The organism is Salinibacter sp. 10B (assembly GCF_002954405.1).
Classification (GTDB): domain Bacteria; phylum Bacteroidota; class Rhodothermia; order Rhodothermales; family Salinibacteraceae; genus Salinibacter.
Map to the genome: position 1 here is coordinate 2,125,280 of NZ_MQWC01000004.1, position 57,671 is coordinate 2,182,950.

General features: G+C 60.5%; 36 protein-coding genes and 1 pseudogene (2 of these 37 running past the window's edge). 12 read left to right on the plus strand and 25 right to left on the minus strand.

Features of this window, described 5'->3' with window-relative positions:
• From BSZ35_RS08895 to BSZ35_RS08910, 4 genes are all read right to left on the minus strand, one after another.
• Positions 1-1,407: the 5' portion of a TrkH family potassium uptake protein gene (locus BSZ35_RS08895; RefSeq protein WP_105012099.1), read on the minus strand. It extends 96 nt beyond the left edge of the window; 1,407 of the gene's 1,503 nt are visible here — the first part of the coding sequence; its start codon is at positions 1,405-1,407; its stop codon lies off the left edge, out of view.
• A 173-nt stretch (positions 1,408-1,580) separates the two neighbouring features.
• Positions 1,581-2,930, minus strand: a complete 1,350-nt coding sequence (gene trkA / locus BSZ35_RS08900; protein WP_105012100.1) for a Trk system potassium transporter TrkA — start codon at positions 2,928-2,930, stop codon at positions 1,581-1,583.
• Positions 2,931-3,226: 296 nt separating this feature from the next.
• On the minus strand, positions 3,227-3,592 hold the full coding sequence (locus BSZ35_RS08905) for a DUF4286 family protein (RefSeq protein WP_105012101.1): 366 nt from the start codon (positions 3,590-3,592) through the stop codon (positions 3,227-3,229).
• Positions 3,593-3,975: 383 nt separating this feature from the next.
• Complete coding sequence (locus tag BSZ35_RS08910; RefSeq protein ID WP_181149253.1) at positions 3,976-4,407, minus strand: archease; 432 nt, start codon at positions 4,405-4,407, stop codon at positions 3,976-3,978.
• Positions 4,408-4,569: 162 nt separating this feature from the next.
• Here BSZ35_RS08910 and BSZ35_RS08915 point away from each other — a divergent pair, with 162 nt between their 5' ends.
• The gene (locus tag BSZ35_RS08915; RefSeq protein ID WP_105012103.1) at positions 4,570-5,976 is read left to right on the plus strand and encodes an alkaline phosphatase PhoX; all 1,407 of its coding nucleotides are present in this window, start codon (positions 4,570-4,572) and stop codon (positions 5,974-5,976) included.
• Positions 5,977-6,130: 154 nt separating this feature from the next.
• On the opposite strand, the gene BSZ35_RS08920 is transcribed toward BSZ35_RS08915, so the two are convergent.
• Positions 6,131-8,980, minus strand: a complete 2,850-nt coding sequence (locus BSZ35_RS08920) for a prolyl oligopeptidase family serine peptidase (protein ID WP_105012104.1) — start codon at positions 8,978-8,980, stop codon at positions 6,131-6,133.
• 369 nt (positions 8,981-9,349) lie between these two features.
• Here BSZ35_RS08920 and BSZ35_RS08930 point away from each other — a divergent pair, with 369 nt between their 5' ends.
• From BSZ35_RS08930 to BSZ35_RS08940, 3 genes are all read left to right on the plus strand, one after another.
• Positions 9,350-10,309, plus strand: coding sequence for a nitrilase family protein (locus tag BSZ35_RS08930; RefSeq protein WP_272483059.1), 960 nt, complete (start codon positions 9,350-9,352; stop codon positions 10,307-10,309).
• Between the two features lie 508 nt (positions 10,310-10,817).
• Positions 10,818-11,288, plus strand: a complete 471-nt coding sequence (locus BSZ35_RS08935; protein ID WP_105013796.1) for a hypothetical protein — start codon at positions 10,818-10,820, stop codon at positions 11,286-11,288.
• A gap of 49 nt (positions 11,289-11,337) precedes the next feature.
• Entirely contained in the window at positions 11,338-11,664 is a 327-nt protein-coding gene (locus BSZ35_RS08940; RefSeq protein ID WP_105012107.1) for a hypothetical protein, read from the plus strand.
• Positions 11,665-12,157: 493 nt separating this feature from the next.
• Here BSZ35_RS08940 and BSZ35_RS08945 read toward each other — a convergent pair whose 3' ends face one another.
• From BSZ35_RS08945 to BSZ35_RS08960, 4 genes are all read right to left on the minus strand, one after another.
• Positions 12,158-13,126: an HNH endonuclease gene (locus tag BSZ35_RS08945; protein WP_105012108.1), complete on the minus strand. Its 969-nt coding sequence runs from the start codon at positions 13,124-13,126 to the stop codon at positions 12,158-12,160.
• A 146-nt stretch (positions 13,127-13,272) separates the two neighbouring features.
• The gene (locus BSZ35_RS08950) at positions 13,273-14,181 is read right to left on the minus strand and encodes a phosphorothioated DNA-binding restriction endonuclease (protein WP_181149254.1); all 909 of its coding nucleotides are present in this window, start codon (positions 14,179-14,181) and stop codon (positions 13,273-13,275) included.
• Positions 14,182-14,328: 147 nt separating this feature from the next.
• Positions 14,329-14,781 (minus strand): RDD family protein, encoded by a 453-nt coding sequence (locus tag BSZ35_RS08955; RefSeq protein ID WP_181149255.1) that lies wholly within the window; start codon positions 14,779-14,781, stop codon positions 14,329-14,331.
• Positions 14,782-14,902: 121 nt separating this feature from the next.
• Positions 14,903-15,265: a hypothetical protein gene (locus tag BSZ35_RS08960; protein WP_105012111.1), complete on the minus strand. Its 363-nt coding sequence runs from the start codon at positions 15,263-15,265 to the stop codon at positions 14,903-14,905.
• A 144-nt stretch (positions 15,266-15,409) separates the two neighbouring features.
• Here BSZ35_RS08960 and BSZ35_RS08965 point away from each other — a divergent pair, with 144 nt between their 5' ends.
• Positions 15,410-16,339: an SDR family NAD(P)-dependent oxidoreductase gene (locus tag BSZ35_RS08965; RefSeq protein ID WP_105012112.1), complete on the plus strand. Its 930-nt coding sequence runs from the start codon at positions 15,410-15,412 to the stop codon at positions 16,337-16,339.
• A 30-nt stretch (positions 16,340-16,369) separates the two neighbouring features.
• Positions 16,370-16,726, plus strand: a complete 357-nt coding sequence (locus BSZ35_RS08970) for a hypothetical protein (protein WP_105012113.1) — start codon at positions 16,370-16,372, stop codon at positions 16,724-16,726.
• Between the two features lie 18 nt (positions 16,727-16,744).
• On the opposite strand, the gene BSZ35_RS08975 is transcribed toward BSZ35_RS08970, so the two are convergent.
• Entirely contained in the window at positions 16,745-17,536 is a 792-nt protein-coding gene (locus BSZ35_RS08975; protein ID WP_105012114.1) for a hypothetical protein, read from the minus strand.
• Positions 17,537-18,218: 682 nt separating this feature from the next.
• Between BSZ35_RS08975 and BSZ35_RS08980 the strand changes: the two genes are divergently transcribed.
• The 3 genes from BSZ35_RS08980 to msrA all read left to right on the plus strand — a co-directional run bounded on the left by BSZ35_RS08980 (position 18,219) and on the right by msrA (position 22,416).
• Positions 18,219-21,356 (plus strand): PAS domain S-box protein, encoded by a 3,138-nt coding sequence (locus BSZ35_RS08980; protein WP_105012115.1) that lies wholly within the window; start codon positions 18,219-18,221, stop codon positions 21,354-21,356.
• 131 nt (positions 21,357-21,487) lie between these two features.
• A complete protein-coding gene (locus BSZ35_RS08985; RefSeq protein WP_105012116.1) occupies positions 21,488-21,766 on the plus strand; it encodes a hypothetical protein in 279 nt (92 codons plus the stop codon).
• Entirely contained in the window at positions 21,766-22,416 is a 651-nt protein-coding gene (gene msrA, locus BSZ35_RS08990; RefSeq protein ID WP_105012117.1) for a peptide-methionine (S)-S-oxide reductase MsrA, read from the plus strand. Before BSZ35_RS08985 ends, msrA begins: the two co-directional genes overlap by 1 nt.
• 2 nt (positions 22,417-22,418) lie before the next feature.
• Here the strand turns inward: msrA and BSZ35_RS08995 are convergent, their stop codons facing one another.
• From BSZ35_RS08995 to BSZ35_RS09010, 4 genes are all read right to left on the minus strand, one after another.
• Positions 22,419-22,673 carry a hypothetical protein gene (locus BSZ35_RS08995; RefSeq protein WP_105012118.1) on the minus strand — a complete coding sequence of 85 codons (255 nt, stop codon included), beginning with the start codon at positions 22,671-22,673 and terminating at the stop codon, positions 22,419-22,421.
• 274 nt (positions 22,674-22,947) lie between these two features.
• Positions 22,948-25,641, minus strand: coding sequence for a PEP/pyruvate-binding domain-containing protein (locus BSZ35_RS09000; RefSeq protein ID WP_105012119.1), 2,694 nt, complete (start codon positions 25,639-25,641; stop codon positions 22,948-22,950).
• 234 nt (positions 25,642-25,875) lie between these two features.
• Positions 25,876-26,727, minus strand: coding sequence for a hypothetical protein (locus BSZ35_RS09005; protein WP_258096165.1), 852 nt, complete (start codon positions 26,725-26,727; stop codon positions 25,876-25,878).
• Between the two features lie 365 nt (positions 26,728-27,092).
• Positions 27,093-29,402 carry a response regulator gene (locus BSZ35_RS09010; RefSeq protein WP_105012120.1) on the minus strand — a complete coding sequence of 770 codons (2,310 nt, stop codon included), beginning with the start codon at positions 29,400-29,402 and terminating at the stop codon, positions 27,093-27,095.
• Between the two features lie 177 nt (positions 29,403-29,579).
• Between BSZ35_RS09010 and pbpC the strand changes: the two genes are divergently transcribed.
• The 3 genes from pbpC (at position 29,580) to hrpB (ending at position 41,634) form a co-directional block, all read left to right on the plus strand.
• Positions 29,580-31,997 (plus strand): penicillin-binding protein 1C, encoded by a 2,418-nt coding sequence (gene pbpC, locus BSZ35_RS09015; RefSeq protein ID WP_181149256.1) that lies wholly within the window; start codon positions 29,580-29,582, stop codon positions 31,995-31,997.
• An 894-nt stretch (positions 31,998-32,891) separates the two neighbouring features.
• A complete protein-coding gene (locus tag BSZ35_RS09025) occupies positions 32,892-38,600 on the plus strand; it encodes an Ig-like domain-containing alpha-2-macroglobulin family protein (protein ID WP_105012123.1) in 5,709 nt (1,902 codons plus the stop codon).
• A 511-nt stretch (positions 38,601-39,111) separates the two neighbouring features.
• Complete coding sequence (gene hrpB / locus BSZ35_RS09030) at positions 39,112-41,634, plus strand: ATP-dependent helicase HrpB (protein WP_105012124.1); 2,523 nt, start codon at positions 39,112-39,114, stop codon at positions 41,632-41,634.
• A gap of 14 nt (positions 41,635-41,648) precedes the next feature.
• On the opposite strand, the gene BSZ35_RS09035 is transcribed toward hrpB, so the two are convergent.
• The 11 genes and pseudogenes from BSZ35_RS09035 to BSZ35_RS09090 form a co-directional block, all read right to left on the minus strand.
• Positions 41,649-43,088, minus strand: coding sequence for a nucleotide sugar dehydrogenase (locus tag BSZ35_RS09035; RefSeq protein ID WP_105012125.1), 1,440 nt, complete (start codon positions 43,086-43,088; stop codon positions 41,649-41,651).
• A gap of 71 nt (positions 43,089-43,159) precedes the next feature.
• Positions 43,160-45,007, minus strand: a complete 1,848-nt coding sequence (locus BSZ35_RS09040) for a hypothetical protein (RefSeq protein WP_181149257.1) — start codon at positions 45,005-45,007, stop codon at positions 43,160-43,162.
• 121 nt (positions 45,008-45,128) lie between these two features.
• Positions 45,129-46,160 (minus strand): GDP-mannose 4,6-dehydratase, encoded by a 1,032-nt coding sequence (locus tag BSZ35_RS09045; RefSeq protein ID WP_105012127.1) that lies wholly within the window; start codon positions 46,158-46,160, stop codon positions 45,129-45,131.
• A 481-nt stretch (positions 46,161-46,641) separates the two neighbouring features.
• Positions 46,642-47,331, minus strand: coding sequence for an NAD-dependent epimerase/dehydratase family protein (locus tag BSZ35_RS09050; protein ID WP_258096166.1), 690 nt, complete (start codon positions 47,329-47,331; stop codon positions 46,642-46,644).
• A 318-nt stretch (positions 47,332-47,649) separates the two neighbouring features.
• Complete coding sequence (locus BSZ35_RS09055) at positions 47,650-48,501, minus strand: glycosyltransferase (RefSeq protein ID WP_105012128.1); 852 nt, start codon at positions 48,499-48,501, stop codon at positions 47,650-47,652.
• Positions 48,502-48,554: 53 nt separating this feature from the next.
• The gene (locus BSZ35_RS20215; protein ID WP_105012129.1) at positions 48,555-49,670 is read right to left on the minus strand and encodes a glycosyltransferase; all 1,116 of its coding nucleotides are present in this window, start codon (positions 49,668-49,670) and stop codon (positions 48,555-48,557) included.
• 90 nt (positions 49,671-49,760) lie between these two features.
• Positions 49,761-51,008: a hypothetical protein gene (locus BSZ35_RS09065; protein ID WP_105012130.1), complete on the minus strand. Its 1,248-nt coding sequence runs from the start codon at positions 51,006-51,008 to the stop codon at positions 49,761-49,763.
• Positions 51,008-51,859: a glycosyltransferase family 2 protein gene (locus BSZ35_RS09070; protein WP_105012131.1), complete on the minus strand. Its 852-nt coding sequence runs from the start codon at positions 51,857-51,859 to the stop codon at positions 51,008-51,010. Before BSZ35_RS09070 ends, BSZ35_RS09065 begins: the two co-directional genes overlap by 1 nt.
• A gap of 665 nt (positions 51,860-52,524) precedes the next feature.
• Positions 52,525-52,650 (minus strand): annotated as a pseudogene (locus BSZ35_RS20220) (IS5/IS1182 family transposase); the annotation flags it as partial.
• Between the two features lie 977 nt (positions 52,651-53,627).
• Positions 53,628-54,737, minus strand: coding sequence for a glycosyltransferase family 1 protein (locus tag BSZ35_RS09080; RefSeq protein ID WP_105012133.1), 1,110 nt, complete (start codon positions 54,735-54,737; stop codon positions 53,628-53,630).
• 2,011 nt (positions 54,738-56,748) lie between these two features.
• Positions 56,749-57,671, minus strand: the 3' portion of a protein-coding gene (locus tag BSZ35_RS09090; protein ID WP_347709571.1) for a flippase. It continues 625 nt past the right edge of the window; only the last 923 of its 1,548 coding nucleotides appear in the window; its start codon lies beyond the right edge, outside the window — the gene reads right to left on this strand; its stop codon occupies positions 56,749-56,751.

Sequence of the window (57,671 nt, forward strand, 5' to 3'; positions counted from 1 at the left end):
GGCCGGAATGTGCGCGTAGTTGTCAGTGGGCCCTACGGTCCCGAAGGCCGGTCCAATGTTACCGATACAGGAAAGGGCCGCCGTGAAGGCGCTCCAGAGATCGAGCCCAAGTGCGCTCACGATGATTGTGCCGACGAAGAGAAGCCCGAGGTAGAGGACAATGAACGCCAGAATGTTGTTGACGGCCTCCCGAGAAACGACCTCATCGTTGAGACGAATGGGGAGCACCGCCTGCGGATGAACGAGCTGGCGGATTTCCTTGTAGGTCGTTTTGCCCAACACCACGTGGCGCACCACCTTCACGCCGCCGCCGGTGGACCCGGCCATGCCCCCACAAAAGAAGAGCAGAAAGAGAATCCCGGTGGCCAGGGGGGCCCACAACTCATAGTCGGCCGTGCCGAAACCGGTGGTGGTTACAATGGCCACGACCTGGAAAACAGCATACCGGAAGGCCGTGACGATGGAATCATAGGTGTTCGCCACCTCCTCCATCGGAAGCAGGGAGACGGTGGGCTCCCACGTCGCAAACACAAGCAAGAGTGTGGCGCCGCCCACGATGCTCGCGTATACCCGAAACTCCGTGTCGCGTGCGGCCGTCAGGGGCTCGCCGCGCAGCATTCGATAGTGAAGGGCAAAGTTCATCCCGGCGAGAAACATGAACACCGTGATCACGCCGTCGACGTAGGCCGAGTTGTAGTCGCCCACCGACCCGCCCTCGGGCGAGAAGCCGCCGGTCGCCATCGTAGCGAAGGCGTGGTTGACGGCGTCGAAGAGACTCATAGCGGGGAGGAGCGCCACGACCTCGACCGCCGTGATGCCGACGTACAGAAGCCACAGGCGCCGCGCCGTGGCCCGCACGCGGGGCGTTAGCTTGTCCGCCGACGGGCCGGGCACCTCAGCGCGGAAGAGCTGCATTCCCCCCACGCCCAGGATGGGCAGCACGGCAAGCGTAAGAACAATAATCCCCATCCCTCCCATCCAATGGGCGAGACTCCGCCAAAAGTGGAAGGCCCGGGGGATGGCCTCGATGCCGGGTGAATGGGCGCCGCCGAGAATGGTGGCCCCGGTTGTGGTGAACCCACTCATCGTCTCGAAGAACGCATCGGTGTACGACGGCAGGACCCCACCAAAGACGAACGGGAGCGCCCCAATCAGAGAAAGGGTGATCCAGGACAACCCCACAATTGCAAATCCTTCTCGGGCCCCTACGTCCTCCCGTCCCGGCGCCCCCAAAAAGGCCCATGCACTCCCGCCCAGAGCAAAAGCCAGCGCGGCCGCCCACACGAAGCCCCAGGCCGACGGCTCAGTGTAGACCCAGCCCACCAGGGCCGGCATCAACAGCGCAACGCCGAGGAAGAGAAGCAATCCTCCAAGCGTCCGAACAACGACAGGCAGGTTCAGAACCACGGGTTTGCGTGTGGGAGTCTGGGCGTGTATGCGTTACGGAATTCCCCCTCTCCAATCAATTTTCCCCGTGGCCGACGGGACGGTGGGTCGTCGGCCGGAATGGGGACACAAGGGAGACGCTATTGGAATGGCAGATGGATGCAATAGCCCCACTCGTGCGGACAAAACACAGCTCACGCCTCGAACAATTTCTCCACCGCCCCGACCTGGTTCGGTAGCACGAATACAATCACGCGATCCCCCGGCGAAATTTTCGTCGTCCCCGTGGCGATCTCCGTCCGATCGTCATGTTCAACCGCGCCGATCAGCACACCGGACGGCAGATTCAGCTCCCGAAGCGGCTCCATCGTCACCGGTGCCCGAGGTTCGGCGCGGATTTCCAGAATTTCGGCATCGAGGCCGTGAACGGTCGCCACACTGAGGACGTGCTTGCCGCGCAGGTAGCGCCGCACCTCGCGGGAGACCGCCAGCTTCTTACTCACCGCTGCGTCGAGTCCAATGGCCTCACTGATTGGAATGTAAGCGGCCTTTGACAGGAGGGAGACCGTCTTGTACACCCCTAAGTGCTTGGCCATGAGACACGTCACGAGATTCGATTCCTGGTCGTCCGTGACGGCCACAAAGGCATCCATGCCCCCCAGATTTTCGCGGACGAGCAGGTCGATGTCGGTCGAGTCGGCATGGAGCACCAGCACGTCGTCAAACTGTTCGGCAAGCTCCTGCGCCCGCTCGGCGTCCGGCTCGATCAGTTTGATGCGCTTGTCATTGTGCTCGCTCAGTTTGCGCGCCACGGTCGCACCTACCCGCGTACCGCCCAAAATCATGACGTGGGACATTGTGACCTTGCCCTTGCCCAGCAGCCGCGTGACCGGCGTTACGTACTTCGGCCGGGTGAGAACGAAGAGCTGGTCGCCGGCCTGCAAAACCTCGTCGCCGTCCGGGATGCGGGTCTGTCCCTTCCGAACGAGCCCTTTTACCCGAAACTCCAGTTCGGGATGGTCGGCCACTACTTCGTGGAGCGGCTGTCCGACCACCGGGGCGTCGGCGTCGAGGCGCACGCCGAGCAGTTGTACGTGGCCGTCGCAGAAGCTGAGGACGTCGGTTGCCCCGGCCCGACGGATCAGTTGCGTGATCTCCGTGGCGGCGCTTTCCTCCGGGTGAATGACGAGGTCAATACCAAAGTCCTTTGCCTCCAGCACCGAGTGGGTGCGCTCCAGCTCGTCGGTGCGGGTCCGCGCTATTGTCGTGTCGACCCCGAGCCGATCGGCCATCATGCAGGCAATGAGGTTGACCTCGTCTACGGCCGTGACGGCAATGAGGAGATCCGCCCCCCGAATGCCCGCCTCCTCCAGCACCTGGGCCGAGGTGCCGTTGCCCTGAATCGCCATGACGTCGAGGGTGTCGCGCACCTCTCGCAGCACGTCCTCGTCCGTGTCAATCACGGTCACGTCGTGCTGCTCCAGGGCGAGGATGCGGGCCACGTCGTACCCCACCTCTCCAGCCCCTACCACCACAGTCTGCATGAAATCGAAACGGGGTGATCCAAAAGGACAAACGGAAGCAAAGTAGGGCGTGATCGTCGTGGAGGCAAATACGCCTGAGCGAGCCTGCCTGGAAGGAACTCCCTCACCTGACTGTCTCCCTCCGGTCCCCTACGGGCCCGCCCCTCCAGTTCTCTCGACGATCGCCCCATGCGGATTCCCGTCAAAGCAAACGGGGCGAGGCACAACTCCCCACACGCCCCCCTGATCCCAACACAATCGGAAGGAGTACAGCACGACGCCTCCATCCTCGGCCAAATCCTCCCCTCGTATTCGCATTACAACGGCCCCGTGTCCTCTTTGCGTCGCCCCTGAAAGAGCCGTTTTTGCTCGAAGATACGGTGGTGAGTATCAACGTGGTCGCCGAATTTCTCGACCCCTTCCCGGCGCATTTCATCGGCGTGCTCGTCGAAATAGGCCTGCAAAGCGTCCCGGTCGCGCACCTGATAGTGAAGGGTCCATTCGCGCGGATCCGTGGCGTCCTCGTCCTCGGGAACGGTGTCGCCGTCGTCGTGACGGTTAAACCAAACGGCGGCCTCAAAGCCATCGAGGGCCAGCATTTCGCGCACGTGTTCTCGGAGCCACGTGCTGTAGCGCGGGGCAATCTCGCCGTCGACGGTCAAGTTGACTTCGTAGATGAGCATGAGGCAAACGGGATTCGTGAAGAGGCGGCGGACATTGCATCGTATTCAGAGCACGTATCCACACCGGAACCGTGAGGGTCCGCTTCGCCGCGAAGAATCGCGCAAAGATCGTGTGGAAGGCCAGGGCGACCACTCGGATAAGCACCACTTCGAATGATGGCGGCTCGCCTGCCGTCGTTCTTTCTTTTGTGCCAGGAATGTATGGGCTAAGCGTGACGCACTCGTGCGTCTTGAGGATTCGGCGGCGCGTCCGGAACGAGGGCAGCCCCCGACTCAAGACGTACGATGTGATTGCCGTGTGTCCCCCGTTTGCAGACGCCCGTTCCCACAACGGGTGCGCTCTCATCTCCCCCCTTCAGCCTCCTGATCTTCAGCACAGAACCCTACATGTCAAAAATCACCTGCACGCGCCATCCGTCCTCCGTCTCTTCGACCCTGAGCCCGTGAAAGGTGATGGCTTTGATTTCGGTATAAACGGTATGGCGCTGCGCATCGATGGGCTCGCCCCGTACCGTCGCCGTAAGGGTAAGTCCCTCCTCCGCCTCCGCGATCGACTGGACTGTGCAGTCGTAATAGAGACGATCCTCGACGGTATGCCGATAGTTAAGCTCCGAGAGCCAGCGCACCATGAGCGCCTCCCGGTCCCGCCCGGCCACCGTAAGCGTCGTCTCCTCACTCGACCGCACCGCAGAGAGGTCCGTGAGCACGTGAAACATCCCCACGGCGGCACGCTCGAACAACTGCGGCAGCGTCTCGGCGGTGACCCGAATGCCGATGTCGCCGGTATGATCGATTTCGTGGAGCCAGTCGGGCATCGAAGACATGAGACGTTGCAAAACGAAGAGGGGCGATTATGATTCTGTTGCCGATTGGAAAAACGCCGCGCTATACCCGACGTTTACATTCGGACTCGGTGCCCCTAACGGATGTCGTGTTCGAGATTCTCCCACCCCTCCACTCAACAGTCCCCTCAATTTATGCAGGACCGCCGCCACTTTTTGAAGCAAGCCAGCGCCTTCGCCGTCGGCTTCGCCGGTCTCCACGCGTTTGTTGGCTGTGATGATCCCCGCTCCCAGTCCTCCTCGGTTGGTTTCGGCCCCCTTCAGCCGGATCCTGAGGGCATTTTCGATCTGCCGGAGAACTTCTCCTACCAGATCGTGTCGCGCCACGGCGATTCGATGGACGACGGCTTCCGCGTGCCGCACCGGCCGGACGGGATGGCCACGTTTCCCGGCCCCGACGGCACCACGCTGCTGGTGCGCAACCACGAGATTGACGCCGATGCTCCTCGGGACGAGGGACCGTTCCGGTCAGAGGGCGACGCGTCGATGAGCCAACTCCCCGACGAGGAGCGGTACGACGCCGGAAGGAAGGAGCGCGGCGGCCTTGGCGGCACAACCACGGTCGTCTATGACACCGAAAATCAAGCCGTTCGCCGTCAATTTCTGAGCCTCACCGGCACCATTCGCAACTGCGCCGGCGGGCCCACGCCCTGGAACAGTTGGCTCACGTGCGAGGAGACGGTCCAGCGCGCCAACGACACGTTTGCCAAAGACCACGGCTACGTCTTTGAGGTGCCCGCCACAGCGCAGTCCCAGCTCGCCACCCCGCAGCCGATCAAGGCCATGGGCCGCTTCAATCACGAGGCGGTGGCCGTGGACCCAAATAGCGGCGCCGTCTACCTCTCAGAGGACCGTCACGACGGCCTTCTCTACCGGTACCTCCCCAACGAGCCGGGGACACTACAGAAGGGGGGCACGCTCCAGGCCTGCCGCGTCCGGGAACAGGAAAGCCTCGATACGCGCAACTGGGGCGACGGCCCGGACATCTCTCCGGGCACTACCTTCGAGGTCGAGTGGATGGACCTCGAAAATGTCGACACGCCGACGGACGACCTCCGGAAACGGGGCTTCGCCAACGGAGCGGCCCGCTTTGCCCGCGAAGAGGGCATGTGGTACGGCGAGGGCGCAGTCTACACCGCCTGCACCAACGGCGGGAAGATCCAGAAGGGGCAGGTCTGGCGCTACGTGCCCAGCCCCCATGAGGGTACGGACCGGGAGACCGAACAGCCCGGCACCCTGGAGCTGTTCGTGGAGCCGAACGACACAACCGTCCTGGAGAATGCCGACAACCTGACCGTCGCGCCCTGGGGAGACGTGATTGCCTGCGAAGACGGATCGGGCACCGATACGCTCGTGGGCATCACCCCAGAAGGGCAGTTCTACAAGCTCGGCCGCAACGCCATGAGCGAGTCGGAGCTCGCCGGAGCCGTCTTTTCGCCCGACGGGAGCACCCTCTTCATGAACATCCAGCACGAGGGATTGACGCTGGCAATTACGGGCCCGTGGCCGCAGCAACGTAACGGGACCGGTGCCTCCGCCTAACCGCGGACCAGCACCCGGACCGGGAATCCCTGCCGGATCCAGTGCGGGGAAGAAAGACACGAAAAGGAATTCGAAACGCAAGACGCTCGCCCTGGACGATTCGGGGCGAGCGTCTTGTATTTCAGTCGTGCTTTGCGGACGGCGTCCGTCCTTCTCACCGGGACGCCTTTTTCTCCTCCTTCTTCTGTTCGATCTGCTTGAGGTAGGGAATGCCGTCTTCAATCCAAGACGGACCGGTCTCCTCCTTCAGATAGTGGTCAAACCACTCCAGCACCCGGTTGCGGTAATCGACCGAGTTTTTGTCCTGCTTGCTGATACCGTGATTCTCGTCATCGTAGACGAGGAAGGCCAACTGCTTGCCAGCCCGGCGGGCGGCGTTGTAAAACTCGACGCCCTGATTGAATTCGACGGCGCCATCATCGGTGCCGAATGCCATCAGGAAGGGCGTATTCAACGATTCGATGTGGTGGAGAGGCGAGTTGGCCACGTAGGCGTCCATGTCTTCCCAGGGGGGCACCTCCATGCGGCCCTGACTGATCTCGAAGATGCGGGCGTCGGTGCCGCCGCTCCGCCAGTAGATCGAGTTGTACATCGACACCATGTTCGTGAGCGGAGCCCCGGCCACTGCCGCCGCAAACAGGTCCGTCTGCGTGGCGGTGAAGGTCGTCTGGTAGCCGCCCCAGGAGTGGCCCGTCAGTCCTACGCGGTCGCCGTCGACGGGCGTCGTATCGACCACCTTCTGCACGGCAGGGACGATGGCATCGACCGCCGAGCGGCCCGGATCGCGAGGGCGATAGCGGATGTCGGGCTGGAAGACGAAGTAGCCTTCCTGCGTGAACACCGTCGTATTGTACGGATGCTCGCGGGTAGGCACCACGTAGTTGCGGGCCGAGGGCGAGCGGATTTCGTAGATGTAGGTAATCATCGGGTAGCTCTTCTCCGGGTCGTAATTCGCCGGATAGAAGAGTGCGCCCTGGAGCGTCTTGCCATCGGCCGTCTCGTAGGTGACAAGCTCGGAGCGGCCCCAGGCGTACTCCTCCTGAAAGGGATTGGTGTCGGTGACCGGCTCCGCATCGGCCAACGCGGGTCCGGCCCGGAAATAGTCCGGCGAGTCCTCGAAGTCCTCCACGCGGTAGGCGTAGACGTCGGCGGAGTCGGCCCGCGTAAGGCCCGTCACCATCTTCGGTTTCCACACCGCCCGCTCTGGCGTCGCCGTCAGCTGCGTTGATCGGGCGTAGCCGTGCTCCTCGGTCCACTCGTCGTAGAGCGACCAGTACAGCGGCTCGTTCCGCGGAATCACATCAGGCTCGCCGGGATCCTCCTCCGTCAGGTCCACGTAGCGATGCTCCACTGAATCGGCGCGCCCCTTGGTGAGGCGCTCGGACTCAGCCCCGTCCGGCGCGAGGCGCCAGGCGTCGTACTCACTATAGACGACAACCGACCGGTCGCCCTCCGTCCAGCCCGCCACCCCAAACGGCGGCTTCTGCTCCACCGTGTGGTCGTCGGCTGTATCGACGACGGGGACGGGCACGTCGGCGGTGACCGTGGCAGTCTCGCCCTGCTGGACGTCGTAGGTGTGGTACTGGTCGTCCTTCAGCCAGAGGAGGTAGCGCCCGTTGGGACTGGGTCCCTCCCAGTACTGCACCTTCTGCGCCACACGCTTACGCTCGCCGGTCGTCACGTCGATCACGTAGAGATCGTGGTAGACCGGCCCAAACATACGCTCCTGGCGATAGGGCGTCTCGTCGAGCCCCACCGCCCGATCACCGCCGTGGAGGACCTCCACATCTTCGGTGCGCTCAGTGCCAAGGCGGGTCCACACAGACGCCTCGCCCGCGTCCAGGTGCCAAGCGGTGAGGAAATTATCCTGGCGGTCGTGCTCGGCCCGCACCTCCTGCCACGGAATAATCTCCACGTCGCTGGTGTGCCAGACCTGCACGTCCGCCGGGTCGTACTCTTCGAGGCTGGAGTCTGCGGCCGCAGAGTCGGCAGCGGGACCGTTCTCGTCGTCGTTCTCCTCGGCAGCCTCCCGCTTCTGCACCCCAAAGAAGAGGCGATCGCCGTCCGTGGCCCACTCGGGCGTGCGGTACTCCACAATGCGGAGGGAGTCGGGAAAGACGTCGACCTCGGCGGGATCGAAGCGGTGCGTCTCGACGGGCCCACCCGCGAGGTTCCGCCACGCGAGGACGACGTGCGTCTTGTGCTCCCAGTCGTCGGACGAGCGCGCCCGCATCGCCGCGAGCCCAGTGCCCGACGGCTGCCACGAAAGCCCGGTGTAGTCGCCCGGCTCGGAGGCGAGGGTGCGGAGACGTCCGGAAGCGGCATTGTAGAGGCGAATGCCATTGCCAGCCTGCTCGGCCCCGTCGATCGTCATCGCCAGCCGTGGCCCCTCGTCCTGCCACGCAAAGTCGGACACGTTGCCGAAGCTGGTGTAGGTGCCGCTCTGGAGGTCGCGAAGGAGGAGGTCCGCCCCCTCCATGCCGTCCGGCGCCTCCTGGGGCGGGTAGCGCATCATGGCCAGCCAGCGCCCATCGTCACTAAAGGCAAAGTCAGCGACCGACGGGACGAGCGTCGTGTCGCCGGTCTGCAGGTTCAAGAGGCCCAGCGTTCGACGAACAGGTTTCTCCTGCTTGCGCAGCTTCTCCCGCTTCTCCTCCGACATGCCGATGCTGTAGGCAAGCCAACGGCCGTCGGCCGAAAAGGACGGATCGCGCCCAAAGTCGACCGCAATGGTGGAGTCCTGCTCGGTATGGTGGATGCGAAGCACATTCTTGTCGTTGACGCGCCGAATGGGCGTCGCCATCCAGTCCCCCTCTGGAGAGAGGGTGGCCCCGCCGAGGCGTTCCCATTTCCCGTAATCGGTCTCATCGAGCGTGGCCCCTGCCGGGGCTGCCTGTCCCACTGCAACATTCGACCGAAGCAAGCCGACCGACAGCAGCAGCCCCACACAGAGGCCGGCGGCGATCGGCCATCGTTTGAAAGAGCGGACGGAAGAGGAAATCATAACGAGAGGACGTCAAAAGGAGGCAGTAATTCGTTGGGCAAATTTTAACGTTCTCGCGATGGAAATTCCAGCAAGAGGAACGCGTCTCATCGACCGTCCCTGTGCTTTTGCCCCACCTCACCCGTACCATGGAGTGCGGACTGCTCAGCGAATGCGCCTATGCCGGTGGGTAACGAGAAGCTGCTCGGCCAGCCCCTCAGGAATGGATCCGCTCTGTCCCCTCCAGGGACTATTGAGGCGACTCCTTCCTTCTCCTCCTCAACCAAACCGTCCCTGAACAACGTACCGTTTGCCTCGCCTCCAGCAAGCACAATTCGATGCGGAGGCCTCTTCCTCGCCGACTCCTCGTCACTACCGAATGGATGACGCATCATGCAAGACCTTCGCGCCGCCGCCGTTCAGTTCAACCATGCCCCAGGCGACAAGGACGCCAACCGAGCGACCGTGCGTGCCTTTACCGAACAGGCCGCCGCCCAGAACGTCGATCTCCTGTCGTTTCCAGAGATGTGCATCACCGGATACTGGCACCTCCGCACCGCCGACCGGACGACGCTCGACTCGCTGGCCGAGCCCATCCCCGACGGGCCGTCCACGCAGATGCTGCTGACGCTCGCGGACACGCACGACATGGTCGTAGCTGCCGGCTTTATCGAAAAAGACGAGGACGCGCTCTATAACGCGTTCGTCGTGGCGCAGCCGAACGGCGAGATCGCCGTGCACCGGAAGCTGCACTGCTTCCTCAACGAACACATGTCGAGCGGCGACACCTACACCGTCTTCGACGCACCAGGGCTCGGACGGCTGGGCGTGCTCACGTGCTGGGACAACAATCTCGTCGAGAACGCGCGCATCACGGCCCTGAAGGGGGCGGAGCTCCTCCTCGCCCCCCACCAGACCGGCGGCTGCGACTCGCGGAGTCCTGACGCCATGGGCCTCATCGATCCGAAGCTCTGGCACAACCGTCACGAAAACCCAGAGGCCATCGAAGCAGAATTTCGAGGCCCCAAGGGACGAGAATGGCTCATGCGCTGGCTCCCTGCCCGCGCTCACGACAACGGGATGTTTCTCGTCTTCAGCAACGGCGTGGGCCTCGACGACAACGAGGTGCGCACCGGCAACGCCATGCTCCTCGATCCCTACGGCCGCATCGTCGAGGAGACGTGGAAGGCCGAAGACAAAATGGTAGTCGCAGACCTAGACGCGGGACTTCTCGACATGTGCACCGGACAGCGCTGGCTGCGGGGTCGCCGGCCGGAGCTCTATGCCCCGATCGCCACTCGTACCGGAGAGGAGCTCGATCCACGAGCAGCCCGCTTTCAGGAGGAGTAATCCCCTGCACGGGGCGCTACAGGCCCGGATTCTGCTCATGCCTTCCTGCCGAGTATGCTCACCGGGCAGAAGCAACCGCCGCACAGCCGAGCGAGGCATCGTAGTCTACCTCAATCTGCTCAATGACTTCGTTCTCGCCCCCTCAGCCTTGATCGTGGGCATGGGGGAAGTGCCTGACGGTCTGCAGAGTGAGAGGCCTTCCGTCCATCTGTCCCATCGTCCGGCATCAGCACCAAACCGAACGCAAATACGAGGAGAGGCGCACAGGGAAAGCGTTCTTCTCTCATTCGTCCCCTTCCTCCCAACTCCGCAGGATGTCGTTGACCCGGAGCCGAGGTCCAATGTGGCAAGATGGGTCTTGAATTGCCTTCCAGAGGAGTCGACGAAGTCCCCTAGAGAGACACGATCGCCGTGCGTCCACGACACGTTAGATTAACGTTTTACACGTGTCTGGAACATGAAGATTGTTTCGCAACGTCCCTCGCTGCCAACACGCCTCGCCCTCATCATGGCTGATCGTGATCCTTTTCCGCTCCTCTCCCGGCGGCTCTTTCTGACCCTCCTCCTGCTCGTTGGCCTCGCCCTTCCCGCGTGCGGCCCGACTATTTCGGAATTTAGCGCCCGCGCTTACGAGCGCGCCACGTCCCTCAAGGTCGAGTCCCTTGCGCTGATGGAGAACGCAACAGAGCCCTACGCCACTCACGCATCGGCCGTCCAGTCGCTCCGTACAGAGCTCCGAAAGGCACGCGAGTTCGCGGAGGGACGGCCCAACAATCAGATTTCGGCTCAGCAATGGCAGATCCTCATTGACCCGGAGCGCGACCTGCTCGGAGGCTTCCTGCGCGACTGGAAGAAGCAATCGTCGTTCTCGGAGGCCTTCGTGACAGAAAAGAAGAAGCAGATCGCCCAGGCTTTCGACACGATCATCGAACTAGAAAGCGGAAAGCGTGCGCCCGACGAGGTGCCAACCGCCAACTAACTCTCGACAGATCCTTTCGGATTGTCTTTGACGTTTCCCCTCCAGCCCCATGCCCAATTTCGATGACCTTCTCGATGCCCTCAAGAATGAGATCGTCAATCTGGCCGAGTCTCACTTCGACGAGTACCGGGAGCAGGCCGTGACCGATGGGAAAGCCTTCCTGGACGCAACGAAAGAGGACCTACAGCGGTGGACCCGCCTGATGGACGAGGGCGAGCTCTCACAGCAAGAATTCGAATCTCTGGTGCGCGGCAAAAAAGACCTTGCCGAGATGGCCGCCCTGAAGCAGGCGGGACTCGCCGCCGCGAGGGCAGACCAGTTTCGGGACGCAATCATCGACCGCACCGTCGACACCGCAGCCCAGGTGCTTCTGTAAGGGAGACCGTCGTGGATCACTGCCCTCGATCTCGTCGGCTCCGCACGCAAATGGGACAAAATACAAAATGCCCACAGGCCTCGGCGGACCGGTGGGCTGCTGCAATAAAAAAAGCTCCCCTCTGTGACGGGCGAGCTGTTTTTCCTTCAATCACGTCTGCCTACAGTATAACAAAATCACCCCCGGGGTTTGAATAAACTCAGCGTGACAATTTTGCAACGAGAAGAGCTCTGTGCCACTGGGCCTCCTCCGGCTGCCCCTCCTTTGTAGAAGCTGTTTTCATTTCATACGCTTTGAGTCTCGCGGACCCGTTCCTCCCCGCCGGGGATGCAGACGCCGATGTGCTTTCTGTCTACGATCCCATCGGCATCGGATGTGGAGACGGGCGTACATTAAAGCAGGTGCGTAGGGCCTTCTTTCTCCTCCGCCTCCCGACCGTCCGCGGCGATGCGGAAACTGCTAGATGACGATGATTCGCACTTCCGTTCGGGTCTCACTTCCGGAATATGTTCTCGCGGTGCTGCTCCAAATACTCGGGATCCGGCCAGAGAGCGTCTTCCTCAGGAAGATGTGGGGAGCGACCATCGAGCGTGTCCAGCATGCCCGTCGTATTGTAGGAGGCCGTCAGTTCCGAAGAGGTGCGGATGGTGTACTCGGGAGAAATCGTGATGAGGCCGTTCTCGAAGGCCCAGTGGCAGAGCTTGTTGAGGGCAATTCCGTTCCGTGGATCGTCGTTGTGGCTTTCGCTCCAGGGAACGATGTGCGCAGCATCCACGGCGGTGTGGGCGTCGGCCGTTAAAATTCGGATGCCGCTAACGGCACAGCGATGGTCGTACGCTTCTACGACCACGCGACGAAACCCTTTGTCGCGCACGTGTGCTTCCGGCTCGTCAACCTCCGCTGTTTCCTCCGACTGGACAAGGTCCAGGAGCCTGCGACTGTACCGATACGCTTTCTCGTGAACGTGTCCTTTCTCGTACAGGACCTCGTGTACATCCTCGGCAAAGTACGTCTCGATCAAGGTCCGGCGCAGAGGCTCCCGGTCTTCTTCATTCTGCATCAGCTCAAACAGGGAATCGTCAAGTCGTGCGCCGTCGGTGTGCTCGTGCAGCAGGCGCGTCGACCGCAATCGCCGACCGGACTCCACGACATTTTCGTGCCCCGGTGACGGGATGAGATGCCAGAAGCCTTCGCTCGTCAGGTGGTAAAAGGGAAGAGCGATGTTCGGGGGATGATCGATCGGCATCACCGCCCGCCAGTATTCCGAGAACGGATCCCCGAGTGCTGGATCCAATGGAATCCGATTCTCCTCGATGCTTCCCTCCGCAAATCGATCGACCACCGCAAGAAGGAGAAGCGGCTTGTGTGGAGAGGCCTGCAGGGTGGTCGTCGGATAGCGCTCCTGGTTGTGGTCCTGTCGCAGACGGGAGAAGTGATCGATATATTCGGACAATACGGACATGGATGTGGGAACGGAGGAGCGAGATCAACGGGATATCCAGTGACGTGACGTTTGCCTTCGACGCTCACCAACAGATTCGACAAACAAACGGATGAGCGATGTAGCTGCACCGGAGGACTTTTGTGAGTCAGACACGGCCTCCTGCTCTACATTTGATACGCTCCCGCTGGGCCTCGAAAGACTTCCTCCACGTGCCACGTTACGACCTCACCGTCTGGATAGTACGTCGTGCGTTGGGGCGTATGAATGCGCTTACCATGGTGGTCACGTAGGCGAGAGAGGTGGGGATCTGATCCATGAACGGCTTCCGAGACGAGAAGGTAGAGGTCCTCCGTGACGTGCAGAGCGCCCTTGTCAAGCATCTTGTGGTGAAGAGCACAAAGCGCTAAGCCGTTCGATACATCGTCCGGTCCTTGTGCTTGCTTCCACTTGATGTGAGCCGCTTCGAGTCCGATAGGCGTACCAGTCGCTCCGATTCGAAGATCGAAGCCACAAATTGCACACTGATACTGGTAGGCCTGAAGCACCTGGAGGCGGAAGTCAGGGTCGCGGTACGTGGATGCACTTTCAAGATCGAGCCCCGCTGCAACAGCAATGTCCTCATGAAGCGACGACGGAAAATGTGAGGACAGAAGCAGACGAGCAATGCTTCGTCGAAGTCCCGGGTCTTCCCGAAGAGATTCGTAAATGTCTTCAGGAAACCCACCTCTAATGTTCTTCTCCCGGAGTTCGGTAATTCTCGGCGGATCCGAAGTATTTTCCGGTGCGTCCAGACGGTCGGACTCTGGAATAACCCATACACCATCAGTCCGCAGGTGCCAGAATGGGTACTCTGGATGATGGCGCTTTCGGGGCGGTCCAAACTCAACCAGTAGATTCCGCAGGTCCTCTTCGATGTTCGAATACGTCAACCAACGGTCTCCCTGGGCGAGGCGACCCAATGCATAGAGAATGAGGAGCGGCTTGTTTGAAGCACGTTGCTCGCCCTGTTTCCAGACGGTGAGCTCTTCGAACTGGCTTTGTAAGCGTTCACGCCGCGAAGACGATGCCTGCATCAGATATATGGAGTCTCGCTGCTTGTAGCCAAATCTGTTGGAATGGCTGCCAGACCTACCGGTGGACAGGTCGGGCGCCTGTCGAGCGTGCAGTCGATTTTCTCCTCTGCCGTACGCCCCCCACGTCCACACTCTCATGCCCAGACCTTACCCCGTCACCTGCGTGTCGGCCAGCTCGTCGCCCCAGCGTCGGCCGTCGTCGCGCGTGAGCACGCGATAGGCCTCGTACAGCCCCACGGCCAGCCCCAGGAAGCCCACAGCAGCGCTAAAGAATCCGCCGAAGAGGGGAAAGGCAGCCACGGCACTCGCGACCGGGCCGAGGCCCCACATCCAGTTGCGGCGCACCGACGTTTCGATGTCCATCGGCCGCCCGTCGAGCCGGTGCACGTGCAGATCCATCAGGTGCTTGCCGAGGGAGCGCTCGTGCATAAACTCCAGCTCCAGGCCGTCGCGCACCACGAAGTATCCGGCGCCTAGCAGTCCCCCAATCATGGGAATGCTGGAGAGTACCCCCGCAACAATACTGTCAATGAGAAGGGCGAGAAAGCGGGTCAGTTTTTCTGGAGCCGTACCAGCGGAGGACGGAGAGGAGGGAGACATATCGGAGCTGAAAATAGGTATATGACAAAAAGCTGTACTGCGAAGAAAACGGGACGAACGGGAAAGGGCAAGTTCAGAATGCCCCCGACCGTCCATTCCCCTGAATGGTTCTCAGCCATCGTCACGACGCCAGAATGTCTCGTTCCAAATCCCGAAGCGCCTGCAGGACTCGCCTCCGATCAGATTCCGTCTCCAGGTCGACCTCCTGCAAGGGCAGAGGGGCGGTCGTGGCCTCCATGCCAGTGCCAGCCTCCGTGGTCGTGATGACAGCCAGACGAAGCGGGGCGTCCCGACCTGCCGGCGTGGACCCGAGCCGGATCCGCATCTCCCGCTTCGCGTCCGCAACAGCCCTCATCAAGCGCGCGGCGGAAGGCGTGTCCACCGAGCGTGGCAGGACAGTGTCGACGAGATCAATGGGCGTGCCATCCGATCCGCAGATTTGTTCCGAGAAATGCTCACTTGCGACCGCAAGATAGGACCTCATGACGTGGGGGGTGTGTTCACCTGACTCGTGGGAGGAATCCAACGCGATGCTTCGTACATCGTCTCGACGGACGTATGCCACAGGGCGGCTGGGGTTCATCCCCCCTCCCACTCCCGCCCGACCCATTACCCTCCTGTCCTCGCCATGTCTCAATCCCCTGAAGCCCGCGCGAATCTTGAAGAGACCGACCTTTCCGACCAAACTGCCCTCGTCACCGGCTCCACCAATGGCATCGGGCGGGCGGTCGCCCTTGCCCTGGGGCGCCTTGGAGCCGACGTTCTCGTGCACGGGCGCGAGTCCAGTGCCGGCGAGAGCCTCGTGGAAGAGTTGACCGACCTGAGCGTCCGGGCGACGTTCGTCCAGGCGGACTTCGCCGATCCCGACTCCGTGCTCTCCCTGGCCGAAACCGCTCAAGACTGGTGCGACGGGCTCGATCTGCTCTTCAATAACGCCGGTGCCCTATTCCAGGCTGGGGACCGAACTCCCACCGGGATCGAGCGAACCTTTCAGGTCAACCACCTGGCTCCCTACCTGCTAACGGCCCAGTTGCTCGACCACCTGAGGGACGGAGCTCGTATCGTCACGACGGCCTCGGATGCGCATCGGGGCGCCGTCCTCAATCTCGAACGGGTGCGGGGATCGGAGCCGTTCTCGGGCATGGAGGCATATAGCCACTCCAAGCTCGCCAACATTCTGTTTGCGTCGGAGCTGGCACGGCGGCTGGATGCGACCGGACGCGCCGTCCAGTCGCACAGCGTCCATCCGGGCTTCGTCCCTGGCAGTCAATTCGGACGATTTCTTCCGGGGCCTCTCTCTGGCCTCTTCCGCATGCTGGGCGTGGTGCCGGGCACAGCCTCCGTGGCCGACGGGGCCGCCGAACTGCTCCACGCGGCCCTCTCGCCGGACGCCGCGGAGACCTCTGGGCGCTACTTTACCGGACGGGCCCCTGTCGAGCCGTCGAGCGCAGCCCGCGATGCCGATGCAGCAGCCCGCCTCTGGACGCGCAGTGCCGAGATGCTCGACATGGCAGAACCCCTCGCCGACGCCCGGCCCCGCTCCTCAGCACAGTCATAGCTTCCCCTCGCCCCCCTGATTGCTTCCTCCATGCCTCCTTCTTCACCACAGGAGTCCCCTCCCCGCTGGGCAGGCTACTGGCGAGTCCTCCGGTACAACGGTACGCGGCCGAAGCCCCCCACCTACTACGACGCCTCCCTCACTTCGTGGGACGTCCTGACGGAGACCTCCCCCTCCACTCTGTCGGTTGCGCGTCATCCCATTCTAGACATTCGGGACAACATTCTCGTGTTGAAGGATGAGGGTGAGCCGGACGAGAATACCGAACAGTGGGAGATCGACCTCGAAAATGAGCGGCTTCGCGTCACGGCCCTGACCGGTCCTCACGAGGGCGCAACGGGCCTTGCGGAACGCATCGACGAGAACCCGCGCGAATCGTTCGCGTGACCCTTCCCGCACGCCGAGCTACCGCCCCAGCTCTTGACGAAGACGCTTCACCTGCCGCTTCACGGCCACTACCTCGTCGCGGTCTGCGGCCTCCAAGGCCCTCTCGAAGTACTCCAGCGCCTTCTCGTTTCCCTCCCGACCATCACTGGAGAGCATCACCTCTCCCGCCCGACGATAGGCCTTTGCCTTCCACCGACGCCCCAATTCGTCGGGCTCCACAGCCGTGAGGTAGGCACGGGCGCGATTGATCTTCTCCTCAGGAATCTGCTCCGGATCCTCATTTTCCAGAATTTGCTCCACGCGGCGCAATACGTCGTATGGATCCTTGCACTCGACGTACCGCTGGCATTCCGCCTCCGACAGCAGCCGGTCTCGGCCCAACACCTCTACTTTCTTTTCAAGCTGCAGGGCATCGTGCTGCTTGGCCACGAGGGTGCGGAGATCGTTCCATACCTCTGACTTCGAGCGTGGGAACGCGTCCTGCCATGCCTGATCGGCGATCCGGTCATAGACCGTCCGGAACTCCTCCCATTCCATATCGGCTCGTAAAACGAACCGTGCGACCTCCCGAACCACCGACGGAGTCGGGGTCTGGTATGCCTCGTGGAACCCCTCCCCCTCCGGAGCACTCATCACTCCCTGGAGATCGAAAATGAGAATCTCCACGTACAGAAAGCCGGCCCGTTTCCACTGTCCCTCCTGTCGTATGTACTCGGCCGTGTCGTACCGCACGTTCCGATACCGCCCCCACTGCTCACGCTCGGCGTACTGCTTCGCTTCGTCGCTGAGGTTGGACAACGGACCGGCCATATTCAACGCAAGAAGTTGGGATAACGAGCAGTCGTGCTGCTCGTGCCGGACGTCTTCATCCTGCCGGGGCTGGACGCTGCACGTCCTGTGCCCAACCAACCACTGCCCTATCGACTATTCCCCCTCTGGATGGCGAAGAGCGGATAACGGGGTTATCGACACGAGCGGCGCGTTCAGGAGTGGGAAACGCCGGGAGTAAAAGGCCTGCCTGAGTTGCAAGAAGCAGGCACTTCCTCCAATATTTAGTCACGAGATTTTGACGGAAGCAGCCTCTCAGTGTGCAATCAAGATCCGCCGCTAACGGACGGAAAAAGGTCGCTTGATGAAAGAACTGCCCATCAGGTCACAGTGCCGCAGTACCAGACACTTGTTTGCATAGAATGTAACAAACTTACACCCCGGGATCGTTTAATCTAAGGATTACTAATATGTAACGATATCAGGCTTTCGCCCCTCTCACCCAACACAGATGCCCCTTCCCATGGAGTCAGGACGAGCCCCCTCATGTCCTCCCCCAATTTTGGCTGTAGCGGGAATGGTATTTGTCCGAACGAAACGCCCCCGGTTAGGTTGAGCCTCCCTTCTCCCCCTCCACGTAGGTCCTCCACCGGAGCCTTGCCCACGCCTTCCGGGTCGTCCCCAGCATCATCGTTTCGTCGTACAGACTGTACGTAGCCCCCTCATGTCGTTGAACGGCTCCGACGTACTACCGAGCGATTGTGGCTCGGACGACGTGTATTCACTGCTTTCCGCCAGTGGGGACTTCTCGATCGTGGTTCGTCCAGACGACGCGGTCGCCTGCTGGAGCGACGCCCTCTTAACGCTGACCGGATACTCTTCTTCAGAGGTGGACTCTGCCTCCCTCCCGTCCCTCTTTGCCCCGGACGACCGACCCGACCTCATCGATCTCCTGTCACGGGTCCGCTCGGGGCACGCCCCGAAAGAAGAGCGGCTCCATCTCCACACCAAACAAGGAGAGATGATCTCGGCCCGAATCACTGGGGTCCCGCTTCACTCTGCCCCTTCCGACGGCACGGTCGCCCTCATTGGCCACGACGCTCAGCCCCAGTCCTCCCCCGACCCCGAGACGAGCTTCCGGGCCCTGTTCCGCAACGTGCAGGATGCTGCCTTCCTGCTCAGGGTACAACCGGGGACGTCCGCCCCCCAGTTTCGGGTCGTCGAGACCAACGCGGCGTTTCGAACCCTTACCGGCTGTCCGCGCTCCTCGACTCCGCTGTCTCTTGAAGACGTCTTTGGCCCGAACAACGGATCCACCCTCTCCTCCCATGCCCAAGCGTGCGTCCGCGATCACACGCCCCTTACGTACGAGGACCCAGTGGCGACGCCCTCGGAGGACGTGGATCGGATTGTCCGGACAACCCTCTCGCCCGTACCGGACGAGCGCCCTGCAGCCTACCTCCTCGGCATCGCCCACGACATTACTGAGCGGCGCGTCATGGCCAATCGGCTCCGCGAGCGTCGGCGGTGGATTCGGGTCATCACCCAGAACGTGTCGGAGGGCATTTACCGTAGCACCCCCGACGAGGGACTGGTGTATGCCAACCAGGCCTTCGCCCAACTCTTCGGATACGACGATCCCGATGAGCTACTCCTGCTCGACTCGGCGGACCTGTACGCCCACCCCGACCAACGCGAGGAGCTGCTTCGCCTCGAGCACACGACGGGCGGGGTGGAGGGAGTGGAGATCCAGTTTCAACGCAAAGACGGCTCGACCTTCACCGGGCTTGTGAGCAGCACCGTGGTGCGGGACGATACTGGAGCCGTGCAGTACTACGACGGCGTCGTAACCGACATCACGGAGCGCAAAGAAGCCGAGCGCGCTCTGCGGGCCAGCGAGCGGCTGTTTCGGGAAATGTTCGAGGAGCACAGTGCCCCCATGCTGCTCATTGATCCGAAATCGGGCGAGATCGTGCGCGCCAACGCCGCTGCTGCTTCCTTCTACGGCTACTCGCGCGAGGCGCTGACGAACCAATCGATCCAGGACATCAATCAGCTGGACGCGGACGCCGTGGCCGAGAAACGCGAGCAGGCCATGAGCCAGGCCCACAATCGGTTCCTCTTCTCCCATCGTCTCCATGACGGCACGGTGCGCACCGTCGAGGTCCACTCCTCCCCCATTGAGGTAGAGGACCGCAAATTGCTCTTCTCCATCATCCACGACGTCACGGAGCGAAAACAACACGAACGGGAACTGCAGAACGAACGCGACCGGTTTGCGACTCTCTTCGAAAACCTTCCGTCGCCGGTTGTCCATGGGCACATGGAGAACGACAAAACGGTGGTCCGCGACGTCAACGAGGCGTTCGAGGAGGTCTTCGGCTACGATGCGAATGCGATCGAAGGGACGCCGCTGCCGTCCCTGATTGCACCTGAGGGCCACGAGGCGGAAATGACCCGCGTCACACGGGCCGCGCTGGAGCAGGGCACGCTCCAGACAGAGGTGCAGCGGGACACGAGGAACGGCGTGCGCGACTTCCAGCTGCACGTAGCCATGCGGGAGTCCAATGCCTCTCTCCGCGAGGGGTATGCCATGTACGTCGACATTACCGAACGGAAGCAGCGCGAGAAGGCCCTCGAAGAACGACGGGATAAGGTGGAGGCCCTCTATGCTGCCACCGGCAAGCTCCTGCGCGCCGACCTCCGCACAGAAGTGGCCGCCCGAATCGAGGCCCTGATCAATGACACGTTCGGCTATCCCTTTGCGGCGGTGCGGCTCGAAGAAAACGACCAACTCGTCCCGGTCCGCCTCTCCCCCCAGTCGGCCACGTACATGCCGGAGCGCCCCCCTCGCTCCCTGGACGGCGACAGCCTGGGAGCGCAGGTCTATCGTTCCGGCACCACCCGACGGGTGCCCGACCTGCAGTCCTTCGACAACGACCTGGACTACGGCACGCTTCGGGGGGCGGCCTGTGCCCCCATCGGCGACCACGGCGTCGTGGATCTCGCAAGTCCCGAGGAAGGAGGCATCGACGCATTCGATCTCCGCCTCGTCGAAATTCTTGCCGGAAACGCGGCTGTTGTTTTCGATCGCCTCGAACACGAGCGGGAGTTGATGGCGGCCAAGGAGGAGGCCGAAACGGCCAACCAGGTCAAAAGCGCCTTTCTAGCCAACATGAGCCATGAGATTCGAACGCCCCTGACCTCCATCATCGGCTTTGCGGAGGCCATCGGCGACGAGATGGATGTGCAACCTGATGAAGCAAATAACGGGGAGCCGATCGGGCACTTCGCGGACCTCATTGCCAAGAGCGGCAACCGGCTCCTCGAAACGCTCGACTCGGTGCTCGACCTCTCTCAGCTAGAGGCGGGCTCCATGGAGATGGACGCAGAGCGAATCGACGTAACGACGGAGGCCGAGGACGCCCTTTCCCTAATCATGCCTCGCGCCGAGGAGGCCGGCCTCTCCCTCCATGCCGATACGCCAGACGCTCCGTGTTGGGCCCGCGCCGATCGAAGTGCCCTGCGACGCGTGCTTCACAACCTGCTCAGCAATGCCGTCAAATTTACCGATCGCGGCGGATCGGTCACGGCCCGGGTTCGCTGCGCGGACGACACCGTCGCGATTGCTGTGGAGGACACCGGCGTGGGAATCGATCCGGAGCGCCTGCCTGAACTCTTCGAGCCGTTCAAGCAAGCCGCCACCGGCTCTGAGCATGGCCACAGCGGGAGTGGACTGGGCCTTGCCGTAACGAAGCGCCTAATCGAACACATGAACGGCTCGATCGAGGTAGACACTGAGAAAGGCGTCGGAACGTGCTTCAAGGTGCATCTTCCCTCTCCGTCTGCCTCCTCCTCGTGATCCGCACCAGGCCGCAAACAACCATCCGCTCGGAACGCCCCCTTCGTCCCTTTCATTCGCTGTGTTCAGCGCACGGTCCAGAACCGGCGCCTCATACTTCTCACTCTGTTTCCACAACCCCCCACACTCTGATGGACGACCTTGAAATGGACGAGCCGAGTCCGGAATTCATGGCCGCAACCTACGTGGCCCAAATCGCCCCTCTTCTCTTCGACGTGGCCGACCAGGCCCGCGAGATTGGCGACGAGCCCCAGCACGTGGCCGTGGCCGAGGAAACCGTGACCGCTCACATCAAGCGGCAAAACTTCGACGTCGAGCGTACCGTGGCCACCGTGCAGAAGGTGGAAGACGGCATCGAAATTGAATACCAGGGCCGTACTGCTACCCTCTCCTTCGACGACGACGAATAATGCGTCCCCCAATCGATCAGACTGCCCCGTCCGACACGGCCGAGGCGGCCTTCGGCCTCGGCTGTTTCTGGGGCCCGGATGCTCTTTTTGGGGCGATGACCGGCGTCGTGCGTACGTGCGTCGGGTATGCCGGGGGGACCACCCCCGCCCCGACCTACGAGGAGATTGGCGATCACATCGAGACGGTGCGCGTCGAATACGACCCCACAACGCTTTCCTACGTCGATCTCCTCGACGCCTTCTGGGCCGCCCACGACCCGACGCGCGCCCCTTTCAAGCGTCAGTACCAGACGGCCCTGTTCCCGTGCACCGAGGAGCAGGCCCAGCAGGCTCATTCCTCACGCACCGCGGTTGCCGAGCGGATAGACGCCCCCCTCACTACTGAGATTATTGCAGAGGCGTCTTTTTCTCGGGCCGAAGCCTATCACCAGAAACACAAGCTCCGCCGCCATCCCGATCTCTTCGAGGCCCTGCGCGCCTTCTATCCGAGTGACGAAGCATGCGTGAACGCCCCGGCTGCCGCCCTCCTCAACGGCTACGTTGGGGGACAGCGGGCCCCGCGGCATCTTGCGGACGACGGCCCTCGGCTGGGCCTGCCTCCAGAGACCACCGATCACCTTCGCACGCTGGTGGAACGTCGACACGCCTGATGCTACGCATCTCCTGACGCGGTGAGAGCAATCACCTCTTTAAAATCCAACGCCACGAGGATTTCCTGCCCGTTTTTGTGGTAGCGGTAAAGCTCGCTCTCCTTGGTTCCGTTCGTCGCATTTCGGTACTGAACAAAATCCTCCGCCATCTTCTCAGCCTCCGAGCGGGGCACCGCCTCCAACGTGCGCTCGTGGATCGAAGCACTGTCTGGCTCATGATTCCGAGCCGGAGTGCGAAACGTGATCTTTACATCCATGACTGCTGCCGTTCTGCGTGAGGTTAGGCCTTTAAAACATACAAAGCCGTCGCAACCAAACAATACTGGAGAATACGCACTTTCGGAGAAAGCTGGTTCTACCGTAAGGCGCTTGCGTCGCAAACAATATGAAATATGCGTTGTTCGTGGAGAAACTTTACGATCAGGAGAACGCCGATCCCATCCGCTGTAAACAGTCACACGAAGACCCCTCCCTCCCTAAGGCACATTCCGTCTTTGTCCCCGAGAGCACTCAGAGCAACCCGGGCCGGCCCTACCGTTGTCCCCCAGCGTTGTCGATGCGGCGGACCCGGCCGGTCTGTCCATCCAGTTCCACCTCGTCGCCTGTTTCCAGTTGGTCAACGATTCCCGGCAGGGAAACGATGGAGGGAATGCCGATCTCCCGCGAGACGATGGCTGCGTGGGACAGCAGACTGCCGCGCTCGACCAGAAGCCCCGACGCCCCAGCAAAAAGCGTGACCCAGCCCGGGCCGGCCCGCTCCGTCACTAGGATTTCGCCCGGTTCTAGCGTCGCGTCTCGCGGGTCCCGAACGACCCGTACCGGTCCCCGCACGGTCCCGGAACAGCAGCCCGTTCCCACCCATCCATCGTCGGCGGACGCGCGCGCTTCCTCTTCGTCGGCCCCGTTCGTTTCCGGAATGAGATCAAAAACATGCACAGCCCCACGGGTCCGGACGCGATCCGGCGGAGGAGGCGCCGCATGATACTGCTCAAACTCGTTGCGCCGGGCGTCCACCAGTGCCCGCAGGTGGGTCGACGAGGCCGTGCCCTCCACCACGCCCAGGAGTTCGCCGCGCTCCAGGTAAAATACGTCGCGAGCATCGTCCAGCCGATCATTGGCGACGAGGCGACGCCCCATCTCCAGGAAGATGCGCCGAACCTTCCCAAAGACTCGCGTCCGTTCGAAACGAAGATCCTCCCGCGCCGCAATCCGGTCGCGCGCATGTCGCAGTGCCCATCGGGCTCCCCAGTATCGTACGGGCTTGCCGGACAAGGCCTCGTCCAATGCATCCTCCGCCTTCTTCCGCATGCGCTGCTCATCCGGGCCCGACGCCGCATCGTCCTCCTGGGCTCGCCGCGCCATCGCCCCTATCGACTGCCAGAGTGATCGCGGATTGTCCCGAAGGGTCGGGCTCTCCAGCTTGAGTTCATTGAGGCACCGGTCGCCGAAGCGATCCAGATACGCTTCGTACTTCGCGCGGAGCTCAGGCCGATGGTCGAGTGCAGCCTCAATCTCGTGCAGCGACCCGTGGAGGAGCGTCGTCGTGAGCCGCGGCCGCCCCGTCACGTGCTCCGCCATGTCGTGCATGCGGCGAGCGGGCTCGGTACTTGCGTGCGTCCCATGGCCCGTGAGAAGATGCTTGTACTGGCCGGCGGCCGCACCGCCCCAGCGCTCCACCGCCCGCTTCGAAAGGCCGAAAAAGACCATAGCGAACACGTTGTTGGCGATGGGGACATCCCACCGATCCAGCAGCTTCTCCTCCAGCGTGCGGTAGGCGTCGGCCAGCTCGTCGAGACGCATGTGCTCCAGGCCAGGCGACGACGTCAGGGTGCGGTCGAGCAGATCATGAAAATCATCAATCCGGTCGCCCATGCGGACATGATACCACGCCAGGTGCAGCCCCGACCACATAATGCGGAGAGCGTTCCACACCCTTTCCCCCACGGAAGCTGCCTCCCGCTCCGGGAGCAGCTCTGCCGGCAGCCGTTCCTTCACCCCCATCATGTCTTCCATGAAGGCGCGGTTGAATCGGAAGCCGGGAAGCTGCGCCAGGGCCCGGTACCAGCTCAGCAGGTTGTAGTAGACGCGCCCCCGAATGAGTCCAATCATGGAGCGGAAGGTGTCCGCGTGAGCCTCGAGGACGGACTCTGGAACCTGCACGGCCCGAAGAAAGCGCTGGGAGGCCGCTTCGTAGGCACGACGAGCAACCGTAAAGGTAAGCGGGGTCGTGACCCCACTGTAGTTTTCGGAAATGTTGCTGTTGTCCCACACCCGAAGAGGCGCGTCGGGATCAGGGCGCCCAGCGAGCTTCGGAATGGGGCAGGCTTGAAGAAGAAAGAGAGTGTCCCCCTTCCAGGCCCACTCCACGCTCTGCGGACAACCAAAATGGCGCTCAACCCGGCGTGCCTGTTTAGCCACAGCCGTGGCCTGTTCGTCCGTAAGCGCCGGCGCAGAGCCGTCCTCCTCCATCAGCGTAGCTTCGCGCAGTCCCGAGCGGCCCTCCCGATGCCACCGGTGTGCCACGTGCTGCTTCCGGATCGTCCGCTCGGCCACCTGTCCGTCCCGATCAATGCAAAACGTGTCGCCGTCCTCGGCCCCATCCACCAGTGCGGTTCCTACGCCCCGCACGGCCCCGATCACACAGATCCCGCGTCGGCCCGTCGACGGATCTGCCGAAAACGCAACCCCGGCACGGTCGGGATTGATCATGCGCTGCACGACGATAGCGGGCAGAGACGGGGATCCGCCCCTCCCCTGCGCCCGCCGGTCCTCAAATGCCGACGGCCGAAACGCCGACCGCCACACGTCTGCCACACGATCGGCCACCTCAAGCGAGGGGACGAAGAAAAAGCGGTCCAGCGACTCCGCCCCACTCTGATCGACGGCCTCCTGCCCCAACGCCGACGCTCGCACGGCGAACAACAGGTCCTCGTCCTCCTCGAACGTGCGACCAATCGCGTCGGCCAGGGCGTCCCGCACCGCCAGAGACAGCCTCATGTCCGCACGGTCGACATCAGAACGCCGCCCCTCGCTCCACGCCTCCTGCTGCTCCATCGAGAGACTGTCCCACAACCCCTTGGGCGTGACGGCAAACCAGTCCGGCACCGTAAACCCTGCGTCGACGAGGGCGTGGAGGGACCGGGCCTTGTCCCCGAGCTCCGGGGGGGAGGTATCGTCTCCCGGCGCCCAGGTGTATCGAACGTCGGCAGCAGCGCGTGTAGACATCAGATTGTGCCGTTCTGGTGAACAGGAGTCGATGAGCACCGGAGGTCATCATGATGGTGAATTCCCGCCCCGCTCATCGAGCGGCGGTCGACCGTCAGCTCCAAAGGCGCACGCCCCCCATCGTGGCGCCCCGTACTCGCCAAACAGCTCCTACCAGAAGTCCAAGCACGCCGGCCGTCTAGGTTCCCCTTCCTATCCGTAGCGGAGAAGCAGAGCGCCCCAGCACGCCTTCAGCTACTGCCCAAACGGAATGGTCACGCCGAGCCAGGGGGCCGCGATAAAGTCGCCGGTCTCCTCTCCCAACGGACGGAACAAGGCAAAGTCGACCGCAAAATTTTCGGGCGCCCATCGAACCCCAAACGACATCACTCCATTGCCCTCGGCAAAGAAGTAATTTTCACTGATGAGATAGGTCGTTCGGCTAATGCGGGTCATGCCACTCACATTGATCACAGGTGTCTCCGAAAATTCGTCCTCTGCGTAGCCGTAGCCGAGTCCGAAGGTCGCGTTGTGATCCCGATTTCCGATCGTGGAGGCCCCATAGACGAGCCCGACCCCTACATTCTCCTCGGCAAGAACGCCCCCAATGACAGCCCCCCCGGCAAGGTGAACGTTTTCTGTAGGCGAGACCGACACCTTCGGGAGCACCCAAATCGGCAATGCATTGGCCCCGAACAAGAAGATGGGAACGGTGCCGCCCCCAATCGAGACGTTGTCGGACACGCCGTAGTGCACATTGTTAAGTAGGATCCAGGTGTTCTGGTAGTAGCCGTGTCCCTCGGGGATCCCAATCGCATTCGGGGCAAAGAGATAGCGTGTGGACTGGGGATTGCGGAACCAATACTCTCCATCTCGGATGCGGGCGGGGTCCACCTCCTCCATGCGTTTGATGTTGGCCCGCTCAATCGTCACCTCTCCAAGCTGTCGCGTATCGATCACGATGTCCTGCTCATTCTCGGCGACCAGTGCCCCGATGACGGTCTGTCCTTCGGTCGTTTCGATCCTATAGAATCGTTTTGGCTCCTCGCTCTCTTGGGCGTAGAGGGGACCGCTGGGAAGGCAGGCGACACACAGACCAAGAATCATCACCGCAACGCCGATCGGGATCGGGGTTTTCCTCCGGATGTATGGTCGTGCCCGCACTTCCCGTGAACGCAGCCGAGCGAAGAGGGACTGAATACGCGAAAGGAGAAACATGACAGTATTGGAATACAAGAGACAAAGCACGACGTACATTTTAAGGGCCCAATTCGCCCCTTACGCTTCTCCAAAGAATCTCTTCAATAATGGGACGCAGGATTCTCGCGATCCGTCACATCTAATTCACCGATCCGAGGTCTCTTTGGCGTCCCACCAGTTGAATTCCAGCGCCCCCTTCACAAAAAGAGGAGGCGTCCACGACAAACCAGACATCCGTCCGGAAAAATCGGCCGTGGCCGGTTTTTTTGGTCTTATGTCCGATCCTCAGGGGGACCCTGGGCCTGCTCGGCGTACTCGGTCGGCGGACAGCCGTGGGTCTCGCGGAAGAGACGAGAAAAGTAGCTGGCGTCGCGGTAGCCTACGGCATCGGCAACGTCCGAGATGGTGTCCGCTCCCTCCTCAAGCAGTGCAGCCGCGTGCTGCAGGCGTCGTGTGCGAATGAACCCGGCGGGCGATAGACGGGTCACGTCCTTGAGTTTGCGGCGGAGGTGGCGTGTGCTAAGGTCCATCTCGTCGGCCAGCCAGTCGACTCCAAAGTTGCTGTTGTCGATGTGCTCGTCGACGATTTCGCTGAGGGATTCGAGAAAATCCGCCTCCTCCGATGCGACCGATGCGTCCTTGGGCTCCATCCACTCCGGCACCCGCACCTGCGCTTGCACGAGCTGGCGAATTTCGATCAGGTTTTCGATCCGCGCCTCCAGCTCCAGCGGATCGAACGGCTTGGCCACGTAGGCATCGGCTCCAGCCTGAAGGCCACTGAGGCGCGTGTCGTCGTCCGACTGCGCCGTGAGCAAAATGACCGGAAGGGAGCGGTGCTGTTCATCCGCGCGGATGGCCCGGCAGAGCGCCACTCCGTCGCGGCCCGGCATGGTAGTATCGCTGATCACCAGATCGAGACGCTGCTCTTGGAGCACCTCAAGAGCATCATCGCCATCGCTTGCCGTGACGACCCGGTAGGTGGGCCGAAGGAGTGACTGGAGATAGTCCCGCATCTCTGCCTCGTCGTCTACGACAAGCACTGCCGGTCCCTCGGCCTCCGGTTCTTCTGCCTCTGTCTCCGGCCCCGGCAGATGGGTGCGCCAGGACGAAAGGTCCAAGGAGCCCACTGCAATCCGCTCCTCGTCCTCGGCCACATCTTCATCCGACACATGCTCGTCGCCCCGCGGGAGCCGCACGACAAACTCCGTCCCAAATCCCGGCTCGCTCTCGACGTCGATTTGCCCCTGATGGCGCTGCACGAGCGCACGAGTGTGTGCCAATCCAATTCCCATCCCAATCCACTGCTCTGCCGCCGCAGCAGTGTCCGGACCGCCCTGAGTCTTTCCCACCGGAATGGCACTCTCCTCCTGCCCAAATACCCGCGCCCGAAGGCCCTCCGGCAGTCCCGGTCCCGTATCACGGATTGCCACCTCGACGGCTCCATCCACAGGCCCAATGCGCACCCGGACCGTCCCCCCGTCCGGCGTGTACGTAATGGCGTTCGTGAGCAGAGTGGCGAGAATTTCCGCGAACCGATCCGGATCCATCCAGACGTTGAGGCGGTCGGCGTCGATCTCGCACTGCAACGAAATTCCTTTCTCCTGCGCCCATTGCCGAAAGGGGGGCACCACGCGACGGGCGAGTGCAACGAGGTCGACCTCCTGCAGGGCGAGCTGCAACCGTCCCTCGTCCAGCGCGGACAACTCCAAGAGCTGATTTACGAGCCGCTCCATCCGGCGACCCTGATCCTCCATGAGATCGAGGCGATGCTGAAGCGGGACTGCCAGGTCCCCAAAGCGCCCGTCCAAGGCCTCGCGGATGGAGCCAAGAAGAAGCGTGAGGGGCGTGCGAAACTCGTGGGACACGTCGGCAAAGAAGCGACTCTTCGCTCGCTCAAGCTCAGCGACCTGGTCGTGGAGTCGCTCCGCCGTACGCCGGGCCCGGTGCTGCTGGTAGCGGGTGGAAAGGAGCAACGCCGAAATGACAGCGAGCGCGGCTGATGCAAATCCCGTTCGCAGCAGATGACTCGTCTGCACCAGCTCCGGATTCGCTGCTCTCGTCCCCACCACCCCGTAGTGCCCAATCCCAAAAAAGACACTGAGGAGCATGCCCCCCAAGAGAAGAGCCTGCCAGGGCCGGTATGGGATAACGGCCACCGTCAGCACATTGACGAGAATAACGTACTCGACACTCAGAATGCCCCGGAAGGCATCGTGCACCAGCGACACCGCCGCAATCCCCACCGCGAGGAGGCCGCCCAACAGTCGCCCTGTTCGCAACCGACAGCCCGATCGGCCCAGCCCAACCGCTGCTGCACACGCAAGCATGACCGCCCCCTTGTCCCAAAGCACGTACGTTGCGGGCGTGATCGTTTCTGGATACCACCACATGGTCGGCCGCCCAAGCACGCCCCAATTGATTATCCCCAACACGAGCATGCCGAGGCCCCCGATCATTCCTCCCCATTGAAGACCGATGCGCATCACCTCCGCAAGTGTCTCCCGAAAGTCTCGATCGTTTTCGAGACTCCGGGGCGAAAGGAAGACACGACGGGCTCGTTCTGCGTACGTCCGATCCTCCATAACCACATCCGCTCTCATTCAAAAAAATCGCCCTCACCCCTGCTGAACCAGCCTGAGGGGTGTACGCACTCTGCTTCCATGCGTTGGACACGAATCTCTGCCAAAAAGAGTGGACTTTCCCGAATGCAGAGAATTAGTTTATAGTCGCATGCTAAAATTTAACTGTACCCGCGGTCTGTGTTCGGCCTTCCTGTCCCTTCCCTCCGGTGGACGAGCGGACTCCTGCTCGTCCTGTTCGCCCTCTCCCTTCTCTGGCCGTTGCCGGGATCCGTCTCTCCAAGTGCCGCGCCGTCCACCCTCTCAATCACAGCCCAGGACCGGACGCCACTGCGCGAGGTGTACCCAGAGGGGCGAAGCCGTCCGGTCTCGGTGCAGACGCTTCCACAACACGTCACGGACGCCTTGATCGCAACCGAGGATCAGCGGTTTTTTTTCCACCCCGGCATCGACCCGATTGCGATCGTGCGAGCGCTGTGGAGCAACTGGACGCACGGGCGCATCGTGAGCGGCGGCTCTACGATTACGATGCAGGTGGCTCGCCTCCTGCGCAAAGACCCGCCCCGAACGATCGGCAACAAGCTGATCGAGATGCACCTTGCCCTGCGGCTGGAGTTGCGGTTGTCCAAGCAGGAGATTCTGTCGCTGTGGTTGAACCGCGTCTCGTACGGCAACCGCACCCACGGCATTGAGGCAGCCGCGCACCTCTACTTCGGCAAGTCGGCCCGCGACCTCACACGCGCCCAGGCCGCCTACCTGGTCGGCCTCCCCCGCAGCCCGAGCCGCTACAATCCGTTTCGCCACCCCGAGCGCGCCGAGCAACGACACCACCACGTCCTGCGGGCCATGCAGCAGCATGAGGTCCTCACCCCGGCCGAGCGCACCCGTCTGGCGGCCATTCCGATCAATCCGCAGCGCTCCGATCCGGCGTTTGACGCCCCACACCTCACGCGATGGCTCTTGCAGAATCGCCTCGCTCGTTCGGATACGCCGCTGACGGAGGCGCGGACGACGATCGACCCGGCGCTCCAAGAGACGGTCGCTCGCCTCGTGCATGGCCACGTAGCAGTCTTCGAGGAGGAAACGCTGACCAACGCAGCGGCCGTAGTTCTCGACAATCGGACGGGCGCCATCCGGGCCTACGTCGGCAGCGCCGACTTCTGGGACGACCGGCACGGAGGGCAGAACGATGGCGTGCGGATGCTGCGGCAGCCGGGCAGCACGCTGAAGCCCTTTACCTACGCCCATGCGCTGGCCTCGCGGCGCTATACGCCCGCCTCCATTCTGTCAGACATTGAGTTGAACGTGCCGGAGGCGAGTGGCGCCTTCACGCCGGAAAACTACGACAATTCGTACCACGGTCCCACGCCGCTCCGAGAGGCACTGGCCTCCAGCTTCAACGTCCCCGCCGTACGGCTGGCGCGTGAATTTGGGCCGCCGGCGCTCCTGGAACGACTGCACGACTTTGGCTTCACGTCCCTCGACCGCCCCCCCTCCTACTACGGCGTCGGGCTTACCCTCGGAAATGGGGAGGTCCAACTCATCGAGCTGGCCCGGGCCTACGCGGGACTGGCGCGGGGCGGATCGTTGCCCCCGGTGCATGCCCTGCAATGGATGCGGACGGCTGAAGGCGACACCGTGCACACCCGCGTTCCGCCCCCGGAATCCGCCGACCTCTCGCCTGGCGTCGCGCACCTCATCACACAGATTCTAGACGACCCTGCTGCCCGGGCGCCCGGCTTTGGGCGAGGCGGACCGCTAGAGTTGCCGTTCCCCGTGGCCGCAAAGACGGGCACCTCGAAGGACTACCGCGACAACTGGACGGTCGGATACACGCCGCGGCACACCGTGGCGGTGTGGGCCGGAAATTTCGACGGGTCGCCGATGGATCGGATGAGTGGGGTCTCCGGCGCGGCGCCGCTCTTCCACAGCATCATGCGCGAGGTGGGGTCGGGCGGGGCATTCGACCGCCCCGGATCCCTGCGTGCAGCCCGCATCTGCCCGGCCAGCGGCACACGGCCCGGCGCCCACTGTCCCGCCCCGACGCGCGAATGGTTTCTGCCCGGCACGGCGCCGTCCGACACCTGCACCGTGCACCGCGTCGTGGCGGTTGACACACGAACAGGCCGCCGCGCGACGCCGGAGACCGATCCCGCTATTGTCGACAGCACCCTGTACACCGTGTATCCGGCCCGCTATCACGACTGGATGCGACGGCACGACGTGCCCCTTCCGCCTCCTGCCCCGGTCGAGTCCTCCCAGACACCCGTCGAAACGACCGCTCTCTCGGCCCACCTCCGCATCCAGTATCCCGCCGACGATGCGCGCTTCTACGTCGATCCGGTGCTGCGTCGCCCCTACCAGAAGATCTCCCTGCGTGGGACGGCGCCCGACGCTCTTCGCGACGTGCACTGGACGATCGATGGCACCCGCCACGCCTCCGGGCTGCGGGACGTAACGTGGCAACTGGTCCCGGGACGCCATCGCATCCAGCTCCGGGGACGACACGATGGACAGATCGTGCGCAGCTCTCCGGTGGATGTGCGGGTGGTGGCGGCTTCTCGCGACCAATCGCCCCCCCGCCGCCGTTCTCCGTAGGGGTCGTTTACGCCCCTGTTCTACAAGGTTGGCCCTTCTCCATGGCTCACCGTCGCCGATACCATTCCGGTTCGCCTAGACGAAAAGGCTGGGACTATCGTCGGCCGGCATGGTACTTCATCACCATCTGCACGGACCACCGTCCCCATATTTTGGCGAAGTGCGACACGGCATCATGGGATGTGTGTGGCACTGCACTACTGGACGAAAATCGCCGAATTGAACGATCATGCCGTACTGGACACGTTCATCGTCATGCCGAATCACGTCCACGGGCTGCTGGGATTGGTGCCTGAACCGAATGTCAACGACGCCCTAGAAGTAGGTTCGTTGGACTCCAACGAGCCTACTTCGAAGCCAAACGTCGCAACTGCAAGTACTTCCAAAAACCGAGACCTCGACGGCCAGACGTCGCGGATTCACCGGACCCCGGGTCTGTATCGGTGATCATTCGATCCTACAATGCTGCTGTCACCAAACGGGTGCGCGGCAACCTCAGAACCGATTTCGAGTGGCAGTCTCGGCTTCACGACCACATCGTCCGAACGAGGAAGGCATTCTACAACATCCGTCGATACATTCGAACGCCCCCTGCACGGTGGCTCCAGGACCAGTTTCACCCATCAAGAGAATCTTGAATGACCCGTCTCATGTGCGGAATCGCCCTGTCGTCGTTGGAGTCCAACGACGCTACAGAGAGGATATTAACTTTGTAGACAACGACCAATCCAGTGTCATGGCATGTCGGTCCTGCGATTAATCTCGTAACGGCCCAGCCTAACGGGGCTACGGCAAGCAGAATACTTCGAGAATGAGCAACTCATTCGATACTAGACCTCTTACCTCGACTCGAACACGTATGCGAGGTGTGACCCACAAAACTCTGTCTCTCAAATGAATAGACACTTCCTTCACGTCCTTTCCCTGGGCATTCTGGCCGGTTGTCTCGCCGGATGCGGCGGCGGGGTGCGCTCCGGACAGGCCCCATCCGGCGACAGTGTGACGGTCGAAACGGTGGACCTCGACACCGATGCCGCGTCCGATGGCTATGTCCCCACCCTCGACGGCCCGCTGCGGATCCTCAGCGCCGCGCCCGCCGGACAACTTGAGGCCATGAGAGGGCGTCAGCCGATCTCCGTCACGTTCAGCCGCCCGATGGTGGCGTTGGGCGACGCGTCTCCGCCCTCGTCAAATGCGATCACAGTGGAGCCGGCGGTGCCCGGCTCGCTGCGGTGGGAGGGGACGCAGACGCTCGTCTACCAGCCCGCTGAGCGCTTGCCCCCCGCCACCGAATTTACGGTGCGCCTTTCCGACGAGATCACAGACCGCGATGGCAACGCGCTCTCGGAACCGTACACCTGGACCTTTCAGACGCCGCGTCCTCGTATTGTATCGTCATCGCCCGCCGACGGCGCCGAGTTTGCCGCCCCCGACTCGTCGGTCCGCCTCTCGTTTAGCCGGCCAGTCGAGGCCGCCTCCGCAACGCCTTATCTAGACCCCAGCTTCCCCGTCGCCTCCATCACGAACGACGGCGACAGTACCCTGGTCGTGACTCCTTCTCGTCCGCTATCGCAGGGGGAGCGGTACACGGTCACGGCGCAGGCGGGCCTCCCAAGCACCGGCTACCCACTCGGTCTCGGGGCAGACCGGACCGTTCGATTCCGCGTGCGCCCGACGCCTGCTCTCACCGACATCACTCAACCGCGGCGGTACGGTGACGGGCCATTTGCGCCGGACCGCGGCCTCACGCTGCAATTCAGGACGCCGGTGTCTTTTGGCGATGTGCGGGAAGCAATCTCGTTCAGTCCTTCGGTCGAATGGTCGACAGGCGCCGGCGCGCGCGACGCCAACGAGGATGTGCGGCACTCGCTCCCTGTCAATTTCGAGCCCAACACGCAGTACACGCTCACGATTGCGGGGTTGACGGACCAATTTGGGCAACGCCTCCCGCGCACGACGCGCTCTTTTCAGACGGGCGCCTACGAGCCGCACTTCTACATGAACCAGGGCATGATGGTGATCGAAGCGGATCAACATCCGGTAGTGCCCCTGCAGGTGACGAACGTCGAGTCGGTCCAACTCGGCATGGAACGCCTCTCGGCCGATGAGATCGTGCCCGCCCTCCCGGCCTACGATCAGCAGACGAGCTACGACCGACGGGACGACGCCCAGACTCGCCCGCCGGTGGCCGCCGACCGAACGCACGAGCTTCCGATCGAGCGCAACACGCTGGAAACGGTGCCGCTCCGGCTCGACTCACTGCTCTCTGCCGACAGCACGGGCATCGTGGGCGTGCGTCTGATTCGCCCACGATTCCGGGAGTACGATGATCCAGACCTTCGGGCCCTCGCACAGATAACCCACCTCGGCGTGACGGGCAAATTCAGTCCGCACCAGAATCTCGTCGTCGTCACCGACCTGTCAAGCGACACGCCCGTGGAGGGGGCCACGGTCACCATTCGAGACGCCAAGAACGAGGTCCACTGGCGCGGCACGACCGACGCCGAGGGCCGCGTGCAAACGCCCGGCTGGCACGAGCTCGGCATCGAGCAACCGACCAAATATTCCAACCCAGCGCAGTACGCTATTGTCGAGCACGAGGGGGATGTCGCCTTCACCAGCAACCGGTACGACGACGGATTGGAGCCGTACCGCTTTGACCTCAACTACTCCTGGAACCCGGAGCCCGTCACGCGCACGGGTACCATCTTCTCCGACCGCGGCCTCTACAAGACCGGCGAAACCGTTCACCTAAAGGGCCTCCTGCGCACGAAGACGGATGCCGACTGGCAGACGACTCGCGACAGCGTGCAGGTCGTCGTTCGTGATCCGCGAGACGAGATCGTGCTGGATCGTCGTCTCCGCCCCAGCGAGCTCGGAGCCTTTGCCCTCGACTGGAACGTGCCTTCCGGGGCGGCCCTCGGCTACTACCGCGTGCAGGTGCTCCCCGCCGATGCATCGGAAGAGGACGCCCGCCGCGGATACCGGAACGACCAAATCGCGTCCGGCAATTTTCAGGTGAACGCGTTCCGGCGCGCGAGCTTCGCCGTGAACGCGCAGTCCGGACTCGACAGCTACGTGGCCGGTGATTTCTTCGAGGGTCGCGTGTCCGGGCACTACCTTTTCGGTGCGGGCATGGCGGGCCAGCCGGTCACGATGGAGCTCAACCGCCGCTCCGGCTCGTATTCGCCGCCCGGCTTCCAGGGCTTCCGCTTCAGCCCCATCGAGACCGATTATCTCGGCGAGACGCTCCTCCGCACCGAAACTACGCTCGACTCCACGAGCAGCGTCGTGGCCGAACGGGTGCGCCTGCCCGGCAACCCCCAGGGCGCCCCAGCAGAGCTCGTCTGGCGCGGCACCGTGACGGCCCCGTCCCGCCAACAGATCAGCGACCAGACGACCGTCCCGCTCCATCCCGGCCGCTACTACGTGGGCCTGAAGCCGGGCACCTCGTTCATGGACCTCTCGCAGGACAGCACACTGGCGGTGGACGTTGTAACGGTGGACCCGACGGGCGCACCGGTCTCTGGGAAAGACGTGACGGTCGAACTGGTGCGGCTGCAGTGGAACAGCGTGCGCGAGGTGGGGGCCGACGGACGGTTGAATTGGCGTAGCGAGCGGACCGAGACGGTCGTGCGCTCGAAGACGGTGACGACGCCGCAGGGCAAGATGAGTCGCCTCCGCATGACCGTGCCCACAGGCGGCCAGTACCGTCTCCGTGCCACGAGCCAGGACGTGCGTGGCAACACCATTCGGTCGGCGACCTACCTCTACGCCTCGGGCGAGGGGTACGTGGCCTGGCAGCGCAACAACGATGACCGGATCAACCTCGTCCCCGAGAAGACGGACTACGCCCCCGGTGAGACGGCCCGGTTGATGGTGCAATCGCCGTACGAGGAGACCACCGCCCTCATTACTGTGGAGCGAGAGGGCATCCTCACGAGCCGCGTCGAGACGCTCACGGGCAGTACACCGATGATCGAGGTGCCGATTACGGACGAATACCTGCCGAACGTCTTCGTAAGCGTGATTCTGCTGAAGGGCCGCACCGCCCCACCGAAGGCCGGGAGCGACCCCGGCGCCCCAAGCTTCAAGATCGGCTACGCGAGCCTGTCGGTAGACCCCGACCAGCAGCACCTACGCGTCGACGTGTCGCCGGACCAGGAGGAATATCGTCCGGGTGAGGAGGTGAACGTGGACCTGCAGCTGACGAATGCGAGCGGTACGGGCGTGCCCGGCGAAATTGCCTTCAGTGCGGCGGATGCGGGCGTCCTCAACCTCATCGACTACCGGCTACCCGATCCGTTCGACACGTTCTATGGCCCGCGCCCGCTCGGCGTCACGACCACCGAAACGCGCGCACGAATCGTGGAGCAGCGCAGCTATGGGCAAAAGGCCGAAAACACCGGCGGTGGAGGGACAGAGCAACGATCCTCAGTACGGCAGGACTTCCGTCCACTCGCCCACTGGGCACCGGCCGTCGAGACCAACGCGGACGGGGAGGCCACCGTGTCGTTCGATCTGCCCGAGAGCCTGACGACGTTCCGCCTCATGGCCTCGGCGTACACCGAAAACAACAAATTCGGCGCCGACCAGACGGACATTGTCGTCACCAAGCCGCTGGTGTTGAAAGACGCCCTGCCCCGCTTCGCGCGGATCGGCGACACGTTCGAGGCCGGGGTGCTCGTCAGCAACCGCTCGGACGAGGCCGGCACCGCGACGATCACCGCCTCCGCGGACGGGCTCACGCTCCGCAACGACACGGCGAAGACGGTGCAGCTCCCCTCTGGAGCAACGCGGGAGGTCCGATTCGACTGGCGCGCCCCGACCGCGGGCGACGCGAACCTCACCTTCCGGGGACGCCTCAACGGCGAAACGGACGCGATGACGACCACGCTACCGGTAAACCGCCCGACGACCAAACGGGCGAGCGCCACCTTCGCCTCCACACAGGACACCGCCCGCGAGGCACTCCAACTCCCAAGTGAACGCGTGCCGGGCCTCGGCCAGTTCGACGTGACGCTGGCGAGCACGGCACTCGTGGGCCTCGACGGCGCGGTGGAGCACCTCTTCGAATATCCGTACGGCTGCCTCGAACAGACCACCTCGCGCGTTCGCCCCCTCCTGGCCGGCGGCGGGCTTCTGGATGCCTTCGATCTGCAGGCGTTTGAGGAGAAAAACCGAACACAGGTGGTCCGCGACTGGCTCGGGGCTCTCAACGGCTTCTGGACGGGCAACGGCTTTGCCCTCTGGGAGGGCGGAAATCACACCAATCCGTACGTCACGGGCTACGTGTTGATGGCACTCGCGGAGGCGGAGGCCGGCGGATACGAGGTGCCACAGCCGCTCACCAACAACGCGATTGAGGCGGCGGCCACGATGGTGCGAAATCGGAGCGACCGGCCCGAATACTATTCCGAGGACGTGTGGCGCGACACGAGGGCCTTTCTACTGTACGCGCTGGCGCAACATGGGCGGGTACTAGAGAGTGAGATCAACTGGCTCGCCCGCCATCCGCCAACGAGCGTGGAGGGGCAGAGCCACCTGCTTCGCACGCTCCTCACGACCGACCGTCCGTCGCTCGATTCGTCGCAAGAACGACTGGTCACCCAGCTGCGTCAGCGCATTCGGGTGGAGGCGACGACGGCCTACCTGGAGGCGCCCGAGAGCGAGGACTACGGCTGGATCTTTAGCAGCGACGTGCGGGCCACTGCCTTCGGCCTTACGGCGCTTCTGGAGGCCGACCCCTCGGACGACGTTCAACAGTTGGCCCAGCGCATGATTCGATATCTGATGGATCAGCGTCAGCAGGGCCACTGGGCCTCGACGCAGGACAACGCCGCCGTGCTCACGGCCTTTCAGCACTACGTGGATGCCTACGAGGAGACTGCGCCCGACCTGACGGCGTCCGTCGAGATGGCCGGGAAACGCCTGCTGGACGCGACGTTTCAGGGTCGGAGCCTGAAGACGACCGCCGAGACGGTCTCCGCCGACGCGCTGCCATCTGAACGCGAGTTGCCGCTTGCCGTCACGGCGTCGGGCACTGGGCCCCTCTACTACTCGATGCGCCTCACGACGTACACGGACGCACCGCAGGACGCGCTCGATCAGGGACTGCGGGTGGAGCGCACGATCCAGCGGCTCGACGATCAGGGGGAAGCGGTGGGGACGCCACTTCAAACCGGCAACGGAACGATCACGCTGGAGCCGGGCGCCCTGGTGAAGGTGACGCTGCGCGTGTCGTCGCCGACGAGCCGCACGTACGTGGCGGTGGACGACGCCCTGCCTGCCGGGCTGGAGCCGGTGAACGAGGCCTTTGCGACGACGGATCAGGGCCTGGTGACGGAGGCGGACACGGGATCGGACCGGTGGTGGGGCTCCTTCACCCATACCGAGATGCAGGACGACCGGGTGATCTTGTTTGCCGATTACCTGCAACAGGGCGAGCATACCTACAGCTACGTCGCCCGCGCCACGACGCCTGGCACGTTTACGCATCCGCCCGCGGAGGCGGAAATGATGTACCGACCGGAGACGCGCGGACACACCGCCACAGGGACGGTGGTCGTGACGCCGCCATCAACGTCAACGACCCAACGGTAGGGGACACGGTCGAATCATCCCTCGGAATGATGTCGAATGTACCTCCGGGTCGATCGGGCGCATTATGGCCGGAATAAAATGGTGATTCCGTGGTAATGCCAATCAACCCGTGGATGTGGTCGGACATCACAACCCACGCGTCTAACCGAACGTACGGCCGCACCGACGGCGTCCGCCGCCATTCCTGGGCGGCGATGCACCCGGCCGCCGATAACTCCACAATCCCGTTCCGGACCTGACCGAAGAAGGGATGTCGGTCTTCGGTGCAGATTGTCACGAAATACCATCCCGACCGGCGGTAATCCCATTCGGTATGGCGGATGGTGTCAGACCGGTAGCCGTTGTACCGGGACATGAAAGAGAGGGACCATCTGACCAGAGACGTGTGCCTTCCAGACACGTGTTGCCTGCCAGAAATAACGTCCACGACACGGCACTCCTCCGAAACCCACCGTTCCCCCCACGGCTACAACGCCCACCGCCCATCTGCCACAACGCAGACACACCCTGCATGCCGGATCTCCCCATCGAGGACGTACTGCCGGACCTGACGAGCGCCCTGCGCGACGCCCCGGAGGCCGTGCTCCAGGCCCCCACCGGCGCCGGCAAGACGACGCGCGTCCCCCTGGCCCTGCTGGGCGAAGAATGGCTGGGCGACCAGAAGCTCATCATGCTGGAGCCGCGGCGGCTGGCCGCTCGGTCTGCGGCTCGGTTCATGGCGAAGCAGTTGGGCGAGGAAGCTGGGCAGACGGTGGGCTACCGGGTGCGCATGGACACACAGGTGGGCCGTCAGACCCAAATTGAGGTCGTGACGGAAGGCGTGCTCACGCGTATGCTGCAGGACGACCCGGCACTTGAGGGCGTGGGGGCAGTGCTGTTCGACGAGTTTCACGAGCGCAACCTGCAGGCCGACCTCGGGCTCGCCCTCACACTCCAGACCCGCGAGGTCTTCCGTCCGGAGCTCCGCGTCCTCGTGATGAGTGCAACGCTCGACACCGGTCCCATTGCGGAGCTGCTCGACGCCCCACTCATCGAAAGCGAGGGCCGCAGCTATCCGGTGGAGGTGCACTACCGAGACCGACCGGTGAAAGACCGCATCGAACCCGCCGTGGCGTCGAAAGTGAAGGCAGCCCTGAAGGACACCGACGGCGACGTGCTCGTCTTCCTTCCAGGAGCAGGAGAAATTCGGCGTACGAAATCACGACTGGAAGACAGCGTGCCGGACGACGTGGACCTCTATCCCCTCTTCGGCAACCTGCCGCCCGAGAAGCAGGACAGAGCCATTGAGCCGAGTCCGGAGGGACGGCGCAAGGTCGTGATTGCGACCGACATTGCGGAGACGAGCCTTACCATCGAGGGCGTGCGCGTGGTGGTGGACAGCGGCCTCCGCCGCGCCCCGCGGTTCGACGCGAGCAGCGGCATGACACGCCTCGAAACCGTCAAGATCTCTCAGGCCTCCGCCGATCAGCGGAAAGGACGGGCCGGACGCGTGGCCCCGGGTGTCTGCTACCGCCTCTGGACCGAGCGCACGCACCACCACCTCGACCGTCACACGCCGCCGGAGATCGAGAACGCGGACCTTGCGTCCCTTGCGCTGGAGCTCGCCACGTGGGGGACGCCCAATCCGTCCGACCTTCGCTGGCTCGACCCGCCGCCTGCCGACGCCTACGACCGCGCCCGCACGCTCCTACAGCGGCTCGGGGCGGTAGACGACGAGGGGCAGATTACCGACCACGGGCGCGAGATGTCTGATCTGGGGCTGCACCCGCGCCTGGCGCACATGCTCATCAACGCCCAGACGCTGGGGCACGGCGCGCTGGCCTGCGACCTCGCCGCCCTCCTCAGCGAGCGCGACATCTTCAAGGGCCAGGGCGAGGCGCCCGATGTAGACCTGCGCCTCCGCCTCGAAGCCCTCCATCGCCTCCGCCGCGGCGACCGTCCCACCCCCGACCACGCCCGCAACTACGTCGTCCCCTACGGCGCCGTAGGACACGTCCGCAAGGTGGCCGACCACTGGCGATCGACGCTTGGCGTCTCCCAGCACGAGGAGGGCGACATTGAGGCTTGCGGCCTCCTGACGGCGTTTGCCTACCCGGACCGCCTCGCCCAGCAGATCGAAAGCGGACGGTTTCGGCTTCGCAACGGGCAGGTCGCCGAATTACCAAATCCACAGTTGCTGTCGGACGCCGATTATCTCGTGGCTGCACACGTGGACGGCCGGCGGCAGACGAACCGAATCTTTCTCGCCGCGCCCCTTTCGGAAAACGAGATCCTCGACTACTTTGGCGATCAGATTGAGCCGACAGAAAACGTAGCGTGGGACGAAGACGCAGAACTGGTCCGCGCCCGGCGGCGCGACGAACTCGGCGCCCTCGTCCTCAAGGACGGGCCAATCGAGACGCCGGATCCGACGGCCATGGCCGAAGCGATGATCGAAGGGGTGCGGAAGGAAGGGCTCGACGTACTGCCGTGGACGGATCATGCACGTCAGCTCCAGCACCGCATCCAGTTTCTGCATCACCACCTTGGCGATAACTGGCCCGATGTGACCGACGCGGCGCTGCTCGACACGCTGGCGGACTGGCTCCTGCCGCACGTCTACGACATGAAGCGGGCCGTCGACCTGCAGCAACTCAACCTCCCGCAGATCCTACGCGACCGGCTCTCGTACGAACAACGAGATCGTCTAGAATCGTGGGCACCTACGCACATTGAGGTGCCCAGTGGCTTCGACCGGCCCATCGACTATTCAGATCCAGAGACGCCGGTCCTCGCCGTGCGCCTACAGGAGATGTTTGGGCAAACCGAAACGCCGCGCATTGCGGGAGGGCAGGTGCCCCTCACGCTTCATCTGCTCTCGCCCGCCCAGCGCCCCGTCCAGATTACGCAGGACCTCGCCCACTTTTGGGAGGACACGTACTACGACGTGCGGAAAGACATGCGGGGCCGCTACTCCAAGCACTACTGGCCGGAGGACCCGCTCAACGCCACGCCCACCCACACGACGAAGGCGCAGATGGAGGCGGACGTGTAGAGACTGGTTACGGCCTACTCTTCCCCTCCTCCGAGAAGATGTATCTTTTCCCGAAGGGCCGGGTCCGTGATCCCCTCCAGCGCATTGCGAGTATCGACGATGGAGGTCGCGTGTTCTGCAACCTGGTGGGGATCGAACGCGTCGTGGTCGGTGACGATCACCGTCGCATCGTACTGTTGCAACACCTCTGGGGTCAACTCCTCCACCGCGGGGATATCAAGGGTGCCGTTCTCAGATGTCGGGACCGAAAACGAATCGACGTGGGGGTCGTGGTAGTGGATGTTGTCAATATCCTTTTCCCGGAGAAGCTTGATGATCGTCCCCGCTGGCGAATGGCGGGTATCATCAACATTGCGCTTAAAGGCCACCCCAAGCACGAGCACGCTGGCCTCGCTGAGCTGAACCGGTTGCCGGGCGATGGCCTCGACCACCGACTCGACGACGTAGAACGGCATGCCCTCGTTAATGCGCGCCGACAGCGTGATAAAGCTCGTTTCGAAGTCGTGCTTCCGCGCCAGCCATGACAGGTAGTGCGGGTCAATCGGGATGCAGTGTCCGCCGAGCCCCGGCCCGGGATAAAACGGCATAAAGCCGAACGGCTTGGTAGCGGCCGCCTGGATGACTTCCCACATCGACACGTCGCCAATACGGTCGCACAGCTGGGCGAGCTCGTTGACAAGGGCGATGTTGACCGAGCGGAAGATGTTTTCCAGTAGCTTTTCCATCTCGGCCACCTTTGGGTTGGAGACCGCGTGGACCTCCGCCACGATCTGCTCCAGTGCCTTTTTGGTAAGGTGCGTACACGTCTCGGTCGCCCCACCCGCCACGACCGGCGTATTGGCCGTCGTGTATTCGTCGTTGCCCGGATCGATGCGCTCGGGACTGTGGGCGAGGAAATAGTCTTCCCCGAGCTCCAATCCCTTCTCCCGAGCCGCCTCTTCCAAGATGGGCTGCACCACTCCCTCCGTCGTATCCGGATAGGTGGTACTCTTAAGCACGATGAGCTGTCCCGGACGAAGGTGCTCCGCAATTGACCGGGCTGCCGACTCGATATACGACGTGTCGGGTTCGTTCGTCTCCGTCACCGGGGTCGGGACGCAGATATAGAACACGTCGATCTCATCACTGCCGGCGAAGTTCGCCGTCCCCCGTAGACGGCCCTCTTCCACAAGTTGACGAATGGTGTCATCGTCGAGATCTTCGATATAATTCGCCCCCGCATTCAACTGCTGGACGCGCCCCTCATCGAGATCAATGCCCACCGTATCAAAGGCCTGTTCGGCGTACTCAACGGCCAGGGGAAGACCTACGTATCCCAGTCCAACGACCCCGATGGTGGCCTGTGCTGCGTCGAGACGCTGAGCAAGCTGTCGAGCCGCTGCCGATTGGTCCGCGCGCGCCGCCGACGTGGATCCGTTCGACGAAAGAGGAGAAGAAGCGGTCTCGAGATCCATGTGTATAGGAGAGTTAAAAAAGGAATACGACGCTCAGCAACCGGACGCGTGCAATTTGTGCGCCATGCCACTTACTGTGCCACCAGCTCCGCGTCTTCGGCAACAATCGTGGAGGGATCAGGCTCCAGGGGCTCCACGGTCACCCCAAAGGCCATACAGGGAATGTCCGCCTCTCGACACATGCGGTACACAGCCCGCTGTCGCGTTTCGGACATCGTCGTGGTCGTTACAATCACCTCATCCACCTTCTTCTCCCGACAGACCCGCACGATGTCCTCCCCGGTGCCCTCTACTTTCAATCCCTGAACGGTTTGCCCTTGCTTCAAAGGATCATCGTCTATGAACCCGATGGGACACCGGCGGAGTTCCGGGTTTCGGCGCAGTTCGCGGAGCGTAAGCACCCCTGCATCCCCGGCCCCATAGAGCAACACCCGCCGCCCGTCCGTCCGATTTGCCGCAAAATACTGGCGAAGGCCCCGAAATCCAAAGCGGATGCCCACGATGGCCAGAGTGACGATCATCCAGTCGATAACGAGCACGGATACCGACACAGCTCCCGCCCCGTGGAGAAGGGCGTACACCCCACCCGTCGCAAGTTCGGCCGCAACGGTGGCCCCTCCTGCTCGCACGAGCTCCGGCGTTCCCGCGTGGCGCCAAATGCCGCGGTACAGCCCCATGGCGTAAAATACGAGCACCTTCACCGCCACGACGAGCGGAAGCCCCTCCAACATCCAGGTCTCTTGAATGCCCGAGAGTCCTCCCTCGTATCGAAGGTAGTGCGCCACGATAAAGGCAGCCCCCACGAGAAAAACGTCCGCAAACATGCCCGCCACCTCTTTCCACCGGTCGCCGAACGCATTGTGCAGAATGCGCAACGGCCGGGTCGGCGACGCGGGGGCGCCATCCCCCTGCGCTCCTCCCGCCCGGTACACGTTTGCCCGTGCGAGGTGAACCCCAAAGACTGCAAGGGCCGCCCCTACAAAAATGCTCACCGCGTAAAACAGAACAACATCCACAAAGAGCACCACCAGCGCAAGCGCTCCGGACAGCAGGCTCAACCCGTAGAGCATAAGCACGGCATGGCGCTCTGACAACCCTAGAAAGACCAATCGGTGAGAGGCATGGTCGCGTCCTCCTTGTGACACCGGACGGCCCGCCAACCGGCGCATGAAGGTCACAAGCGTGGTGTCCAGAATGGGAACGGCCAGTACGGCGAGGGGAATGAGCCCCACCGCCAACTGCCCGGCCACGTCCGCCTGCCGTTGAGTGATAAGCGTAAGAGCCGCAATCGAGAAGCCGAGAAATAAGCTTCCGCAGTCGCCCATAAAGATCCGGGCCGGCTTAAAGTTGAACACCAGAAACCCCAGGGCCGCCCCACTGATGGCGCCCCCCACGGCCATGGTCGTAGTACTTCCCGAGAGCCCGGCAAACACCGTCACGACGAGGGCCGCAATCCCGGCGATGCCCGCCGACAGACCGTCCATGTTGTCGAGGAGGTTCACCGCATTGGTGATGCCAACCACCCAGAGAAGGGTGAGAGGCAAAGACATCCAGAGCGGCCAGTGCGCCCCAAAGGCATATCCGGAGTACAGTAGCAATCCGGTTGCAATGACCTGAGCAGCGAGCTTTGCGGCCGGCCGGATGCGGGCAAGATCGTCAATGGCTCCCACCACAAACATCAGGGTCGCCCCGCTCCAGATCGCCCACACCTCCTCAAGCGGAAGAACCGAAAAAATGCCGAGCGTCGCTGCGCCATAGATCGCAATCCCGCCCATCAGAGCCGTGGGGCGTCCGTGCCACCGATCCGACCGCGGGTACGCGACCCAGTCGAAGCGACGAGCAACATGAATTGTGAGGGGGGTAAGCACTACCACCGCCGCCGCCGCTACGGAGAGGGCCCAAACGATAGGCCATAACATGTCTGTATCCAATGGAGTCATACACAGGAGGGAGTTGTGAGCGAACAGGCGAATCCGCACACGCACGCTACAAACGGATTCGCACCGCTCTAAAAACTCAATGTCGCAGCGGTGACGTGCGTCACGACGAGGACGACTCAAACCGCTTCAAATCAATTTTCTCCTCAGTCTCCTCCGACCGAGACGTCACGTCCTCGATTACGTCAAGCAAAATGTCTTCCAGCGAGAATTCAGGCTCAAAATCAATTGTGGACTGAAGCTTGGAGATATCCGGCGTTCGCCGTTTCATATCCTCGAATCCGGGTCCGTACACCTCCTCATACGGTGTATACGTAATCTCGGAGGACGAGCCGGACAAATTGCGTACGCGATGGGCGAGTTCTTTAATCGAGATTTCGCTCTGCTGTCCCACATTAAAGATCTCCCCTTCCGCCTCGGGCGTTTCAAGTAACCCCAACACGGCACGAACTGCATCATGCACGTGCGTGAAGCAGCGGCTCTGTGTACCATCGCCGTGCACCTGAATGGGCTCGTCCGCCAGGGCGCGCTGCACAAAATTCGGGATCACCATCCCATACCGGCTGCTCTGCCGCGGGCCGACGGTGTTAAAAAAGCGAACGCAGATAACGGGCAAATCATATTCGTCGTAGTAGGCCTTTGCCAAAAACTCATCCATGGCCTTCGAGCAGGCATAGGCCCACCGCCGCTTGTTCGTGGCCCCCAGCGTCCAATCGTCGTCCTCACTCAAGGCGTTCAGCGAATCATCCTTCTGCATCGCCTTGCCGTAGATCTCCGAGGTGGAGGCAATCAGCGTCTTCTTGTCATGATGCCGGGCTAGTTCCAAGACGTTCTCCGTCCCGCCAACATTGGTCTGGATCGTTTCCACGGGGGTCTCCATGATGCGCTTCACGCCCACGGCGGCCGCCAGATGCACGATCCGATCACATTCTTCCACGCACTGCTCGAGGGTATTATCGTCGAGCACATTGCCCACCGTGAGCGTAAACCGATCGTGGTCGGCCCACTGCTCGACATTGGCCAGGCGGCCCGTGGAAAGGTTATCATACGCATGTACGTGATGACCGGCGTCGATGAGGCGATCCGTCAGATGACTGCCAATAAAGCCGGCGCCGCCGGTGAGAAGGTAACGCATGCTGGGATGGTGGGGGTTGGACACACGGAAGAGAATACACAATCAACGTCCCTGCCGTCTCTCGACGGCCTCCTCACATGGTAATCGAGAGCACCGACAAAGAGAAGACCGCCCCCGGCGCAATTCACAGAGGACTCGTAGACGCCCGGTGCCACGTGATGCCCAGTGTTTTTAACACCCGATTGCCTGATAGTGACCACTTGCCCCCCGACCCAGGGCAACGGATGCCGAAATCCAGAGCGGAAGAGCGGCGGTCCTCTGCCTCTATCACCCGATTTTGTTCGAAAGACCGGGCGCGTCAGAGAAAAGGGTCCGACCGACCTGCCGGAAACAGAGGAGAGAAATCAGATGTAATCGTCCTGTCCCCCCCTTCTCTCCAGCGCTCCTCCCAACAGGCGAAAAACGCCCACATCCATACCGTGCAGACACACCAATGACGAGAACGCACACGAGCCGCCCTCATCCGCCGAAGGTCCGACCGCTACACCTCTAGCACCGGCCGGTCGGCATAGTAGTCCTTCACCCAGTCGGCAAATTTCTGTAGGCCCTCCTCAATCGGCGTATCCGGCTCGTAGCCGAGGAGGTCGCGGGCCTTCGAAATGTCGGCAAACGTCCGCTTCACGTCCCCCGGCTGCGTCGGCAGCTGTTCAATCTCCGGCTCAATGTCCATGGCCTCAGCGATGCCGGAAATGAGATCTTTGAGCTGCGTAGTCTTTGAGCCACCGAGGTTGATGATTTCGTACTCCGGCTCGTCCAGAGACTTGGCACGGCGTAGACTGCGCACGATGCCGTCGACAATGTCTGCCACGTAGGTGTAATCGCGGCTGGACGTGCCGTCGCCGTACATGGTGATCGGCTGATCGGTGAGGAGCTGCCGGGCGAATTTGTGAATGGCCAGATCCGGGCGCTGGCGGGGGCCATAGACTGTAAAGAAGCGGAGACAGTGGATGGTCATGTCGTAGAGGTGGTGAAACGTGTGCGCCAGGAGTTCGCCGGACCGCTTGGTCGCAGCGTACGGCGAAATGGGCTCGCGCACTGGATCGTCCTCCGCGAAGGGGACCTTGTCGTTTTTACCGTAGACGGACGAGGAGGAGCCGTAAATGAACTTGTCGATCCCGGTCAGCCCGAATGGATTTACTTCGGAGCTCCATTCCTTAAATGGTAGAAGCAATCATCGAATGCGCGCTTCTTGAATGCTGGAAATATCTCCCTCCCAAAATCTGGGCACATCGAACCAGTACTCCTTACAGATGATGATTCACCGAAGTCAACCATTATGTCATGTCGTTGAAACGAAAGACAATCATGCCCGGAAGATCCCTGAATCCGGCGCGATCTATTCAATCGATTACCCGATCCAGACGTAAAATTTCACAAATTATTTTTTACATTTATTTACCTACCCTCCATTTTTTTAACTTGAACTAAAAAAATAGAATAAATAAAATTACAAGTACGCGACAAGATTTAAATTTATGATCTAAATATATCAACTCTTATAACTGCAAAAAATTTCATATATTAACTTTGACAACCCTAATATCAATACTACAAAAATATAAATATATTTTTGAGGTGATGAGAAATTTTTCAACACAACAAAACGACGATGTCTTATTGTAGATAAACGTACCCCAATGCGATCTCGAGTCGAGTCTCTATGCTTACGGTATAAATATACCGATTCATCGACGCAGATAATTCCCTGTGTCTCTTTCAAGCACCGAATAGAATAGTCGATGTCCTGACATCGTTTGAGTTCAGGATCGAATGGGCCAACACGCTCGACTAGAGAACGGTGTAGAAGACAGGCATTGAGATGAAACGGAGTTCTATACGACAAGCAAAATGCACGCTTCAGACGATTGGGTGATAGCGAACGGGGGCAGGGCCGCTCTCCTAGAGTCACAGTGCTGACTTCGCCGATGACCTCAAAGCCACCAATCGCCATGTCGGTCCCCGGATTTTCCCTCAACGCCTCCATGCGTCGTGTGAGACTGTTCGGAGGCAATTGATCATCCGCATCGAGGAGAGCAAGATATTCCCCTGACATTGCCTCAATTCCTCGATTGACCGCAGCCGGCTTTCCCTGATTCGGCTGTGATAGATATCGCACCCGTTTGTCATATCGATTACCTTCAGGTTCTGCAAACTGGCGTACGACTCGTTCAGTCGCGTCTGTAGATCCGTCATCGATGACAATCAATTCAACATTATTGTAAACTACATCGAGTACGGACGTGATAGCTTGTCCAACAAACTCCGCCATATTGTAGGCTGGAATGATGACACTGACCCTCGGCACAGCTGAATATTTCGAAGTGGGCCGCGGTACATTCATAATTCACACAGATAATAGTGGTAGAGATGACATCCAGGATGAAGTGTCCCTACTTAAGATTCATCGTCCTCGGCGACGTACGCATACACTTCTTCCATTCGATCAAGGCACGATGACCAGCTGTAGAACTTTTTGACATAACTCCGACCGGCTACCCCCATCTTCTGACGCGCTGTCGGATCGAGTACAAGTTTTCTGAGAGCTTTTATCGTCGACTCCACGTCCCCGCGTCCTACGACGATACCTGTTTCCCCATCTTCCACAACCTCCGGCAAACCCCCAACGTTCGAGACGACAGTTGGACACTGGCAGGATGAAGCCTCGATAACCGCAACGCCGAAACTCTCAGCTCGGCTCGCTGCTACATACACGTCAAGGGTTCGCAGGTAGGTAGGAACCTTCGCGTGAGGCACAGCTCCTACAAAAGTCGTAACTGCGCCAACTCCTTTCTCGCGTGCCAGCGTCTCCAGCTCTTCGCGCAGAGCCCCTCCCCCAACGATTAGTAATCGTAACGCTTTGGCTACGTCGGGATGCTCGGTAGCAAGATTACTGCGCAAATTAGCGAAAGCACGAATGAGAATGTCGACCCCATATTTGTGCTCCAGCTTTTTTACAGTTCCGATAACAATCTCCTCCATATCATTCTCCTCTAAGATGCTCCGTCGATCATTTCCGTCTGGAGAAAACATACTCGTATCAACGCCGAAAGGCGTGATGCTTATTGACCGGTTCGAGCCGTCTAATGAACGTGTTTGCCGCGCCATATCGCGGCTTGTAGAGCACAGGTGGTCGGCTGCATCCAGATTACTTACAAGAAGATGGCGATGCACGAACGATCGGTACGGAAACTCATAGACATCACTTCCCCACACAGATAGGAGCAGCGGACGCGTTCCTCCTAGACGAGACAGAGTCCCATACCCACTAGCAAAATGAACGTGCAGAAGATCAGGGTCGATAGAAGACAGAATCCTGCGTAGGAACGGCACATTGAGAAAATATCCGTGAGGTGCTCTAAAAGGAAGCACCTGAACAGACACATCCGATCTAATCGGATCGCCGCCGGGATGCATCGTGACAAGCGATATGTCATACCCACGGTCACTAAGACCGTTGATCCACCGAACAGTGTGGACATCAGAGCGGTCAGCAAGGAAGGCGACGGTCATCGAAAGGGTTATTCTGTGGCGTTTTAGGATGGCTGAGGTGGTTAATCAGTCGCACCGGGGTCGCGTTTCTGCAAGGAAGCTGCCGTTGCGTCATGACAAGAAGTTGGCAGACCTAACCTCGCAGTCATACGATAATCTTCGCCCAACCCCGTATACGACGATACCAAGAATTACGAACTTATACATCACAAAACCTTGCGCGGAGTTGATCATCGAAGCCAGAAAGAACGGAATAAATACATATACTAAACCTGATTCTTTTCGATACATTATTACGATTGCCCGGTGTACAAATAAAACAAGAACCAGAACTCCCATAACCCCAAAACTAAAAAAAGTAGTAACAAATAAAGAATAATCTTGCACGTCTGTCCCGGTACCCGTATACACGTGTCTAAAGTACGGGGAGGCTGAGTTTAATCCATACCCAATCCACAGCAGACCCTTCTCCTGCAGCTGCTGGTAAACATTGATAGCTCCGGCGAACCGAGGATTGTATCCCTGTTGGGAAAGGGTAATTATAAACTCGATTCCCCGCGCGAGCCGGTTGATTGTTCGTCCGAAGTAGGACGCTGTCTTCAACCAATCCAGTCCCCCGAGCCCTATGAAGGCGAACATCGACCCAAAAGTACCAAGAACGCCCCCCCACACTGCCCATGGTCCTCGCCGGACCAAGTAGACTCCAAAGATACTCAGAATGAAGACAAGCAGTACTGTCGCCGAGTTTGACGTAGTTGCAAATGCAACAGCAAGTGCAAGTCCCATCCAGTCGGACTTCTTCCAAGCCACCAATCCGACGCTAGCGACTGCTGGAGCTGCTGCTGAAGGCTCAGTGAAGAATGCTTGCGGCCGTATATTGCCGTAGGAAAGGTCGAGTAGAAAGGGCAAACCCGTCATCTTATACACAAGAAGCGCTGCCAATCCTACTCCCAGACAGAGCCGCCCAAGCTGGTAAAAGGTTTTGAGTAGCAGATCTTCATCATAAAATAGACATGCGTATACCGTTACAGAGACGATGTAGCCATATACGCGAACCGCTGCAATAACGTACTCAGTGAGGGATCCCGCAATAGGGTAGACATTAACCATAAGAAAGTACCCCAACTGAGTAACGGCAATAGTTCCGAGAATGCCTACCAGCCGACGCGTCTGCGCAACAGAAGGGGACTGCATATGGAACGCCAGAGCCGCCAGCCCGAGATTTAACATCAGTTCCGCTTGATACAGCGGAATGCGGATGAGCGGGTCACCACCAATGGAGATTTGGAGAAAGAAGAACGAAGATACGAATACCGTTGTCGCAAGTGTTGAAAGCTTCACTTTATCGAGTTGATTCATCAGTACTCCCATCGCCTTAGCCCTAATAGTGTGATGAGGCGTCGGTACCCATCCACGAGCAATCGACCCGCCGTTGTAGTTTCAGCCATGCGGCGCAATCTAAACCGTAGGTTTCGAAAGACACAGTTGTAGAGAAAGGAGAACATTGGATTATCACCGTACTCAACACAGATACGGTGCACTTCTCCGAGCGTATCAGCATACTGATTGTTCGACTTCCCTTCTAGTCGCATTCGGGCCAAGCAAGTACCCTCAATATACCGAAACCGACACCCACGCTCGGCCATGTCTCTCAACCATTCATAATCCATTGCATACTCAATACGTGGGTTATATAAACGCTTCTCATACAGCGGCTTACGGACGAACACAGACGGATGGGGAATAGACGGCATTGCATATCTGAACGCGGACGCATCGATACCTTTCTGGGCCTTGCGGACATACTCAGTGTCGCCGGTTGCGTCTGTCATGTAGATATCCCCATAAAATACATCACTGTCCGGATCTTGACGAGATGCACGGGCAATACGTGCGATGGTTCTCGGCCGGTAGGCATCGCCAGCGTTGAGTAACCCCACTAGATCGCCACTCGTCCGTCGTATTCCCTTGTTAAACGCGTCGCTGATACCCTCGTCTGCTTCGCTAATCCATGTCGACAGTGCCGATTCATGAGCACGAATCACGTCAAGTGTGCCGTCTGTGGAACCACCGTCGACAACAATGTACTCGATGGGTTCATACGACTGGCTGACCACGCTTTGGATTGTTTCTTCTATGACATCTTGGGAGTTCCAACAGACAGTAACGACGCTTACTTTTGGTAATCCTTCACTAGTCGCGGCACTCATATTAAGTTACTAATATTTTACAAACTTAAACATCAAACTCTTCGTGGTAAGCCATTTTATCATTAAAGTTACTCACATATTCGATGTTTCCGGTGGGGATCTTCCTAGCCCTTCATGCGCATCACTGGTAGCTAGCTTTACCTGGCCCACTCCCTCCTTGAGCTAACGGATGAACCGGCGCCATACCCTCTCATCCTCGCTGAGGGCCACCTCAATCCCGAGAGTTTCCGCTGTCCATCTTCGCGTATGCCAGCCGACAGCTTGCGGTTGTGGGTCCCACGGCCTTCTGGCGTCGCACTTTAAGCTGTATCACAGCGAGTCTCAAGAACGGATACTCTTGCTCAAGGGGCGCTCGGTACACACCTAAACCTGCTCTCAAAATCCTTGCTCAAGCGAGAGACCGTCGGATTTGAGAATTATCCTCCGTAAAACTCAGTGGGGATTTCCTTGATTCGATTGGTGCTGACTCATTGGACCACCATCTTCACCTGCATTAGCAAAAGCGCCTTCTCGACCTCAAAAGTGATCCTCGTCGTTCTGCTTGGTTTTTGTTGATTAGTCTTAGAGTGTGTCTATGAATTTGGTGTGGGAGGGGGGACGAGCTGACGGACCAGCAATCGCAGCATATCTGCGTAGATAAACCCGACGACGCTCTCGACTCGATACTCGAAATCGCGGCAGAGCCCGACATTTCAGAAGCCAAGCAAAGGTCCGCTCCACGACCCAGCGGCGCGGGAAGACCTGAAAGGAACCGTCTCTGGCTTTTTTGACGACCTCGACGGTCCATCCCCCGTCTCCTCAGCCCACTCGGCGAAGGGCTCTCCGCCGTATCCGCCGTCGACCCATAGGTGGGAGAGAGCCGAGGAAGATCGGCCTTGCCCTGCGCAAAAAGCCGCTTTCCTCCCTCGCGGTATCCGACGTCAGCGGTCGTGACGACAACCTCGACGGGAAGGCCCTCCGTGTTGACCATCAAGTACCGCTTTTGGCCGACCAATCCCTTGGCTCCGTCGAACCCACGCTTTTCACTCGTTTCCGCCGTTCGGACCGACCGGCTGTCGAGAATCGCGGCGCTTGGAGTGTACCTTCGGCCTTGCACCTTACGCCAGCGCTGGTGGAGGGCGTCGTAGATCCGTTCGAGAGTGCCATCAAGACGCCACCGGCTGAAGTAGGCATGGACCGTATGCCAGTTCGGGGTAAAGTCGCCGGTCAGGTCTCGCCACTGACACCCGTTTTTCAACACGTAGAAGATCCCGTCGACGACCTCTCCCATGTCGGAGGTTCGCTGGTCGCCTCCCGAGCGGGCCGGTGGAATCAGCGGTTCGATCAACGCCCACTGCTTATCGGTAAGGTCCGAGGTGTAGGATTTGCGCATCGATTCAGAAAAGGAAAGGGTTCCAGAGCAAGGAAAGAAGCTTCCAGAACGCCAAATTTCGTAGACGGATTCTTAGAGACTGTTTTGATTTTTGAGCGGGTTGAGAATCGACGAGACAATTTCCCAGGGATTGGAGGTCCGTCCGTTGCTCAGTAGGCGCCCCGATGGATTGCAACGATCTGCAGTCGTCGCGCTCTGCTTGAACTGCCATCGTGTGAAACCAAAACAGTCTCTTAGTCCCAACTTGGCTGAACGCGATCTATTTTTCTATGCAACCGGATCAGTTACACAATTATCAGGGCACAACCCGGATACGACCCGGCTGCTCCTGCTCTCTAGCTACAACTGTACTCAAGATGCGCAAAATGTGCCGCAGCTTTCAACCTAAAGAAGGCGTCACAGCTCTTCATAAGCTACGTCCTGATAAACACGGTGCAGGCATTCCGCCGATCGCCTCCAGGAGAACTGTCTCCTACGCTTTTCACCGCGATCAATGAGAGTACGCCGGTACTCATCATCCTTGACGACTCTCTCAACAACAGTCTTCAATGCTTCCTCCTTGCCGGGTTCGAAATAGGCCGCTGCCTCTCCGGCAATCTCGGGAAAGCAACTCCGACGACTTACAACCACCGGACACCGGTTTCGGAACGCTTCCAAGATCGGCAACCCAAACCCTTCATACAAGGAGGGATAGGCCAACAGCGTCGCATTTCGGTAGTACGAGGTCATCTTCTCGTCGGATGGAGTATCGTGGTGTACCCGCGAATCCACACCTCTCTTCACGAAGGGACGGAGTTCACTGTCTGTGATCTCTTCTCCACCGAGACAGACGAGATGCAGTTCGGGCATTTCCTCCATGAGTGGGGCGAGGGCCTTAACAAGTTCACTGAAGTTCTTATAACCTTTCCGCTTTCCTACATATAGTACGTACTGATCCGGCGTATTGAGGGACTCGTCACCTTGAGTTTTTTTCTTCCCACCTCCGTGAGGAACGACATATATTTTTTCGGAATCACAATTGTATATATCTTGGAGGTCCTGCTTTGTGTTTTCCGAGACACAGACGATAGCGGTTGCCCGATCACACATTTCCTGCTTTCCCGAGTGTACAGCTTCAGGATTGTCAAACTCTTCTGGATAGAGCTCCGGAGTCATATCGTGTACGGTAACCACGAGCGGTATACCCGAACAGAGTTTCGCAAGGCAGACGTTGTAATGTGTTTGGTGATACACATCGACCCCCCCTCCCCAAACCCCCGACAAGAACATGGGAAAATTTAAGGAATTGAGCAGCCTACGGAGTCCTCGGAAGTAAACATCTATTGTAATACCACTGTAGCTGGTGCAATGTCGCAGGTAAGCATTTCGAGAAAACCTGAATGGAAGACAAACCTCTACCTTCCCTCCCCTCGCAAAGCGGCGGAAATGTTCGACGAAGCTACGCGATATTCCCCCGTAGCGCTGAGTCGTAAATGTATCGTAATCGTAGGCTACCCGAAGCGACATATCTACTGGTCTTCAGACCGAAACCACACAAGCACAGCATCACCGTATCCTTGCTGCACTCCTCGTAGGTCGAATCTACCCCCGTTCTCCCTCAAGCGATCCTGCAGCCATGTCTCATCTCGACCTTCATGCAACTCCACTACAAGATGACGGACCCGGTGGATCCATGGAGCACATTTAGAAAAAACCTCTCCTTCGCCTCCTTCGATGTCACACTTGAGAATGTCGATTGCCCCTTCCGGACGCTCCTCATCAAGAATCTCCGTAACCGGTCGCACAGGCACACGTTCGAGGATCTCTCTCGACTCCGAGGAAGGATCGGCACACTTTCGAAGCTCATTTGCGCCTCCAGCTCCCCCTGACGCCAGCGCCGCTTGTCCGGTCTCTGTCCCCACCAATGCGTGACAGATTGTAACCTGCCCAGACTCAATAAGGGGAGCGAGCGATTTCTCCGCCATACGTACATTCGGGGTATACGGCTCGACACCTGTGACTTGTGCCTGCGGCCATTCCCGTACGAAAAACCCGATGGAGAATCCGACGTTGGTGCCAAGATCAAGAATGTACTCCACGGGCTCCCGAACTGACGGCAAAAAGTCGGTGTATTCCCCCCCGTCCTGTACAAATATCTCTTGAAACGTGACGTAGTCACTCGTTCCCGGTCGACAGTAGAGTGGAAAGTCCAATCCACGGAGGTTAAGGGGAAGCGCCTCCTCAGGATGGCGACTTCCACCTGTACGCCCTGCCTTCCGCAAACGGAGAACGGTTTCAAACGAGCAGGGATGCTCAAGGATTTTGGCAGTCTGAATAACCTTACGAACCCATTGACGGATACTCATCTCGAAGCGTGAACATTGCCAGGAAACAAATCGATGCGCAAGGTGCGCATATCTTAAATTGACCCTCTCTTATTTACAAAGAATTTCAGTTACATACCTGCCAAATGAAACAAAATCGATTACTCCTCAGCTCTCTCCTACCTTTCGGTACCCTGACGAGATTCGGTAGTCGACCTTTTCCAATGCCCGATACTCATAGCTAGCCCATGATCACCTTTTCAATTCGGCAAAACGTTCCGCAAGTACTGATATGTTCTTGACATAATTTTGCGAATGGTGGTTTGGTCGTACAGCCAGCGCTGTGTATAGTCATCTGCGTCGGCATGGCGCACAATACATGGGGGATGTTCAAGCGGTTGCTTCAGCGTACTAATCGAGCGAGAAGTGTACCATCCAGCGTCCCGAGTGTGAGTAGCCTCTTCTCCATGGCCAATGTTGGAAACGAGGTTTTTCTCGGGAAGAATGTTGACTCCTCCATTCATCCAGATGCTGTACTGCCAAACATACGCCCAGCTATCAACCTCTCTTTGATATACACGATCGAATACGGAGCGCCAGTAGGACGCTGCTCTATCAGAGGCGAATAGTTGTTCAATCCATGGGCCCTCACGCACCTCAGGCCAAGATTCCATGTCAACATCGTAATGTCGCCAAGCCGACCGCCAAGTAGCCCACCCCCAGCAGTGCATGTACCGAGAGAAGTAGTAGCTGTACTCGCTCCGAGGCCTCGGCTGGAAGTTGTCTCCAGAAATCGACATCACATGGCTGTGATCCGCATACCGGTCAAGTAATTCCTCACAGAAAGAAAAAAAGGAGCGATCCGGCATACAGTCATCTTCCAAAATAATGGCCCGGTCGACGTGATCGAAGACCCAGTTCAATCCAGATACGACCCGCTGCCTCAATCCCAGATTTTCGTCGGCATAGTTCCGATGTACTAAGCTTTCACAACGAATATCTTCAACAACCGAACGCGTTTCTCTACATCGCCTCTTTTCGTCAGGACGCCCAGATCGGGGACCATCCGCAATCACAAATAGCTGCGGCGGACATGCCTCTTGGATCGCCTCGACGACGCGGCGCGTCATGCTAGGACGACGAAAAATAAATAAGACGATAGGAATATCCACGAATCTGTACAACAACAAATAAAGTTTACAGAGACAAAATCGCTACTTCAATGAGTCTCCGGAATCTGACCCTGTAACGAGTTCGTTTCCAAAATTATTCCGAATAACCGACCGAATTCGGAACGGCACAAATAGTGCTTTTCCCATCTGTACAAACACGCCGTGAAGCCGTCGCCAAATCAGACAGGAGAGAAACACAGCAACAACCTGTGATATCAGAGTCGCCCAAGCAGCCCCTGTTCCAGCGTAGCTAGGAATGAGAATATAATTGAGCCCGACATTTACAATCGCCCCTACAACAGCAGTGATCATTGAGAAACGAGTAAAGTTCTCTGTTACAAGCCACTTTCCTCTTCCTGCTCCCAATGAAACAAACAGAAATGCCCAAATGTGGACTTTGAGGATAGACCCGGACTCAGAGTATTCTGCCCCGAATACTAAACCGACAAGGGGCTCAGCAACAAGAGTCATCGGGATGACGATAACGTAGCTAAGGAGTGCGAGTATATCGTAGAAGGCCTGCATCCGCTTTTGATACACCTCCTCAGAGGCATTTTCTTTTGAGGTCACAATCTTTGGAAAAACCGACCCCGCAATTGCAGTTGGGATGAAATACCAAAGTTCTGACACCTTAACGGCGGTTGCGTAAATCCCCACAGCCGATTCTCCGACCATTTCCCCTATCATCACTTGGTCGATCTTCATATACACAGCAACTGAAAGGCCCGCAAAGATCAGAGGCCAAGCATCCCTCATCATTTGTCGAGCTGTCGTCCATTCAAATTTCCACGGTGGATTTCCTTTTTCTGGTACGTGCCGATACATCAGATACGTCCCAATTACTTTGAGTCCAGTCTGCACCACCACAAGGATAACAAATGCGAGCACTGAGAATCCTGCGAGGATACAGGCAATCTGCGATCCCGCATAAAGGACCGTCACTCCACTGCGGACCCAAACAGGGT

What these genes read in the sequence shown, in the direction of transcription:
- BSZ35_RS08985 (WP_105012116.1), top strand. Translation starts at nt 21,488, where the DNA reads ATGGACGACCTTGAAATGGACGAGCCGAGTCCGGAATTCATGGCCGCA.
- BSZ35_RS09010 (WP_105012120.1), bottom strand. Translation starts at nt 29,402, where the DNA reads ATGGAGGATCGGACGTACGCAGAACGAGCCCGTCGTGTCTTCCTTTCG.
- BSZ35_RS08995 (WP_105012118.1), bottom strand. Translation starts at nt 22,673, where the DNA reads ATGGATGTAAAGATCACGTTTCGCACTCCGGCTCGGAATCATGAGCCA.
- BSZ35_RS08955 (WP_181149255.1), bottom strand. Translation starts at nt 14,781, where the DNA reads ATGTCTCCCTCCTCTCCGTCCTCCGCTGGTACGGCTCCAGAAAAACTG.
- BSZ35_RS09005 (WP_258096165.1), bottom strand. Translation starts at nt 26,727, where the DNA reads ATGATTCTTGGTCTGTGTGTCGCCTGCCTTCCCAGCGGTCCCCTCTAC.
- BSZ35_RS09080 (WP_105012133.1), bottom strand. Translation starts at nt 54,737, where the DNA reads ATGTCGCTTCGGGTAGCCTACGATTACGATACATTTACGACTCAGCGC.
- BSZ35_RS20215 (WP_105012129.1), bottom strand. Translation starts at nt 49,670, where the DNA reads ATGACCGTCGCCTTCCTTGCTGACCGCTCTGATGTCCACACTGTTCGG.
- BSZ35_RS08940 (WP_105012107.1), top strand. Translation starts at nt 11,338, where the DNA reads ATGCCCAATTTCGATGACCTTCTCGATGCCCTCAAGAATGAGATCGTC.
- BSZ35_RS08945 (WP_105012108.1), bottom strand. Translation starts at nt 13,126, where the DNA reads ATGTCCGTATTGTCCGAATATATCGATCACTTCTCCCGTCTGCGACAG.
- trkA (WP_105012100.1), bottom strand. Translation starts at nt 2,930, where the DNA reads ATGCAGACTGTGGTGGTAGGGGCTGGAGAGGTGGGGTACGACGTGGCC.
- BSZ35_RS08980 (WP_105012115.1), top strand. Translation starts at nt 18,219, where the DNA reads ATGTCGTTGAACGGCTCCGACGTACTACCGAGCGATTGTGGCTCGGAC.
- BSZ35_RS09070 (WP_105012131.1), bottom strand. Translation starts at nt 51,859, where the DNA reads ATGAGTGCCGCGACTAGTGAAGGATTACCAAAAGTAAGCGTCGTTACT.
- BSZ35_RS08920 (WP_105012104.1), bottom strand. Translation starts at nt 8,980, where the DNA reads ATGATTTCCTCTTCCGTCCGCTCTTTCAAACGATGGCCGATCGCCGCC.
- BSZ35_RS09055 (WP_105012128.1), bottom strand. Translation starts at nt 48,501, where the DNA reads ATGAATGTACCGCGGCCCACTTCGAAATATTCAGCTGTGCCGAGGGTC.
- BSZ35_RS09025 (WP_105012123.1), top strand. Translation starts at nt 32,892, where the DNA reads ATGAATAGACACTTCCTTCACGTCCTTTCCCTGGGCATTCTGGCCGGT.
- BSZ35_RS08950 (WP_181149254.1), bottom strand. Translation starts at nt 14,181, where the DNA reads ATGCAGGCATCGTCTTCGCGGCGTGAACGCTTACAAAGCCAGTTCGAA.
- BSZ35_RS09040 (WP_181149257.1), bottom strand. Translation starts at nt 45,007, where the DNA reads ATGTTATGGCCTATCGTTTGGGCCCTCTCCGTAGCGGCGGCGGCGGTG.
- msrA (WP_105012117.1), top strand. Translation starts at nt 21,766, where the DNA reads ATGCGTCCCCCAATCGATCAGACTGCCCCGTCCGACACGGCCGAGGCG.
- BSZ35_RS09035 (WP_105012125.1), bottom strand. Translation starts at nt 43,088, where the DNA reads ATGGATCTCGAGACCGCTTCTTCTCCTCTTTCGTCGAACGGATCCACG.
- BSZ35_RS09065 (WP_105012130.1), bottom strand. Translation starts at nt 51,008, where the DNA reads ATGAATCAACTCGATAAAGTGAAGCTTTCAACACTTGCGACAACGGTA.
- BSZ35_RS08935 (WP_105013796.1), top strand. Translation starts at nt 10,818, where the DNA reads ATGGCTGATCGTGATCCTTTTCCGCTCCTCTCCCGGCGGCTCTTTCTG.
- BSZ35_RS08960 (WP_105012111.1), bottom strand. Translation starts at nt 15,265, where the DNA reads ATGAGGTCCTATCTTGCGGTCGCAAGTGAGCATTTCTCGGAACAAATC.
- BSZ35_RS08905 (WP_105012101.1), bottom strand. Translation starts at nt 3,592, where the DNA reads ATGCTCATCTACGAAGTCAACTTGACCGTCGACGGCGAGATTGCCCCG.
- BSZ35_RS08975 (WP_105012114.1), bottom strand. Translation starts at nt 17,536, where the DNA reads ATGGCCGGTCCGTTGTCCAACCTCAGCGACGAAGCGAAGCAGTACGCC.
- BSZ35_RS09045 (WP_105012127.1), bottom strand. Translation starts at nt 46,160, where the DNA reads ATGCGTTACCTTCTCACCGGCGGCGCCGGCTTTATTGGCAGTCATCTG.
- BSZ35_RS08910 (WP_181149253.1), bottom strand. Translation starts at nt 4,407, where the DNA reads ATGCCCGACTGGCTCCACGAAATCGATCATACCGGCGACATCGGCATT.
- BSZ35_RS08970 (WP_105012113.1), top strand. Translation starts at nt 16,370, where the DNA reads ATGCCTCCTTCTTCACCACAGGAGTCCCCTCCCCGCTGGGCAGGCTAC.
- hrpB (WP_105012124.1), top strand. Translation starts at nt 39,112, where the DNA reads ATGCCGGATCTCCCCATCGAGGACGTACTGCCGGACCTGACGAGCGCC.
- BSZ35_RS09000 (WP_105012119.1), bottom strand. Translation starts at nt 25,641, where the DNA reads ATGTCTACACGCGCTGCTGCCGACGTTCGATACACCTGGGCGCCGGGA.
- BSZ35_RS08965 (WP_105012112.1), top strand. Translation starts at nt 15,410, where the DNA reads ATGTCTCAATCCCCTGAAGCCCGCGCGAATCTTGAAGAGACCGACCTT.
- BSZ35_RS08915 (WP_105012103.1), top strand. Translation starts at nt 4,570, where the DNA reads ATGCAGGACCGCCGCCACTTTTTGAAGCAAGCCAGCGCCTTCGCCGTC.